Source organism: Myxococcus eversor (assembly GCF_010894455.1).
Taxonomy (GTDB): Bacteria; Myxococcota; Myxococcia; order Myxococcales; family Myxococcaceae; genus Myxococcus; species Myxococcus eversor.
Genome location: NZ_JAAIXY010000016.1, coordinates 115,344 through 172,463 on the forward strand (window position 1 = coordinate 115,344; position 57,120 = coordinate 172,463).

Genomic DNA, 57,120 nt, shown 5'->3' on the forward strand with positions numbered 1-57,120 from the left:
GAAGTACGCGGTGGAGCTGGCGCTGCGCTGGGCGGTGCCCCTCATCCACATGTCCACGTCGTTCGTCGCGGGCAACCGCAGCGGGCTCGTGTTCGAGGACGAGGAGGTCCGAGGCTACTTCCCGAAGAAGGACGAGCTGGACGGGCGCGACTTCAGCCTGGAGCAGGAGCTGAAGGACGCGGAGCGAATCGTGGCGCGGCTGCGCGAGCAGGCCGATGACCGGGCGCTGACGTCCACCTTCCGCAAGAAGGCATTGGACCGGCTGGCCGAGGAAGGCCGCGACGTCAACGACGAGAAGACGCTGCGGCTCGCGGTCGGCCGTGAGCGCAAGCTGTGGCTGAGCGGCGAGCTGGTGCGCGCGGGCATGGAGCGCGCGGCGCACTGGGGCTGGCCCAACACGTACACGTACACGAAGTCCCTGGGCGAGCAGGTCATCGCCGGCACGCCGGGGCTGCGCTACGCGATTGTGCGGCCCTCGATTGTGGAGAGCGCGCGGCACTTCCCGTTCCCGGGTTGGAACGAGGGCTTCACCACGTCCGCGCCGCTGGCCTTCGCCGGCATCAAGGGCCCGGGTGGCATCCCCGCGGGCGAGAACACCATCCTGGACATCATCCCGGTGGACCAGGTGGCGGGCGCGACGATTGGCATCACCGCGCAGTCCATCGACGTGGAGGAGCGGCGCGTCTACCAGTTGGCCTCCGGCGACGTGAATCCGTTCTACGCCAGCCGCTCCGTGGAGCTGGTGGGCCTGTACCGTCGGCGCTACTACCGGAACAAGGAGTCGGGCAACAAGGTGCTCAACTCGCTGCGCTCGCGGCTGGAGCCGCAGCCGGTCAGCAAGCTCGAGTTCGAGTGGATGAGCGCGCCCATGCTCGTCCGGGGCGCCAAATTCCTGAGGAAGGCCATCGACGAGGTGCGGCCCGCTTGGGGCGCGCCGGCCGTGCAGGCGATGTTGGACAAGGCCAAGGTGTCGCTCGAGGAGGTGGAGACGAGCAACGCGGGCCTCATCGCGATGACGGACCTGTTCCTCCCCTTCCTCTACGAGAACCGTTACGTCTTCCGCTGTGACAACACGCGCTCGGTCTACACGCGCATGGTGCACGCGGACCGGCTGAAGATTCCGTGGGACCCGGAGCACATCGACTGGCGCGCGTACTTCATGGAGACGCACCTGCCGGGCCTGGAGAAGTGGGTGTTCCCCGGCCTGGAGGAGGAGCGCGAGAAGCGCACCGTCATCCCCGCGCACCGCGACTTGCTGGAGCTGTTCGAGGCGACGGTGCATGCGTACCGGCACCGGGTGGCCTTCCGCATGGTGGCGGGCGAGAAGGAGGAGCGCTTCACCTTCGGCGAGGTGCACCGCTATGCGGCGCGCGTGGGCAGCTTCCTGGTGCGCTCAGGCGTGAAGCCTGGAGACCGGGTGCTGCTGGTGTCGGAGAACCGGCCCGAGTGGGGCACGTGCTTCTTCGGCATCCTGCGTGCTGGCGCGACGATGGTGCCGGTGGACCCGGGCCTGAGCGAGGCGGAGGTCATCAACATCGCGAAGCGGGCGGAGGCGAAGGTCTGCCTGATGTCCGAGGACGCGTCGCGGGACTTCTCTGGCCTGTTCGGCGCGCTGGGTGACAACGTCATCATCGCGAGCCTCGCGGAGGCGATGACGGGCGACCCGGCGTACCCGGAGGACCGCATCGGGCCGGTGCGCAAGTCGGCGTCGGCGGATGACCTGGCGAGCCTCATCTTCACGTCCGGGACGACGGGCACGCCCAAGGGCGTGATGCTCACCCACCGCAACTTCTCCTCGCTGGTGGCGAAGCTGGCTGGCGTGTTCAACGTGGGCGTGGGCGACGGCGTGTTGTCCGTGCTGCCGCTGCACCACACGTTCGAGTTCTCCGCGGGCTTCCTCACCCCGTTCTCGCGCGGCGCTGAAATCACGTACATCGACGAGCTGACGTCGGACCGGCTGGGCGAGGTCTTCGAGACGGGCCGCATCACCGCGATGATTGGCGTGCCGGCGCTGTGGCAGTTGCTGCACCGGAAGATGACGCAGGAGTTCGCCAGCCGTCCGCCGCTGGTGGAGCAGGCCATCAAGGCGATGATGGCCACGCACGGCGAGCTGCGGAACCGCGCCAACGTCAACCTGGGCAAGCTCTTGTTCTGGCCCGTGCACCGCAAGTTCGGCGGGCGCATCAAGGTGCTGGTGTCGGGTGGCTCGGCGCTGCCCGAGGAAGTGCACAAGGCCTTCCACGAGCTGGGCTTCAACATCACGGAGGGCTACGGCCTGACGGAGGCCGCGCCGGTGCTCGCCGTCGCGACGCCTGGCAACAAGCGCACGCCCGGCTCGGTGGGCAAGCCGCTCGCAGGCATCGAAGTGCGCATCCTCCAGCCGGACAACGACGGCATTGGCGAGGTGCTGGCCAAGGGCCCCAACGTCATGGCGGGCTACTTCGGGGACCGCGAGGCGACGGAGGTGGTGCTGAAGGAAGGCTGGCTGCACACCGGCGACCTGGGCCGCGTGGACGCGGAGGGCCGGCTGTACCTGGTGGGTCGAGCCAAGGACGTCATCATCGACCACAACGGGAAGAACATCTACCCGGACGAGCTGGAGGAGCTGTACCAGGAGCACCCGCACGTCAAGGAGCTGTCCATCGTCGGCCTGACGGACGACGCGGGTGGCGAGAAGGTGGCGTGTCTGTGCGTGCCGGACTACGGAGACCGTCCCCGCGAGGAGGTGCGCCGCGAGTTGGAGGAGCACTTCCGCAAGGTGGGCGCGGGCATGCCCTTCTACCGGCGCATGAAGGTGCTGCGCTTCTGGGATGGCGAGCTGCCGCGCACCTCCACGCGCAAGGTGAAGCGCAAGCAGGTGGTGGAGGAGCTGCAGCGGTTGGAGCGCGTTGCGGCCAGCGCCACCAAGGCGCGAGAGAAGGTGGCCGCCACGGTGGCGGGCACCGGCGGCGCGTCCGAGTGGCTCTACCCGCTCATCGCCGAGGTCTGCCACAAGCCGCTCTCCGACGTGCGTCCGGAGACGCACCTCACGGGGGACTTGGGCTTCGACTCGCTGATGCTCACGGAGCTGTCCTCCGCGCTGGAAGGCGCGGGCGTGCCGCTGCCGGCGATTGAGGATTTGACGCAGGTGCAGACGGTGGAGGACCTGCGCAAGGTGGTGATTGCGTCGGGTCGCCGGCCGTCGGCGGAGACGCGGGCGAAGGAGATCTCCAAGGAGAACGCGAAGGCGGAGGAGGTGGAGATTCCGGTGCCGGACGTCGTCGCGGACGTGGGCCGACAGCTGCTGTCCTTCGGGCAGAAGGTCCTCTACGGCGGCGTCTTCGACGTGAAGGTGACCGGCCGCTCCTTCATCCCGATGAACCGCAACTTCCTGGTCATCGCCAACCACGCCAGCCACCTGGACGCGGGCCTGGTGCGGGTGGTGCTGGAGGAGCAGGGAGACCGGCTCGTCTCGCTGGCCGCGCGCGACTACTTCTTCGACACGCCGCTCAAGCGCGCGTGGTTCGAGAACTTCACCAACCTGGTCCCCATCGAACGGCACGGCTCGCTGCGCCAGTCGCTGCGTCAGGCGGGCGAGGCGCTGCGCCAGGGCTTCAACGTCCTCATCTTCCCGGAGGGCACGCGCTCGCCCACCGGCGAGCTGCAGGAGTTCAAGTCCACGCTGGGTTATCTGGCGTTGACGTACCGGGTGGACGTGCTGCCGCTCTACATCCACGGCGCCTTCGACGCGCTGCCCAAGGGCAGCGTCTTCCCCAAGTCCAAGGACCTCAAGGTGAGCATCGGCCCCGCGCTGGGACACGAGGCGCTGCGCGCGCGCTCGCAGGGCATGTCGCGCTCGGAGAGCTACCGCTACGCCACCCGCATCGCCGAGGACGCGGTGCGCGAGCTGCGTGACGGACGTGTCCTCAACCTGGGCGGACCGCCCTCGACGGACGTGGACGTCCTGCCCGCGCTTCCCTCGGGAGGGAAGAACTCGTGAAGCTGCTCGTCACTGGAGGCACGGGGTTCCTGGGCACGCATCTGGTGCCCAAGCTGGTGGCGGCGGGCCACACGGTGCGCCTCATCGGACGCTCGCGTCCGACGGGGCCGGCGTATGCGGGCACGGAGTACGTCGCCGGCGACTTGAAGGACCGGGACGCGGTGCGCCGCGCGCTGGACGGAGTCGAGGGCGTCTATCACCTCGCCGGGCTCGTCTCCTTCCAGCCGAAGGACGCCCGGAAGATGTTCGAGCTGCACGTGGACAGCACGCGCGAGCTGCTGCGCGACGTGCGCGAGGCGGGCGTGAAGCGCGTCGTCCTCGCGTCCACGTCCGGCACCACGGCGGTGTCGAAGGAGGAGGCGGTGCTCGACGAGTCCGCTGACTACCCGATTACCGTGGTAGCGCGGTGGCCGTACTACATCTCCAAAATCTACGAGGAGAAGCTGGCGCTGGAGTACTGCCGCAAGCACGCCATTCCGCTCGTGGTGCTCAACCCCAGCCTGTTGATGGGGCCCGGGGATGACCGGCTGTCGTCGACGTGGACGGTGGTGAAGTTCCTCAACCGGGAGATTCCGGCGATGCCGGGTGGCGGCATCTCCTTCGTGGACGTGCGCGACGCCGCGGAGGCGTTCCTCCAGGCGCTCACCCGGGGCGAGCTGTATGGCCGCCACCTGATGGGCGTGAACATGACGACCCGGGAGTTCTTCGAACGGCTGGAGCGCCTCACCGGCGTGCCCGCGCCCCGGCTGCGGCTGCCCAAGCAGGTGAACATCCTGGGCGGCCAGTTGCTGGAGCGCTGGGCGAAGCTGCGTGGCACGCCCGCGCCGTTGGACCCGCAGGAAGTGGAGATTGGCGAGCACTACTTCTGGCTGGATGCCGCCAAGGCCCAGGCCGAGCTCGGCTTCCACGCGCGCGACGTGCAGGAGACGCTCGTCGACACCGTGAAGCACATCTACGCGAAGCTGCCGCCCGGGAGCCTGCCCGGCACCAAGGGCCGGCTCGGCGACTTGCGCGAAGGCACCTGAGCTTCGCGCGCACGCGAGTAGGCGCCGCCTCATGAAGGGCGGCGCTTCACCCGTCTCCGGTGTGGTGCCCCGGACGGACGCTCCTCAGCGTCACCGCCGCGAGGACCGAGAGCGCGAGGAAGACCCCCGCGCCAATCACCGCGGCGGTGTTGAGTCCCAGGGTGAAGGACTCCCGCGCGGCCCCCAGCAGCGACGCCTGGATTGAGGAAGGCAGCGAGGGCGCCACGGCCGCCGCGCCGATGAGGCTCTCGCGGACGCGGTCGGCCACCTCCACCGGGACGTCGGGCATCACCACCGGGTCCATCCGCTTGCGGTAGATGAAGGTGCCCAGGCTCCCCATCACCGCGACGCCCAGGGCGAAGCCCAGCTCGTTGGCGGTCTCCGAAGTCGAGGCCGCGGAGCCAGCCTTCTCCGGGGGCGCCGAGCCCACCACCAGGTCCGTGCCCAGCACTGCCATGGGCGCGAAGCCGATGGCCGCCACGACGGTGCCGACCACCAGCAACATTCCTCCCCCCACGCTGTCCGCCTGGGTCATCACCGCATAGCCCACGCTCGACAACAGGAGGCCCGCGGCCATGACGAAGCCCGGGCGCATCCGTCGGATGATGAAGGGCCCCAGGAGCGAGCCCGCCATCATCCCCACCATCTGCGGCACCATCCGCAGCCCGGCGTCCAGGGGCGACAGCCCCGCCACCAGTTGGAAGTACATGGGGACGAGCAAGGCCATCCCGCCCGAGCAGATGGCCATGAACAGCATGATGACCAGGGTCGCGCTGAACGCCCGGTTCGCGAACAGCCGGGGGTCCAACAGCGGATGCGCCAACCTCCGCTGCCTCTGGACGAACACCACGCCCAGGGCCAGTCCTCCCAGCAGCACGGCCACGGGCAACGGATGCCAGCCATGACGGGCCAGTTGCTTGAGGCCGTAGACGGTGGGGAGAATCGCGGCCAGGGACAGCGCCACGCTGGTCAGCTCCACGCGGCCTCCCGAGGGGTCCTTGTACTCGGGGAGCAACAGCGGCGCCGCCACCAGCAACACGAGCATCACCGGGACGCCCATCAGGAACGCGGCGCCCCACCAGAAGTGTTGCAACAGCAGCCCCCCGAGCAGCGGCGCGACGACCATGCCCAGGAGGAAGCAGTTGAGCCACACGGCAATGGCCAGCGAGCGCTGCTGGGGCACCTGGAACATGTTGCTGATGAGCGCCAGCGTGGAGGGCATCAGCGTCGCGCCGGCCATGCCCAGCGCGGCACGCGAGGCGATGAGCATCTCCGGGGTGCGGGAGTACGCCGCCGCCACCGACGCGAGACAGAAGGCCGACGCGCCTATCAGCAGCAGCTTGCGCCGGCCGATGCGGTCTCCCAGCGTGCCCATCGTCACGAGCAGGCCGGAGAGCATGAAGCCGTAGATGTCCATGATCCACAGCTGCTGGACGCTGCTCGCCCCCAGCTCCGCGCTCAGGTGCGGCAGCGCCAGGTAGAGCACGCTGACATCCACCGAGATGAGCAACGTGGGGAGCGCGAGCACCACCAGGCCAATCCACTCCCGGCGTCCCGCCAGGGGAGGCCCTCCACCCACGGCATCCTCGGACTTCGTCATCGCGCCACCCTCTCATGCTTCTGACGCGGCCTCGACGAAACCCGGACGCGTCCAGGCACGCCGTGATGGCGAGCGAGGACTCACTCCAGCCCTCGGACAGCGTCCAGGGCGAAGAGCGGTCAGCGGGAAATCGGGAACGAACGGAGCTTCAGCGAACCTACCGCTTCACCGTCTCACGGGCGCGGTCCACCATCTGCCCCGCCCAGGGCTCGGAGCGGTGGCTCCACACCCACGCGGCGCCCAGGAAGCCCAGTCCGAGCAGCACGAGCACCAGTCGCGCCAGCATGGAGGGTCCCTGCTCGCCTTGCGCCATGACTAGCCCACCACCCTGTTGCGGCCCGTCTTCTTGGCCTTGTACAGGTTGGCGTCCGCCACCTTGATGAAGTGGGTGGGCTCCGCCATGTCCGCCGCCATCTCCGCCACGCCAATGGAGATGGTCACCGGAATCTCCTTGTCGTCGTAGAAGAAGGTCTTCTCCTCGACGAGCTTGCGAATCTTCTCCGCGAACAGGCGCGCCTTGTCCGGCCCGTCCTCGGGCATGACCACGGCGAACTCCTCGCCGCCGTAGCGAGCGAAGCACTGCTCACGGCGCACCAGTCGCTTGATGGACTGGGCCAGCTCCCGCAGCACGTAGTCCCCGGCCAGGTGCCCGTGCTCGTCGTTGATCTTCTTGAAGTGGTCGATGTCGAACATCATCAGCGACAACGTGCGCTGGTACCTGCTGGAGCGGCCCATCTCCCGCTCGAGGTACTCCAGGAAGAAGCGCTTGTTGTTCACGCCGGTGAGGCCATCCGCGATGGTCAGCGTGTAGATGGTCTCGTGGTACTGCGTCTCGATGTTGTCGCCATTGAGGAACTTGAAGATGGAGCCCCCGACCTTGATGAGGTCGCCGTTGCGAAGCGGCTGGGCCTGGAGCACTTCCTGGTCGTTCAGGTAGGTGCCGTTGGTGGAGCCCAAGTCCTCCACCAGCATCTTCCCGCCCCGGCTCAGCACGCGGGCGTGCCGGCGCGAGACGTTGTCCAGGTCCACCACGATGTGGTTGCCCTCTTCCCGGCCAATCGTCAGCTCGGAGTCGACAAGGTACTTCTTGCCGAGCTCCGGGCCGTGAATCTGGACGAGGCAACACTCGGCGCTGCGCTCGTTGCGCAGATCCAGGGAGGAAATCTTGGTGACGCGCGTTTCGTCTCCTGACATCGCCGCCAAGGCTAACACGAGCCCCTTTTCGGAAGCCAAGTAACCCCAGCGGGAACCGCGCTTCCCGGCGCGCCCGGGACGGCCCCGACGGCGACGATGTCCCACATCTGGGGAGTCCGGCCCGGTGGGGAGGACGTGGCCGGGCGGTTGGGCACTCAACGAAGGCAACCGAGCAGGCCTCGGCGGCCTTGTCGCCCGAGGGAGCCGGACTAACGTCCGGCCCAACTATGTCCAAAGTCCTGGCGATGATTCTGGCGGGCGGCGCGGGTACGCGCCTGGAGCCCCTCACCCGTGAGCGGGCCAAGCCCGCCGTCCCTTTCGGGGGCCGTTACCGCATCATCGATTTCGCCCTGTCCAACTTCACCAACTCGGGAGTCTACCGGGTCAAGGTGCTCACCCAATACAAGAGCGACTCGCTCAACAACCACCTGTCCCGCGCATGGCGGATGTCCGCGTTCCTCGGCCACTACGTCGAGGCGGTGCCCGCGCAGATGCGCACCGGCGTGGACTGGTACAAGGGCAGCGCCGACGCCATCTACCAGAACCTCAACATCATCACCGACGAGGAGCCGGACTACATCTTCGTCTTCGGCGCGGACCACGTGTACCGGATGGACACGCGGCAGATGCTCGACTTCCACATGTCCAAGAAGGCCGCGTGCACCGTGGCGGCCATCCCCGTCCCGATTGAGCAGGGGCGCGAGTTCGGCATCATCGACGTGGGCCCCGACGGGCGCATGCGCGCGTTCCTGGAGAAGCCCAAGAACCCGCCGCCCATGCCGGGCAACCCGAAGATGTGCCTGGCCTCCATGGGCAACTACCTCTTCACCACCGACGCGCTGGTGCAGGAGGTGGTGCGCGACGCGGCCAACGAGACGAGCGCTCACGACTTCGGCAAGTCCATCATCAGCGAGCTGTACAAGACGGCGCCGGTGTACGTGTACGACTTCGCGCAGAACGAGATTGCCGGGCAGGAAGGCAAGGAGCGCGGCTACTGGCGGGACGTGGGGAACATCGACATCTACTACCAGTCCAACATGGAGTTGGTGGAGGTGGACCCCATCTTCAACCTGTACAACGACCGCTGGCCCATCCACACACAGTCCAACAACTACCCGCCGGCCAAGTTCGTCTTCGCGGACAAGGACAACCAAAGGGTCGGCCACGCCATGGACTCGCTGGTGGCGGAGGGCTGCATCATCTCCGGCGGGCGCGTGAATCGCTCCGTGCTTTCCCCGAAGGTGCGCGTCAACTCGTACTCGGAAGTGGAGGCGTCCATCCTCTTCGAGAACGTCACCATCGGCCGCCGCAGCCGCATCCGGAAGGCCATCATCGACAAGAACGTGGAGATTCCGCCGGGGACCACCATTGGCTACGACCCGGTGGAGGACAAGCGGCGCTTCCACGTCACGCCGGACGGAGTCGTCGTCATCCCCAAGGGCATGAAGGTGGTGTGAGCGGCCATGGTCTCATCGGGGGGCCTTCACCTGCGGCCAGCGCGCGACTCGGACCGTCGCGCGCTGTGGCGTGTCCACACCGAGGCGGTGGAGACGCTGTGCCAGGGTGTCTATGCCCCCGATGAGCTGAACACCTGGGTGAGTCTGCTCCGGCCGGAGGGCTATCTCCGGCCGGACCGGCCGCGCACGGTGTTGGTGGCGGAGCGGGGCCGGCGCCTGGTGGGCTTCGGCCAACTCCACTGCCGCGCCGGAGAGCTGGAGGCCCTCTACGTGGTGCCGGACGAGGTGGGTCACGGCGTCGGCTCCCAGTTGCTCGCCGCGCTGGAGTCGGTGGCCTGGGGTGTCGGCACGCCGCTGTTGGGCCTGGATGCCAGCCTCAACGCGGAGGACTTCTACCGGCACCGGGGTTACGTGTCGCTGCATCCGGCCACACGGCCGCTGACGCAGCGGGTGCAGCTGGCCTGCGTGCGGATGCAGAAGCGCAGGCCCATGGCCTCCTCGCGGCGCGAGTCGAGCGCCGGAGCGATGCCCCCTACCTGAAGGCGGCCTTCACCTCGGGCTTGGCCAAGACCACCAGCGCCCAGATGCCGATGGGCAGGGCAAGGCAGCCACAGGTGCCACAGCATGGCACGAGCGACGCGATGGCACCCGCCATGGCCAGTCCGCGACTCTGGAGCTGCCGCATCTTGAACGCGCCGAAGAAGGTGAGCGCATTGAGGAGGAGAACCGGGCCGAACATCACCAGCCGGCCGCCCACGGAGACGAACCAGTCGAGGGTCCCCTTGTTCTTCTCCAGCACGTCCCGGTACTGCGCCAGGTTCGGGTCGTTGTAGAGCTGCTCCAACTGCTCCGGCCCGACGGGTGTCGCCAGGTTGGTGAGGGCCCAGAGGAACGTCACCGCGGAGGTGACCATCAGGAGGATGGCCGGCAGGGACACGGCCTCCTTCGGGTTGGTGCCGGGAAAGCCATCCGTGGGGGCTCCGTATGCGTTCTCCATGTTTCCAGCTCCCGTGACACGTGAAGGGTGCGTGGGCCCACGGCCCAGGATGGCGCGTATTCCAACCAGGAGACGGTGCGGGCACCAAGCGAAATGGCGCCGCACCGTCCCCCAGTCGTCGTCAGGCTCACGCCTTGAAGGTGAGCAAGGGCGCCAGACGCGCCACCTCGCGGACGATGCCGGCCTTCACCTGCGAGTCCACCACCGGACGGATGGGCTTGTAGGCGGCGGGGGCCTCCTCCACCCGTCGCTCCGAGCGCAGGGTGATGCAGTCCACGCCCTTCAGGCCCAGCGCCGCCTCGCTCTGGTCGGCCCCACCCCGTGACAGGGAGAAGCGCGAGCGCGCCCGCCCCGCCCCATGGGACGCGGACTCCAGCGCCCGCGCATCACCGCACCCCACCATGAGGAAGGACGTGGCGCCCATGGAGCCGGGGATGATGACGGGCTGCTCGGCGCCCGCGGGGCAGGCGCCCTTGCGCGCCAACCAGCCCCCCTCGTACGGGAGGGTGAGGTTGTGCGGCACGTCGTAGACGAGCGGTGCCTCCACGTCGCCGAACAGCTCGCGCAGCGTCTGTCGCAACAGCTCCGCGAGCAGCAGCCGGTTGAGGAAGGCATAGTTGGCGGCGGTGGCCTCGGCCTCCAGGTAGCCAGCGACGAGCGCCTCGTCCGCCAGCGGGAGGATGCCGCTCTCCGGGAAGGGAGCCCCCTGGGGCCAGGCCTTGCGGGTGCGCTCACGCCAGGCCACCCCGACGTGTTTACCCACGTCGCGGCTGCCGGTGTGAATCATGAACGCCAGCTGTCCTTCGCGGACGCCCCACTGCCAGGCTCGCGCCCGGTCCTCGACGGCCTCCACGCGCTGCACCTCGACGAAGTGGTTGCCTCCGCCGATGGTGCCCAGGCCCGCGTCGCGCACCACGCCCTCGCGGGTGAGTGCGTCCGGTGCCCAGCTCGGGTTGCCGCGCAGCGCGCCGCCCAGGTGGATGCGTCCCACCTCCGCGTCGAGCTGCGCCAGGTCCGCCGCTTTCGCGCAGCCCAGCGGTGCGTCCAGCGTCTCCAGGAGCCAGCCTGGGATGCCGTCGCGCAGCAGGGCCGTGGACGCTCGCGAGGACATCGCCACGTCCCTCGTGCCGAAGAAGTAGTGGCCCTTCATGCGCTCGACGAAGTCGTCACGTCGCGCCAGGAAGTCCTCCACGGAGAGGTCCGCGACGTGCAAGCGCATGCCGCAGTTGATGTCGGTGCCCACGGCGCCCGGGACGACGAGCCCACGCGTGTGCAGCACCGAGCCGATGGCCACGCCGGAGTCGCCCGGGTGGAAGTCAGGGGTGGCGCGCACGCGCAGCACCTCGCCACCACCCGGGTGCTTCAGGGCGGCGAGCTGTGCGAGCTGTTGGAAGGCCTTGCCCTCGACGGGCAGGTCCGGGGGGAGAAGCACCTCGGCGGGTGGCGCGTTCGCGTCACCGTGGAGGCGCACGGTGTAGAGATGACCGTCATAGGTCACCTCGAGCCCCTCGCGGGCAAGCGCCCGCAGGAGCCGATTCAGTTTCGGCTGCATGACCCAACTCAGGGAATGCCCCGGTGCTCGCGGACGAGCCGCTCGGGGAGACGTGGCGGAGAGAGATGGTGGACCTTGGGTCAGCAGCCGCGGTCGCCGGACGGCTCGAAAGCCATCCTCACCGCGCAGGGACGCATGCCGCGCCGGAGGCTGACGAAACAGTCCACCCGAGGCCGCTTCACTGCCTCACCTCACGCCAAATCACAGCTCGCCGTGCCCCGCTTCACTCGACGGCAAGCATCCGCTCGGCCCCCGCGGCCACCAGCCGAGCGTCGCGCGCCATCGCCGCGTCGGGACTACACCGCCCCGGACAAACCGCCGTCGACGTTGATGGCCGTGCCGCTGATGTAGCCACCCCGAGGAGACAGCAGGAAGGCGACGACGTCCGCGAACTCCTCCGCGCGCCCTACTCGCCCCAAGGGGATGCCCGCGTTGCGCGCCATCTCCGCCTGGAACGACTCCACCGACTTGCCCAGCTCCTGCGCCCGGCGCCCCCACTGGCCGCTCTCGATGATGCCCACGAGCACGGCATTCACGCGGATGTTCTTCGCTCCGAGCTCCTTCGACAGCGCCTTCGTCAGCGCCATGCCCGCAGCGCGTGACACCGAGGACGGCGTCGACTGCGCCCCGGGCGTCTTCGCGCCAATCGCCAGCACGTTGACGATGGACCCGCCCCCGGACTCGCTCAGGTGGGGCAGCACGTGCCGCGATGCGCGCACCGCCGCGAACAACTTGAGCTGGAGGTCCGTCTCCCACTCGGCGTCCGTCACCGAGGCGAACGGACGGGCCGCGGCGGTGCCGGCGTTGTTCACCAGCGCGTCCACCCGCCCCCACCGCGCATGGGCCGCGTCCACGAAGTGCTCCACTTCCCACGCCTTGGACACGTCCGCCTGCACCGCGAGGACGTCACCGCCCTCCGCGCGCAGGGCCGAGGCCGTGGCCTCCAGCCGCTCCGTGCCCCGGGCACACAGGGCCACCTTGGCCCCTTCCCGGACGAGCCGTCGGGCCACCGCCGCGCCCAGCCCATCCGAACCGCCCGTCACCAACACCACCCTGCCACCCAGTTCCAGGTCCATGTGCGCCTCCTTCGCGGGCCACGGCACCGGAAGCTCGCGAGAGCCTCCGGCCTGGACACCGGTGCGTGGCCGATGACGCCGCGCACGCACCGGAGGCTACGCCATCACGCCGGCTGCTTCACGGGCACATGCCGCTTCTTGTCGAAGGCGGCGAGCGTGGTGGCGATCTCCTCGTTCACCAGCCGCAGCATGTCCTGCTTCTCGCGGAACGGGAGGAAGGCGCTCTTGAAGCCGGAGACGATGATGGTGGCCAGGTCATCCAACGACAGGCCGAGTTCCTTGTGGGCCACCCACAGCTCCTTCGTCACCGTGGTGTCGGTGATGAGGCGGTTGTCGGTGTTGATGGTCACCCGCAGACCGTAGTCGAAGTAGAACTTCAACGGGTGCGCGGCGAGGCTCGACACCGCGCCCGTCTGCACGTTCGACGTGGGGCAGACCTCCAACGGAATCCGGTGGTCGTTGACGTAGTTGAGCAGGTCCCCGTCCTCGCGCAGCCGCGTGCCGTGGCCGATGCGATGCGAGCCCAGGTTGTGGATGGCCTGGGAGATGGACTCGGGGCCGTACGCCTCGCCGGCGTGGGCGGTGCAGTTGACGTTGTTCTTCAGGATGAGCTGGAAGGCATCCTTGTGGTCCTTGGCCGGGAAGCTCGCCTCGGCGCCCGCGAGGTCGAAGCCGATGACGCCCCGGTTCTTGTAGGCCACCGACAGCTCCGCCAGCCGCATGGACGTCTGCGGATTGATGTGGCGGATGCCGCACACGATGACGCCGCACTTGATGCCCGTCTCGCGCTTGGCCACGCGCAGGCCCTCGAGCACCGAGTCGATGACGGTGGTCATCTTCAGGCCCTTCTGAAGGTGCAGCGCGGGCGAGTAGCGCACCTCCAGCCACCGCACGTTCTCCGCCGCCGCGTCCACCGCCAGTTCGTAGGCCGCGCGGTAGAGGGAGTCCGCCGTCTGGAGCACGGAGAGCGTCACGTCGAACGCGACGAGATACTCCTCCAGGCTCTCGCAGACCTCACCCATGTGGATGGCCTTGGCCAGTCCGTCCACGGTGTCCGCCGGCAGCTTGACCTTCTGCTGCTCGGCGAGTTCGAGGATGGTCTTCACCCGCATCGAGCCATCCAGGTGGCAATGCAGGTCCGTCTTGGGCAGGGCGTGCAGCAGCTCTTCCGTCACCGCCAGCGTGGGGGGCGGGACGAAGTCCGTCCGCCGGGCCCCAGAAGGGATGCCGGTGGCGCTGGGAATCTCGTCGTCACGAATCGTAGGCATGGTCGAACTTCCTTCCTTACGCCATCCTCCAAACCATGTCGCCCCGCGCGTGTCCATGCAGGCCCCTCGCCCCCGCCCTCGCCCTGACATTGGTGATGGCCGTGGGGTGCCGGGAGCCCGCGGAAACGGCCTTCCGGTACTCCACGGATGCATCCTCCCGTGCCGGACTGACACCCCTGCCGGATGGGGTCATCACCGGCAACGAGGCCGGCGCCGTGGTGCGGCTGGACCGCGCCGGAGCGGTGGTCTGGCGGGTGGCGCTCGGACGGGAAGTGGCGACGCGGCCCGTCGTGGCCGGCGACAGCGTCATCGTCGGAACAGTCGCCGGAGACCTGGTGCGACTGGCCCTCGTGGACGGAGCGGAGCGCTGGCGCCTCACCGGCGAGCCCCCGGTCCTCACTCCCCTGGTCGCGACCTCCGACGGAGCCTCGGTCTTCGTCGTGGCTCCGGATGGCGCGGTGCGTTCACACGCGGTGGACACGGGCAAGGTCCGGTGGCGGACGCCCGTGCCCAAGGCCGACGAAGCCCACCTGGATGCCCGTCGCGGGCTCCCCTCCCCCGTCCTCGTGGACGGGCGGCTGGTGGTGGCGCTCGGGGATGTGGGGCTGGTGGCCCTATCCTCGGAGGACGGAGCCCGGGTCTGGCGGCAGGAGGTCCGGGGCGTGCTGGGACTGGAGGTCTCCGGGGACGTCCTCTTCGCCAGCACGCGAGACAAGCGCGTCTGGGCCTTGAAGGCCCGGGATGGCGCACCGCTCTGGGAGAAGAGCCCCGCGAAGGAGCTCACCAGCCCGCCCTCCCTGGCCCTGGGCCTGCTGTGGGTGGGCGCGCGCGTGGAGGACGCCGCGGTGCTGGTGGCGCTCTCGCCGGAGGACGGGAAGGAGGTGGCGCGGGTGGGACTGCCGGACGCGCTCACCACCAGCGTGGCCGAGGCTCCTGGCGACATGCTGCTGGTGCCCACCCACGGACGACAGGGACGGCTGGTGGCCCTGAAGCGGCCCACGTGGGAGCGCGCGTTCTCCCTTCGCACGGACACGGCACTGCGCTCGCGGCCGGTCGTCCTGGGGCAACAGGTGTTCGTGCTCGGCCAGGATGGGCGGGTGCTGTCGTGGAAGCTGCGCCCACCGGAGCCTGTGCGCGGGCCCTGAAGATTCCCGGCGCGACGTCGTCAGGGGGCCCCACGGGCGGGCGTCCTCTTCTCCGCGCCCGGCAGAAGAGGCCCTACACGCTCTCGGACTTCGCTGGTTCGAATCCAGCTCCCTCCGCCATCTGGAGGGATAGCCAAGCGGTCGACGGCACCAGACTTCCATCTGGCAGGTCTTCCTCACGGCTTCCTCACTCGGGCGCGGAAGAAACCCCGCGCGTTCCCCTGCTAGCCTGGCATCAGGAAGCGGGCGATGACGCGCTTGAGTCCCACGGCACCGCCGAACTCCACCGTCACCTTGGCATTCGGCCCCGAGCCATCCGTGGCGACGATGCGGCCCACGCCGAACTGCTCGTGTCGCACGCGCATGCCGCGCACGTCCCCGCTCACCGCGTCCATGTCCGACGCCTGTGAGTAGGAGCGGTCGATGCGCGGCCCGTCGTCCTCGTCCCAGGTCCGCTTGCGCGGGGGCGCCATGGGCGCGGGCCGAGGTGGCTCCGGGATGTCCTGCTCGCTGATGCCGAACAGTTTGGGCGGCACGTCTCGCAGGAAGCGGCTGGGCTGGTTGTAGCGCAGCTCACCGAACAGCGAGCGGCACTGCGCCAGGCTCACGAAGAGCCGCTTGCGCGCACGGGTGAAACCCACGTAGCAGAGGCGCCGTTCCTCGGCCATCTCCTCCCCGTTGTCCGGGTCCTCGCCCTTCAGCGCTCGCGAGTGAGGGAAGACGCCGTCCTCCAGGCCCGTGAGGAACACCGCGTCGAACTCCAGGCCCTTGGCCGCATGCAGCGTCATCAGCGCCACCCGGCCCTCACCGACCTCCGCGTCCGCGTCACCCACGAGTGAAATCTGCTCGAGGAACGCCTGGAGCGGAGGCGTGTCCGCCGACAGCGGCGCGGCGTCCACCTCGGGCGGCACCTCCGCGGGGGGATTCGCCGCGGCGGCCACCGACGCGGCCGCGCGGTTCAAGTCGAACTCCTGCGCGGCGCCCAGGAACTCGCGAAGGTTCTCCGCGCGCGTCGTCGCCTCGTCGCTGCCCTCGGCGACGAGCGTGTCCACCAGCTTCGTCTCGCGCAGCATCTCGTCCACGGCGCTCGCCGCGTCCGTCGTTCCCTCCGCGTAGGCGTTCAGCGACTTCAGCAGCCCGTGGAACGTGCGCAGCCGCTTCACCGCCGTGCTGTTCAGCGCGGGGATTCGCTCGGGCTCGGCGAGGACCTCGAACAGGCTCTGGCCCTGGGTGTTGGCGTGGTCCGTCACCCGCTCCACGGTGGTGTCGCCGATTCCGCGCGCGGGCGTGTTGATGATGCGCAGCAGGTCCGCGTCCGAGCGCGGGTTCACCATCAGCCGCAGGTACGCGGAGGCATCCCGCACTTCCGCGCGGTCATAGAAGCTGCGGCCGCTCACCAGCGTGTACGGCACGCGCGCCAGGCGCAGTCCCTCTTCCAGCACACGGCTCTGCGCATTGACGCGGTAGAAGACCGCCATGCTGGAGTACTTGATGAAGCCCTCCCGCTGGAGCGCGAGAATCTGCCGCGCCACCTCCTGCGCCTCCATCCGCTCGTCGCGGTTGAGCATGAGCTGGAGCGTCTGGCCCGCGGGCCGGTCCGACCACAGCTTCTTCTCCATCCGCCGCGTGTTCTTCCGGATGACCTCGTAGGCCGCGTCCAGGATGTTCCGGTCCGAGCGGTAGTTCTGCTCCAGCTTCACCACCTTCGCGCCCGGGTACTCGCGAGGGAAGTTGAGGATGTTGTCCACGTCCGCGCCGCGCCAGCGGTAGATGGACTGGTCGTCGTCTCCCACCACCACCAGGTTCGCCGACGGCGGCGGCGCCAGTTGCTGCAGGAGCGCGTACTGCACCGGGTTGGTGTCCTGGAACTCGTCCACCAGCACGTGGTGGAAGCGGCGCCGGTAGTTCTCCAGCACCTCCGGCCGCTTGCGGAACAGCGTCACCAAGAGGAGCAGCAGGTCGCCGAAGTCCACGGCGTTGGCCGCGCGCAGGCGGTCCTGATAGGCACGATACACCTTGTGGACCAACTGGCCGCGCTCGTCACCGGGCGCCACCTCCATGTCCTCTGGCAGCCGGGCCGCGTTCTTCTCCTGGTCGATGCGACTGAGGATTTCGCGCGGTTGCATGGACTGCTCCAGCCCCGCCTCCCGCATGGCCCGCTTCACGACGTTGAGCTGGTCCCCATCGTCATAGATGACGAACGAGCGGGTGAGCCCCACGTGCTCCGCCTCGCGCCGCAGAATCATCGCCGCGGCCGAGTGGAAGGTGCTCACCACCAGGTCGTTCGCCTGGCGCCCCAGCAACTGCACCAGGCGCTCGCGCATCTCCCTCGCTGCCTTGTTGGTGAAGGTGACGGCGAGGATGCGCCACGGGAAGACCTCTTGGACCTTCACCAGGTGCGCCACCCGGCGGGTGATGACGCGCGTCTTGCCGCTGCCGGCGCCCGACAGGACCAGGAGCGGGCCCTGCTGGTGCAGCACGGCCTCCCGCTGGGGAGGATTCAGGTCTTCGAGGAGGGCGGATTCGTGGACGTTCACGGTGGGACTCAAGGGGGAGCCTCTGCTTCTAACGTCTTTCTCCGTCCGGTGGGCGGCCTTCCACCGCCCCGGGACGCCCGGCCGGTCCCCTGGCTTTTCGCGCTCGGGTATATAGGGCGGAACACCATGTCCGACTCCTCTTCAGGTCCCCCTTCGCGGCCCACCCAGGCCGCACTGGAACGCTACGCGGAGCTCTTCAACCAGAGCCTGACGATGCGCCACTTCGGCGCCTCCGTGTCCTTCCCCGAAGGCCGCAAGGTCGTCGTCTCCCTGCCCGAGCTGCGACCGGAGCACCGAGGGGGCGTGGGCAGCGCCGCCGCCGTCAACGGCGGCATCCTCGCCGCCCTCTTCGACCTGGCCATCGGCACCTGCGGCGCGCTGGTGGACCCCAGCCGCCGCTGCGCCACCGTGCAGCTCTCCATGAGCTTCGAGCGACCCGTCACCGGCGACCACATTCGCGTGGAGGCCGAAATCGACAGCCAGGGCCTCACCCTCCTCTTCGCCACCGCCCGCGTGTACGACTCGGAGGGCCGGATGTGTGGGCGCTGCCAGGGCGTCGTCCGCCTCTCCAACCTCCCCTGGTCCTCTGGGGAAAGCCCCGCCATCAACTGACCCTTGACCACCCCTCCGCACATCTTCCCGGTTCCCGACGATATGTCCGCCACGGACACACGTTACCCGGGCACCGGGGAGCGGCGGCCACGCCCCGGAGACGCTTCAGAGCGACGGGAAGACGGCATGAGTGCAGCCGTGCAGGGCCTGCGGATGACGACGGTTCGACTACCGAGGGAAGCCGAGGAGCCGATGGAGGCGTCGCGCGGGGTGGACGAGGAGTCCCTGTCGCGCAAGGCCCTCGCCGGTGACAGGAGCGCGTGGGACGCACTGGTTGCGCGCCACCACCGCCGCGTCGTGGTATCGCTGCTGGCCCGAGGCGTCCGGGTGGACCGGGCGCACGAGCTGGCCCAGGAGACGTGGGCCCGGCTCATCCAACAACAGCAGCGAGGGCTGCTGACGGAGCTGCGCCTGCCCAACCTCGCCCTCACCCAAGCGGCCTTCCTGGCCGCGGACGATGCCCGCCGCGTCCGGCGAGAGTCCATCTCCGGGGCGGTGGAGGAATTGCCCGAGCGTCAGCATCCCGTGGACCCGGCCGTGTCCGCCGAGCGTCGCCTGCTTTCCGAAGAGCAGTTGTCCCGCGCCCATGCCGCGCTCGCCCAGGTGTCGCCGAGCGCGCGGAGCGTGTTTCTCCTGGCCTGTGACGGCCAGGAGCTACCCCATGCCGAAGTCGCCGCGAAGGTCGGTCTCTCCGTCCAGCGCGTGCGGCAGATCCTGTGCGAGGTCCGGAAGAAGCTGCGGACCGCGCTCGAGGAGGAGACCCATGCTTAAGCCCCACCTGACCCGCGACTCCGCGGAGCAGTACATCCTGGGCGCACTGGCCCCGGAGAAGGCGGCGGCGTTGGAGGCCCACACGCTGGAGTGTGAGCCTTGCGCCGTGCTGCTGCAGGAGGAAGCCCTCCTGTCCGAACAGCTCACCGAGGCGGCCAGCACCTTCCCCCGGGAAGAGCGCGTCGTGCGTCCCCTCGTGTGGCACGCAAGACGCGCGGGGACGGGCGCGGCCATCGCGGCCCTGGCGGCGGCGGCCTCGCTCACGCTGGTGCTGCTGACCGGCGACAAGGCGACGCATCCCTCGGTGCCCGACACCCTGGATGTGAGGCCGCCCACCGTGGCCCTGGAGCTGGACGAGGTCGACTCGCCGACGAAGTCGAACGTCGTCGCATGTCCGGACCTGGCCACGCAGGACTTCTGCACGCGCAAGGCCGCCGAGCGCGGCCTGCTGGTCATGAATCCCTGGGGCACCGCCGAGGTCCCCCGCTACGAGGCCCGCACCGGCCTCCCCGAAGGCGCGCTGAGCGCGCGCCAGCCCGTGTCGCTGTGAGGACGCCCGCCATGGACTTCCGGAAGAATCTCGTCGCCCTGCTGCTCGCCCTGGCCGCTCCAGCGGCCGTGGCGCAGTCGTCGGGCGGCGCCCAGAAGCTGCCGGTCGGCTGGTACGTCACGGAGAGCGCGCCCAAGCGCTACGAGGCGGGTGTCGACAACAGCGAGCCCTGCGAGGGCGCCCGCAGCGCGTACCTGCGCTCGCTGTCGCTCGATGAAGCGGGCTACGGCACGTTCATGCAGGCCTTCGGCGCGCAGGACTTCCGCGGCAAGCGGCTGCGCTTCTCCGCCGCCGCGCGCGTGAAGGACGTGGACGGCTGGGCTGGCCTGTGGATGCGCGTGGAGGGACCTGACCCGAAGCAGCCGCTCGCCTTCGACAACATGCAGTCGCGCGCGCTGGTCGGCACCCGGGGCTGCAAGCGCTACGAGGTGGTGCTGGACGTCCCCAAGGAGGCCACCACCATCATGGCCGGCCTCATCATGAGCGGCACGGGACAGGCGTGGCTGGACGGCGTGCGCTTCGACATCGTGGACAACACGGTCCCCGTGACGGACCTCCTCGCCGGGCGCCCGGTGGTGGCCTCCACTGGCCCCGCCGGACTGGACGAAGTCGCCACCCCCGTGGCGAAGAACGACCAGGTCCCCCTGGGCCGCGTGGGCGACGTCTGGTTCAACCATGGCCGCGTCGCGGCGGAAAAGGCATACACCAAGCGCGCGGATGGCGTCTGGGTGAGCATCCTCTCCGAGGAGATCTACGAACACGGCATCGAGGTGACGGGCACCTTCGGCCAGCGCCAGTTGGAGCTGAAGGTACGGGCCGGCACCTCGAAGACGCTCATCGACGGCACGTGGGGCGGAGAGCCCGTCAGCATCGCGCTCTCTCCGGACGCCCTCACCATGAAGTGGGGCCGGCTGACGCGGGAGCTGCAGCGGGACAAGGACGCCGCGGTGGACAGCACCTGCAACCGCTACCAGGTCAACGAAGGGCCGCGCGTCATGGACCAGATAGACGTGTGCGGCGCGGCGCTCGGCACCAAGCCTCCCGCGGCCCAGCTCGTCACGGCCTTCCTGGCCAACGGCTTCCGCCGCAGCATGCCGGCTCGCAACTTCCCCATCCCGCAGCCGCCCGTGCTCAGCCGCGAGGCGCTCGACACGCAGCGCACCGGCACTCCGAACCAGTAGCAGCAGCCCGGGAAGTGTGGGGCCCGCGCTCACCGCGAGGGCCCCGTCCCGCGAAGTCAGAAGGCGAAGTCCCGCTCCAGCGTCTCGCCGCCAGCCTGCACCGTGAGGTGGGCGGAGCGCGCGCCGGTGGAAGACGCCGTGGACAAGTCGAATGCCAGGCCCTCGGGCCCGGACGTGGGCTTGAGCGAGGGACGGCCGGGACTGAGGAACACCGCCGCCGTCACCGTCCGGCCCGTCAGGGGCTGCACCAACAGCCGGACGCGCTGACGCTCGCGAACCAGCACCACTCGAAACTCCCGCCGCTCCTCCAGCACCTCCCGATGCTCCGGGTGGCGCGCCGCGGAGGGACGCTGAGAGGCCGGCTCACGCGAAGAGCGCGCGGCGCGGGCCATCGTCCCGTCGCCCTCCTCCATCTCCAGGGCCTCTTCAATCGCGTCGTCGCCCTCACCGAGGGCCAGCACCGCCTGGGCGCATTCGCCACAGCGGGCCGTGTGCGCGTCCATCCGCTCGCGCTCGTCGGCGGACATCATCCCCATGTCGAAGCGCCAGAGGTCATCTTGCGTGAGGTGGCGACGCGGGGGCGCATCCACGGGCGCCGCATCCGCGATATCCGCGCGGCACTCGACACAGCCCTGGATGTGGGGAGTGGGTGTCTGGGGCCCGCCTGTCCAGGTGGCCACCAGGTCATCGCAGCCGGCCCGGGAACCAAACCACCAGGCCTTGTCCTGCTCCGCGGAGTCGAGCAACTCCAACTCCTGACGGCGCTGCGGGTTGAGGGGAATGAACCAACGGGCTCTGGGGCGAAGCGACGAATCCAGGCTCCCGAGCGACTCCAGATAGCGGTCTCGATTTCGAGCGGCCTCACCATCCAAGGCACCATGGAGACCCTCCCAGGCGGCCAGTGCAAATGCGGCGGAGGCGGCCCTGTCCCGAGCGGCAAGTCCCTCCAGCGCCGAGGCCCGCCACACCTCCGCCTCGTCACCACCCTCCAGCGCCACCTCCATCGCTTCTTCCGCGGCCCTCAACAGCACGGGCTGGAGTGCCTGCGGTTTCTGCGCCTGGAGCCAGGTCTCCACCCCCGGTCGACCGAGGCCGCGAAGGGCGGCCTCCACACCTTCCGTCCCCAACCGGGTCGCCCTCCTCAGAAAGTCCCCAGCGGCCTCGAGGACGACTCCTGGTGAGGTGGACCCGGCGGTGAGAACAGCGCGACGGGTGGCGTAGCGAGACATGGCATCGGTCTTCATGACTTCATTCCTCCTGAATACCCCGGGATGTGACCGGGAAGGAGGCTCACGCTTCCTCCCCTCGTGGCGACTCTCGCTGGAGATCCAGCAGGTAGAGCTTCAAGTAGGCCTGGGCGCGACTGACGCGCTTGTAGGAGTTGACCACGGTGATGTTCAGCCGACGTGCGCATTCCTCGTGATCCTCCACGTCCTCGTGGTGATACAGCTCCCATGCCGAGGCTTCCTTGGGGTGCTCCTGCTGGAGCCGGGCGAACGCGGCCCAGTACAGCTCCTGGGCATCCGCGCGCTCCTCGGTCCTCCGGCCCAGCTCCACGGCGCGAGACCGCTCCGATGGAGACTCTTCCATGGCGTCATCGGGGTCCGACGGAGGCGCCGCGAGCTCCTCGCGGTGCCGCCGGTAGAAGTCGATGGCGACGTGCTTGACGATGCGCAGGAAGAACGTCTTGGGAGACGCGCTCCGGCCTGGCATCTGTTGGGAGATGCCACGGAACTGATCCAACCCGCGGTCGAGGAACTTGCCGACCGCGTCCTGAAAGAGCTCATCCGAGTCCGCTGGGGACCCGCGGCCGTAGCTCGCCTGAATCTTGCTGATGACATACCGGGCAGGCCGGTTCCATCGCTGGACCAACGTACCGAGCGGGCCTCCAATGGGCTCGCCCGAAGCGCGGCGGCGGACCACCTCCGCGAACAATTCGTCATCCGTGAGTTGCTCGAACACCGGAAGGACCTGAGGGCTGTGCCCGGAGAACCGCCCCGGGAGATGGGGATACAGGGATGTGGCGCGGCAAGGTACCACGTTGGCATCCGCAGGCAGCCTCCGAGTGGAGCAGGGGACCCCGGCTACCCGGACGACCGGACAGACGGAGCACCCAAGGAGGCCCGACCCTCGACGCGCCGATTTCCTGACAAACTATCCCTCAGGGAATGCGGGCGGGGGAGCGGGAATTTTCGCGTCAGGAACCGGAAAAGGTCGCGTCCCTGGCCGCAACGCTTTCGAGCGCCCGGCCCGAGAGGCCCTACACGCAGTGGTTCGACTCCACACCCCCACCACCCGGTGGGACGACGCCGGGCGGACCGGCACTGACCTCGTAAATCAGCCCGCCGGCCTCTCGACTCGGGCGCTCACCCTCTTTCTTGAAGGAGCCGTGTCATGTCCCCCCGCACCATCGTCATCGGAGACCTCCATGGCTGCCACGACGAGGCCCTGGAGCTGCTCGCCAAGGTGGGGGCCACGTCCAGCGACCGCGTCATCTTCGCCGGGGACCTGGTGGACCGGGGCCCGAAGCCCCGCGAGTGCGTGGAGCTGGCGATGCGGCACGAGGCCATCCTCGGCAATCACGAGGAGAAGCACCTCCAGCAGCGCCACCGCGAGGACAGCCGCCTGCTGCCGGACCACCTGGCGACGCGACAGGCCCTCGACGCCACGCACTACGACTGGATGGCGGCGCTGCCCCACTACATCCGCCTGCCCGAGCACAACGCCCTCGTCGTGCACGCCGGCATGCTGCCCGACCTCCCCGTCGAGGCGCAGGACCCCTACCACCTGCTCCACGCGCAGTGCATCCAGCCACCCGGCAAGAAGAGCTACTGGCCGTCCAAGGCACCGGAGGGCTGGACGTTCTGGACCCATCACTGGAAGGGGCCGGAGCGGGTCATCTTCGGACACACCGTCTTCGACCAGCCGCTCGTCACCGAGCACGCAGTGGGTATCGACACCGGCTGCGTGTATGGCCGCTCACTGACGGCGGTGGTGCTGCCCACGTGGGAGCTCGTCTCCGTGCCCGCCCGGAAGTCCCACCGGAGTGGCAAGGACGTGGCGCGCATCCCCATCCACGGCGACGTGTGCGTCTTCTCCTGAGCACCTGAGCACCGATACGATTTCGCGCCCGGCCGACGGGGCCAGACACGCCTGAGAGATGCGGGTTCGAGTCCCGCCGACGGCCGTCAGGCCTCGTAGTTCAACTGGCAGAACACTGGACAGTCAATCCAGCAACACAGGCCTCGTCACTCGGGCGCACCCTCTCTCTCCCTCACATCCCAGCTTCGCGCGGGTGGCCGTGCCTTGAGCACGAAAGGCCCCCGTGCGTTCCACGCGCGGTGCACTCCCCTATCGCCCTCGGGCGCCTGGGGTCCGCCCCGCGCCTGACCCGCCGCACGTCCCGAAAGGTGGCACCCCATGACGACCCCGACGCAGAACACTCCGCTGCTGCCCGAGACGCAGCGTGGCCCCGCCGAGCGCCTGCTGGACCTGGTGCTCAGTGGCTCCGCGCACCTGTGGCACAACCGGCCGGGACTGGACGTGAATGGCACCTGGGTGGCCGCGGCGCACGCCACTCCGGCGCAGCGCACGCTCGGCAAGCCCGTGAAGCCGGGCCTCTTCGTGCCGGCGGCGGTGCGCCTCTACCGACAGCTGTTGGACATCCACCGACTCAACTCGGAGCTGATGGCGCACTTCGCGTCGTACGCGCTGACGCAGACGGACTGGCGTGACCTGAAGGTGGCCACGTGCGCGCTCATGCTGGTGCAGGAGCACGCGGGCCAGCCCGTCGTCGGCGAGGACGGGAAGGTGGCGTTCCACGACGATGACTGGCGGGCCATCGGCGAGGCCATGGTGCTGCACTACGAGCGCAAGTCCACGCGCATGCTCACGCCCAAGGCGGTGCTGCGAGTGGCGGAGCTGCTCGAGCTGCCGGACATCGCGCGCCTCAACCGAGAGGCGGGCTTCGGCGACCCGGCGTCTCGCAAGGCGCCCATGGGCCGCTGGAAGCGCGTGGCGTCCCGGTGGCTGGCGGCGCGTGAGGCCAACCTGCCGATGCTCCAGGGTCTGGTGAAGGCGGGCTACAAGGAGACGCTGAAGAAGCTGGCGCGCAAGGCGGGGTACAAGCCGCGCGCGCAGGGCTTCTTCGAGGTGCTCGGCTGGAAGCAGAAGCAGGCCGAGGGCGGGCACCGCACGGTGGGCCTGAGCGGGCTGACGTTGGTCAAGAGCCAGCGCTTCGACGGGTTGTCGGAGGCGGAGATCTGCGAGTGGATCGAGCTGGAGCGCCTCTCCTACAAGGAGGTGGTGGGCCGGCTGCCGAAGGACCTGGGCATGACTCCGGCCATCATGGCGGCGCTGCTGCCCTCGTTGTCGGACCGTGACTTGCGACTGATGACGCCGACGCTCGAGGAGCTGGGGCTGTTGGCGGAGCCCTCCGTGCGCGGGCGATGGGAGCTGGCCGTCCAGACGGCGACGGACCAGCGCGCGCTGAACATCGCGAAGAACGTGCGCAGCGACGTGCTGCGCCAGAAGCTGGAGGAGGCGAGCGACAACGCGGCACGACAGGCGGTGGCGGAGGCGACGGCGGAGACCGACGTGAGGGTGATGTTCCTCATCGACAAGTCGGGCTCCATGGAGGGCGCCATCGAGAACTCGAAGGAGGCGCTGGCGCGCATCCTCGCGGGCTTCCCGATGGAGAAGCTGCACATCGCGGCGTTCGACACGATGGGCACCGTCCTCAAGCCGAAGGCCGCCAACCGCACGGCGGTGCAGCACATGCTCGAGCGGCTCAAGGCGTCGGGCGGCACGACTCACGCGGCCGGGGTGCATGCCCTGCACCGCGACGGCGTGAAGGTGCCTGAGGGGGCGAAGCTGGTGGTCATCGTCGTGGGTGACGAGGCGGGCGAGGCGGGTGACCAGTTCGCCCGCGCGTTCCGCGACTGCGGCTACACGGTGGCGGCGCTGGCGTTGCTGGTGAGCGTGGCGGGGGCCCGTGGCAACACGGTCCGCACGTGCGCGAGCTTCATGAAGGTGCCCTTCAGCGAGGTGAACGTGGACCAGTTCGCGGACCCGTACCAGGTCCCCCGGGTGCTCAAGGCGCTGCTGGATGCGCCGACTCAGCCCGGTGCCAGCCAGTCCGGCTGGGTGGAGCGGGTGATGCGCACGCCGTTGCTGAAGGTGGCGTGAACCCGAAGTCGTGGTGACAAGGAGGCGGCGTGGACTACCGGAAGTTCCTCGGGAAGGTGGAGTCGGCGGTGCTGCCGTATCTGGGCGGCGGCACCGTGGACACCGCTTCGCGCCGCCTCCGTGTCACCTCCCCCGTGGCGCCGGGGTGGTGGCGCTTCGAGGTGAAGGGGCGGGAGGCCACGGCGTGCGAGCCGGCCAGTCCGGAAGGTCTGGACAGGCTGCCGCGCGTGCGAGGCCACATGTGGGGCTCGCGGCTGGTGCGCGAAGGCGCGGTGGCCGAGCCCCTGGAGTTGATGCCAGAGGAGGAGCCCGCCGTGCTCGCGCCCGTGAGTGCCCGGCGCTGGCACGACGGCTCGCTGCTGTTCGACGGGGTGGACTTCGAGGGCGAGGCGGAGGACCAGGCACGCCGTGCCCTGGAGGAGGGTCAGCCGCTCTCCACCGTGAAGGGCGTGAGCGCGCCGCTGCGGGCGGCCTATGGCTACGCGCTCTTGGGGTCGGCGTCCAGGACGCTGGGCATCCGCTTCGCACCAGCGGAGACGCGCGGCCGGGTGCTGCGGGTGGCCGAGCAGGGCCGGACCGAGGCGGAGTCCTGTCTGCGGGCCCTGGTGGCGGAGCGAGAGGCCCATCAGCGCGCGCTCGCGGCGAGGCTGCTGGCGGCGAACGTGCAAGCGCAGGCGGCACAGACAGCGGAGGCAGCGCGGGCCCGTGCCGTGGAGCTCGCGGAGAGGGCTCGGCGACACCTCGATGGCGCGGGGGCCCGACATGGGCGGGGTGCGCCAGTGGGCGACCACTCGCGCGCGGAGGTCGCGCTCCAGGGCGCGGGGGCGCGGTTGCTGAACCATCGAAGGATGGCGGGAAATCAGTTGGAGGTGACGTTCGCCTTCATGGGGGAGCGCTTCATCTCCGTCGTCGACGCGGGCACGCTCCAGGTCATCGACGCGGGCGTGTGTCTCGCGGGCGCGGACAGCGAGGTGACGCTGGAGAGCCTGCCCTCGGTCATCCGAGAGGCCATCGAGACGGACGTCCTGGTCATCACCCGGCACGGGTGACGTGCGGAGAGGAGGAGTCATGTCGATGCAAGAGGTGTGTCTGCTCATCGGTCGGGACGAGGAGGTGTTGTGGTGCGAGACCTCCGACAGTCCCGTCCTGCTGCCTGACTCCCGCACGCGGTGGGAGGCCATCTGGTACTGGCGTCACGAGCTGGTGGAGGTGGCGCACAGCCACCCCGAGGGCCCGCTCGGCTTCTCCACCGAGGATGAGACGACGATGACGGCGTTGACGGAGGCGCTCGGTCGCGCACCGCGCTTCTCCGTCGTGGCCCCCGGCGGCATGGTCGCCCGCGTCGAGGGCCGCGATGTCTGGGTCTCCGACGAGCCCTGGTGGGCCGAGCCCTTGCGCGAAGTCTCGGGAATGACTCACTCGCCCATGGCGCGCGCGTAAGGCTCCGCTCAGCTCGGGTGACGCCACAGCTCCTTGAGGTCCTCGGGGAGCTGGTCCATGACATCCTCGGCCTCGCCTTCGCTGATCTGATCTCTCACGGCGTTGAGGACCGCGCGAACCACGGGCGCCACCGCGTCCGGGTTGAGCGCCAGGTCCTCACCCACGCGCTTGAGCAGCTCCTCGCGGCCAAAGCCCCCCGGCAGCTCGTCCTCGTGGCGCTCGCACCGGTGCAACAGCTCCGTCAGCTTGCCGGGGAGTTGCGCCTCCAGGTCCTCTGTCTCCTCGCTGTTGATGCGCTGCTCCACCGCGCAGAGCACGGACACGGCGGCCTGCTCCGCCACCGCGGGCGACATGCCACCGCGCTCGCACAGGTGCTTGATGAAGGCCCGGTAGGTCTGGCTCGCGTGCGCGGCGCTTCTCCGGGCACGTCGGGCCTCGATGGGCAGCTCTCCGCGCGCGCCTTCTGGTGAAGCCCGCCGGCCCTCTTGCTCCCGCTTGTCCGCCATGACCTGTCCTCCCGATGTGCCTTCGTGGACATCAGGTTGCCCACGGCTCCCGGGAGGAGCACCACTCGACCTGTGCGGAGGACGGGCCGCCGCCTCCCCGCCCGCTACGCGGCTTTGCGCACGTAGGTGTCGTACAAGGCGCCGAAGAAGAACCGCCCGAAGCGCAGCAGCGCGGACAGCCGACGCTGCGTGTCCCGAGCGCTCGGCACGCGCAGCGTGGAGAGCTGCACGGCGAAGTCCTTCGCATTCAACCGCAGCAGCCCTCGCGCGATGCAGGGGCCCGAGGCGTCACTCCCCCGGTGCACGGACACGAGCAACCGCGTGGTGTCCACCCAGAGGTCGAAGCCCGCGTCGTCGTGGACGTCCTTGTAGCCGTCGAGGAAGAAGCGCTCGCCCGACTCCGCCACCAGGGGAAGCTGGTAGTGCATCCGCCGCCCGCCCGGTCGCGCCGCCTCCCGAGTCATCAGGTGGAGTTCGCCTCGCTCCACCGCGAGGGGCCGAGGAGACAACGACAAGGCCTCCACCACGCCGGAGAGTCCCAGGGGATGCAGCGGGTCCTCCAGCGTGCGCTCCAGGTCATGAGTCTCCACCGTGAGGACGAAGCGCAGGTGGGTCGCATCGACGCGCTTCGGGTCTCCCGCGACGAGCGCGTTCTCCGCCACAGCACCCGAGATGGAGCCGTACATCGTCTCGGTGAAGCGCACGCCCACCGGCGTCCGAGCTCCGGCCTCCAGCTCCTCCGTCGCGGGTGTGTAGTCGATGCTCCACCCGTGCCGCTTCGCCATCAGCGAGACACAGCGCTCGGCCACGGCGGAGAGCGTGAACAGGGGATTGGTCCCCAGCGGTCTCGGAATCACCGAGCCGTCGCTGACATAGAGCCCTTCGTGCACCTCGGTGCCTTCCTCGCGGGCGAAGACACGTCCCTCGTGGTCCACGACGCCCGCGCTGGCGTCCTCGGCCATGACGCAACCGCCGAGCGGATGCGTGCAGAGGACCTCATGGCCGGTGAGCCGATTCCACAGCGGATTGCGAACGAAGGTCCCACCCAGGGCCGCGGTGGCCTCGCGCAATCTCCGGTCCACCCGCTCCAGCTCCGGCTGCGTGCCCACGTCCGGCCAGTTCACCCGCACCCGGTCGCCCTCCAGCCGCAGCTCACCGGTGCCCGCGTCGTGGGACATGACGAGGAAGGTCTGCGTGTTGCGCATGGCCCCGTGGTACGGCCCCCGCACCGCGCTGTCCGCCACGCGCGCCAGCTCCTCCAGCTTGTCCCGCAACCCCTCGTCCGTGTCGTCCCCGGCCACCGCGGAAGCGGCGGCGAGCAGGCCCAGCATCGGCCTTCCGAACGCACCCGGCATGGCGCCGTTCTCGATGACCATGCCGTCCTCCTGCCGGGACGTCCCGCGCTCATCGATGATGCCGCTGATGGTGGGGCCCACGGGCTCACGGCCCTCCACCGGATGGGTCCCATGGCCCACGCCGTTGATGGGGACGTCCGTGTTGTAGCCGAACGCCATCACATCGCCGTTGGAGCTGAAGCGCTGGCCCAGCATCCGCGACAACGGCAACCCCAGTGCCTGGGAGCGCAGCAGGATTTCCGCCGAGCCCATGGTGCCCGCCGCGAGGACGACCATGTCCGCCGTCACCCAGAGGTCCGGCGCCTCGAAGCGCTCACGGCCGCTGTTCATCGGCCGGTAGTAGATGCGCCAGCGTCCGCCATCGCGCGCCAGGTAGCGCACGCCCACTTCAGTGAAGAGCTTCGCGCCGTGGCGGTGCGCATCCGGCAGGTAGTTCATCAGCACGGAGTTCTTCGCGCCCTGATTGCACCCGGTGAGGCAGTCGCCGCACAACGAGCAGGCGCCCTGACGCACGCCCGCTTCATTCACTCCGCCCGCGAAGGAGACGGCCAGGGGCGGACGCCGGAAGGTGCCACCCAGGTGGCGCGCGGCGCGCTCCATCGCCTCCAGCGAGGCCAGGGGCGGCGAGGACTCCGGATAGGGCGTGGGACGCAACATGCGCTCGGCCCAGGTGAACCCGTCTTCGAGGCGGCCGGGCACATCCGCCCGGAGCGCCTCCGGCCAGCGTGCGTCCTGGAACACGCGCGGGTCCGGCCGCAGCGTGACGCCCGCGTTGATGAGTGAAGTGCCGCCCAGACCGCAGCCCGTCACGACGGCCACGTCTCCACCCCGGTGCAGCTCGAAGAGGGCCGTGGGGCTTCCCAGGTCCACGCCGCTCTCGGCCTCGAGGTGTATCTGCAGTTCCTTGGCGAAGTCCGCCTCCGTGCGTGGATAGTCGCCCGGTTGCAGCTCCCGCCCCCGCTCCAGGACGCACACCTGACGCCCTGCTCGCGCGAGCCGGCTGGCGGTGATGGCGCCGCCATAGCCCGACCCGATGACGACCACGGAGTAATGGGACTCCAACTCACTCCACCGTGCTGACAGCCTCCGCATCGGCACTCCCAATGGCGACCCCCGCCCTCGCTTCACCACCCTCGAAGTACGGTGCCAACGCCCTGGCACGGCTTCCCGCGAAGGCGGCCGGGGTGACGTTCGCCCGAGCACCCTGGCGCCCGGACCACGACCCCGTCATGAGGACTTCGGACATAGAGGGGGAAGGGCCCGCGGTCAAATCCACGGGGGTGCCTCACTCCAGCTCGGCCGCCTCACCGTCCGCGCGCCTGAGCGCGTTCACCAGCCGGTGCGCCTGTCGCGTGGTCTCCGGCTCGCGGTACTTCGGACTCGCCCGCAGCACCAACTCCACCGCCGTGGGCAGATCCATCAGATGGCCTGGCGACACATACACGGGCTGAACCGCCTTGCGCGTGCGGACCGCCATCCCCACCACCTCTCCCCTGTGAATGATAGGTGACGTCGCGCCTCGCTCTTCGCCCAGCTTGCCGTGTGTCCCGACCAACAGGGACTTGCCACAGCCGATGGAGGGGACGCCGAACAACAACCCGCCATGGCTGGCGATGCCCAACCTGCGCGGGTGCGCGATGCCGTGCCCGTCGAAGATGAGCACGTCGGGCCGCACCGTGAGCCGCTCCCAGGCGACCGCCACCACGGGCAGCTCCCGGAAGGACAACAGGCCTGGCACATACGGAAACCCGAGGGTCACCGCCGAGCCCGCCCGCGCCACCGGTGCAAGCGTGGCCGCGTCCAGCACCACGATGCCGCCGAAGCCCGTGTCGTTCCCTTTCTCCGTGGACACATCCGCGCCCGCGATGAGCTCCACTCGCAGACCCGGCGGAGGCCGGAGCACCACCCGGTCCTTGAGTTGACGTTGCAGCGCCACCGCCTCCGTCGGCGAGACATTCCAACGATGCATCTCCGGCTGAAGCTCCATGCGGGGTCCACCTCCTGGTGCGTCTCCAGTCTGTGAACCCGCATGGACTCGGCAACCCGGCACGACACTCGCGAGCGGGGTCTCCGTGGACCATCCAACGTCCTCACCGCCCCGAGGGGCCGAGCGCGTGTCCCCTGTCACACTGCCCTCCGGGTCCGGCCTGGAATGCCGAGGCACCGTGCCTACCGTGCTCGCTCCCAGGCATCGGTGAAGCCGCTCCCACGGACCTCTCCCCGAGCCACGCCTGGGTCATCACAGGGGCCGGCCCACGGGAGCGTCGCATGTTCGGGAGTCACTGATGCGTCGAGTCCTCGCAGGCTGTCTGGCCCTATCCGCGCTGGGAACCACCCTCCCCGCCGCCGCGTCCGAGTGCGGCTACACCGCCGCGGGCTGGAACGCCCCCAACGGCGCGGTGGTGTTCAGTCGGAGTGATGACGGCCCCATCCGCAATGTGATTGATGCCATTGGCGAGTTCCGCACGCACTCCATGCTCTCGCATGGCGCGACGGGAGGCGTCACCCACGCCACCATGAAGGACCCGGAACAGCACTCGTTGCCCACTGTCTGCGGAACACCGCTCAAGGCCGGCCAACTCCAGAACGGCTACCCGGGGCTGGAGCAGATCAATCAGGGCGGCATCTATCATTATCTCTACGACGCGAATGGCCACGGGCCGGACTGGACCGCGTGGCAATTGGGAGACGCGGTGGGCGCGGCGCGCATCGCGGACAGCCTCTGGTTCAACCACCCCTATGTCAGTGACGTGTCCCGCGCCGACGGCAGCCAGCTCATCGACCGACCCCTGTGGAACGGGGCGCGCGTGCCGTATTCGTTGTTCCAGTACAGAGACGTGGAGTCGACGCACCAGATTCCCGGCAACGCGGCCAACAACGGGATGATGTGCTCCAGCTTTCTCGCCTACGCCCACAACTACGCGGGCAGAGGCATTGTCACCACGCACACCTATCCGCACGAAGTCGTCGCCAACGCGGCCAACACCATCCACTGGGGCGTGCATGGCCAGTGCAAGTCGTCGCTCGGCTGGTTCGAGAAAGCCGCGCTGACGGTCCTCTGTCCCTTCTCCAACGTATGCACCAACGCCGGCAACCAGGTGGCCAACTGCATGTCAGCCAATCGCTGTGACGTGAGCACCGGCGGCATCTGGAAGGGCGTGCGTGACGACCCCGCCACGACCGCCACCTCCATCAGCCCGGACCGCATCGGCGGCTGGAGCGTGCACCCCTCCAACACCACCCTGTGGGCCAGCGACTACTCGCACCAGCTCCAGTGGAACTCCGGCGGCAACGTCTACGGCTGCTGGCAGTGAGCACCCCCTCCCGCTGAATCAATCGACAGGAGCCCCGGATGAATCCCTCGGAACCGCCCTGGTGGCGCCGACGCCTCACCCTCATGCTCGGTCTCGGAATCGCGGCGCTGGTGGCCGGCGGGCTCCTCTCCCTGGAGTCGCCCGCGCATCCCGAAGCCATTCCGCTCGCCGTGGAGGCCTCACGCTCTCCAGCGGTGTCCGCGCGCACGGCCCCCATCCTGCCCACGGGGATGGTTAGCGCCGTTCGCCCCGCTCCGGAGCGTGCTCCCGCCCCCATCATCGACAGCGTGACGGTGGAGAAGCGGGAGGTCTGCTCCGGCGAAGACAACCTCATCAGCGTCAGGGCTCATTCACCGGATGGCAATGACGCCTATCTCCACACCACCGTCGGCGCGGGTATCGGCATGCGCGTTCCCCTGCGCGTCTGGCGTGAGCCGGATGGGACGTACGAGCTGCCCACCGTGACGGTGTTCGGCAAGGACAACGTCGCCACCACCGTGCAGGTGCCCCGCTACACCGTGAAGGACTGCGAGCCCGAGCGCCTGGTCGAGGTCTTCTCCCGGCGAGCCCCCAACACCGAGGAGGACTTCGAGTTCCTCGCTCGCATCCTCGAGCCACCTCGCCAGGACACCGCTTCACGGGAGCCCTTCACGCCCGTGCGCTTCGTCTGGACCTTCGACGACCGGCACGCGGTGACGACGAGCACGCCCATGGTGACGCAGACCGTGAGCCCCGACGTCACCCAGCCTCCTTCCATGTACAGCCAGCACATGGTGCGGGTGGACGTGTTCGACGCCACGGGCAAGAAGGTGACGGGCCGCTCCTCGCTCCAGCTCCTCGACAACACGTTCGAGAACTTCGACAAGAAGGGCGTCGTCACCGTGCTCGCGGCGGGGATACCGCGCTTCCCCGTGGAGGACGCCGAGGGCGTGGTCCGACAGACCTTCCGCCTGTCCCACCGGTGGAAGGGCTCGGTGAGGCTGGAGCGTGTCACCGCGCTGCGCGCGCGAGCGCCAGAGCCCGATGCCCCGCCCCTGCCCGAGGACACCGAGGAGGTGAGCCTGCGCGTGGACTCCCTTCCCGAAGGCCGGGGCGTGGACGTCTCCGTCGCATTGGACACCCGGACCGAGGCGGACGTGAGGCAAATCACCTATCTGCTGGAAGGCACCACCGTGGATGGACACCCCGCGCGCGGGACCTTCTCCGTGATGCGGCCCCCACCCCGCCCGACGCGAGAGAACAGCACGGCCGTGACGGACCCGCTGCTGCTCGCGAAGGTGAAGCGGGCGCGCGAGCTGCTCGGCCAGCCCTTCGTCACGGACGAGGACCTCTGGCGCCTGGAGCGAGAGGGGCACTTCAAGGACCTCAAGGCCCAGCGCGACACGCCGTGAGCCTCCGCCGTCCACCCCGTGGGAGCGACCACTCCCCTCGGACTGGCGACCGGTGAGCTCGACTCGATGACCTGGGCCCCGGGGGGCGTGCTGTCCTCCGGGCCGCCCATGCCTCGCTCCTTCCTCCGAGCCCTGCCTCCGCTGCTGGCCCTGCTGACCGCGAGCCCTGGCGCCGCCGAGACTCCTTCTCACTCGTCCTCGCCCGACCTGAACGTCCCCTCGGGCCAGGCGCTCCAGGCGCTGGAACAGCGCATCCTCGGACGCGGCTGCGAGCCCCAGCTCCTGGGCGATGCGAGCCGGCGATTCTCCGAGGCCCAGCTCCTGTGCGCCGCGCACTTGTCCTTCCTCCTGGTCCAGTTGTCACTGGATGGCGGCGCTCCACCCGAGACGCCCCGGCGCGTGAAGGCCCTGCTCGACAACGCGCTGACGAAGGGCCGCGCGCCCTTCCTCTCCGATGGCGCCGCGCTCGTGGAGAAGCATCACCTGCCGCACAGCGTGCTCTACCGGGGTTATGTGTTGTTGATGCTCGCGGGCATGGAGCGCGCGGGCCTGGCCGACGCGGCGTCCACCGCGCTGTTCGATGCCCTGGCCGCGCGGCTCGTGGAGGCCCTCTCGAAGCAACTCCTGATGCCTTCCTTCGGCAAGTCCGTCTGGCCCTGTGACAGCGCTCCCGCCGCCGCGGGCCTGCTGTTGCACGGGAGGCTGCGCGGCAACGCCGAGTCACTCGCGATGGGAGAGCGCCTCACGGCCCGACTGGTGGAACTCGCCGCCCTGCCCTCGGGCTTTCCCACCAAGATGAACGCCAAGGGCCGGCTCGTCGAGCCCACTCCTCGAGGCACCACGCTGGCGTGGACGGGCGCCTTCCTCGCCATGGGCTCGCACTCCTCCGCCGCCACCTTCACCACTGCGCTGGTGAAGGGCTACTGCGACCGCCCGGGCGGAGAACTGCTTCCCTTCGCCGCCTGTCGGGAGTGGCCCCGAGGCGTGAACGGCCGCCAGGATGCCGCGAGCGGCCCGTTGCTGCACGGCGGCTACTCCGTGGGCGCGAGCGCCCTGGCCATCGCCGCCACCCGCCTCTCTCCAGAGCACCGCGCCTGGCACCAGGACCTGCTCAATGCCGCACGAGAAATGGGCATCCGACCCATGCTCGAAAAGCCACACATGCACCCGCTCGAAACCGCCCTGTATTGGTGGGGGGCCAACGCTCGCCCCTGGTAGGCAATGCCCCCGCATGTCGGCGCACACCCCGGACGTTCAATGACGAACCGCTGTCTCATCCCTGAGGGCTAAATCAGGATTAAGCCGAATTTAAAGTCGATTCGTATCATTCCGCGTAACCCATTGCAGGGGGATGAGACATGAATCGACGGATGACCACGCTGACCCTGGCCATGAGTGGACTGGCGATGCTGGGGGCCTGCTCGAGCAGCCGGCCCGTCTGCAAGGACCCGTCGGCCTCCGCCGCGCTCCGCGCGCCTCCGACGGGGAAGTTCCTCACCGTCAGCAAGAAGATACCGGGCGAGTACGTGGTGGTGCTCAAGACGCCCGAGCCGGGGCTGCAGCCGCTCGCCGTCACCCAGGCCACCCAGGCCCTCATGGAGCAGTACGGTGGCGCCGCGTTCGCGGTGTACGAGCATGCGCTGCGCGGCTTCGCCAGCAGGATGAGCGAGGACCAGGCGCGCGCCCTCGCGGAGGACCCCAGGGTCGCCTACGTCCAGGAGAACGGGGTGATGTCCATCCGCGAGAGCCAGCCGAGCCCCACCTGGGGCATCGACCGCGTGGACCAGCGCACGCTGCCGCTCGACAAGCTCTACATGTACAACGCCACCGGGCTGGGGGTGCATGTCTACATCCTCGACACCGGCGTGCGCTTCTCGCACCGCGAGTTTGGAGGCAGGGCCTCCGTCGGGTTCGACGCCATTGGCGACAGCATGAAGGGCAATGATTGCCATGGCCACGGCACGCACGTGGCGGGCACGGCGGCGGGCAGCACGTATGGGCTGGCCAAGAACGCCACCGTGCACTCCGTCCGCGTGCTCGCGTGCAACGGCTCGGGCTCCACGGCCCAGGTCATCGCGGGCATCGACTGGGTGACGAAGAACCACCAGTCCCCGGCCGTGGCGAACATGAGCCTGGGTGGAGATTCCGACCCGGCCATCGACGAAGCAGTCCGCCGCTCCATCGCCTCGGGCGTCACCTACGTGCTCGCCGCGGGCAACGAGTCCGGCGATGCCTGCAGGCACTCTCCGGCCCGGACGGAGGAGGCCATCACCGTGGCCGCCACCGACACCAGCGACAAGCGCACGCCCTTCTCCAACTACGGCGACTGCGTGGATGTCTTCGCGCCCGGCAACAGAATCACCTCGGCCTGGCACTACGGAGACCAGGAGTCGCGCGAGCTGAGCGGCACCTCCATGTCCGCGCCCCACGTGACGGGCGTGGCCGCGCTCTGGCTGGAGCTGAATCCCGACTCCACGCCCGCCATCGTCGCCAGCGCGCTGTTCGAAAACGCCACGCTCGACAAGGTGCGAAGCCCCGGTGAGTGCACCCCCAACCGGATGGCGTACTCGGGCTTCATCGGCGCCGTGCCGGTGCTGCCCACCGTGAGCACCGAGCCCGAGACGTCGCCAGCACCGGTGAGCGGCGAAAGTTCGAAGTAAGCGTCCGGCCGCGAGGACCCCTCCCCCTCGCGGCCCCCGAGGGCCGGACTCCGTCAGCACGACGGAGCCCGGCCTTCGTCTTTTCACGGGCGCCCCTTGCGCCGAGTCAGGACGCCCCGCGCGCTCCCGTCCCGCGAGGTGCCTGGCCGGCCGCCCTTTTCGCGGCCCCTGGCACGCGCGAGGAGGCGCGAGACGACCATGGCGACCCTGAACATCACCTATGACGGCATGTCCGCGGACGTGCCGGTGGAGCTGGACCGGCCGGTGTCCGACTCCGACGTGCGCCGCATCGCCGCGGAGCTGATTCGCGCGGGCGGAGTGCCCGGCCTGCACCTGGCGCACCTGCGCGACGACGTCTTCCAGCACTTCGTCGTGGACCGGTTCCGGGGTGCGCGTGGCGACGAGCGCATCTACCTGCGCCCCAAGGTGCCCTTCGGCGCCCGCTGAGGAGAAGCCATGCGCATCCTCTTCTGCGGTGTGGGCGCCATCGGCTCCCAGGCGGCCGTCCTGTGCCGCAACCTGGAGGCCACCCTGGTCTTCATCGACTTCGACCGGGTGGAGTCCAAGAACCTGCTCGCCCAGGCCTACGTGAAGCCCTCTGTCGGGAAGAACAAGGCCGAGGCCCTCAAGCTCCAGCTCCTCAACCTGCACGGCGTGAAGTCGGAGTCCTTCGGCGTGCGAGTCACCCGCGACAACGTGGCGGCCCTGTGTGGCGGCGCGGACCTGCTGGTGGACTGCTTCGACAACCAGGACAGCCGCCAGCTCCTCGGCGACTTTGCTCGGGGAGCAGGCAAGCCCCTGGTACACGGCGCGGTGAGCGCGGACGGGACTTTCGGCCTGGTCCGCTGGGACGAGCGATTCGTCCCGGATGCCGAGGACACCGCCGGGCAGGCCACCTGCGAGGGCGGCGCGCACCTGCCTCTCCTGGGCCTGCTGGCCGCCACCCTCGCCCGCTGCGTGCAGGACTTCGTCAAGCAGGGCATCAGGCGGGACGCACTCGTGAACCTCTCCTCCGTCGTCCCCACCTCGAGTCACTGACGTGATTTGACCAAGACGTCACACCCCACGCCCCACGCGGAGCCTCCCATGGCCCTGGACATCCTCTTCGACATGGAGACGAGCGACCCCGACGACGCGCTCACGCTCTGCCTGTTGGCCACGCACCCCGCCGTCACCCTGAGGGCGGTGACCGTGACGCCGGGCACACTCGCTCAGGTGGGAATGGTGAGACACCTGCTCGCGCGTGCCGGCCGGAGTGACGTGCCCGTAGGCGCGCGCAATCCGGCGGCGGAAAAGGAGAGCCTCTCGGCTTTCCATACGAAGTGGCTGGGCCCCCTGCCTCCCGCCGCGCCGGATGCCCTGGCGCACGAGGTGCTGGCACTCGCGCTCGGGCGATTTCCCGAGGCGACACTGGTGACGGGCGCGCCGCTCCAGAATCTGCGGCTGCTGCTGGAGCACCATCCGGACCTCCACCTGCGTCGTTGGGTGGCACAGGGCGGCTTCGCGGGTGACAACGTGGTCCCTCCGGAGCACCGGCTGCCCAAGTTCGAGGGCCGGCGCACCTGCCCGACCTTCAACTTCAACGGAGACCCCAAGGGCGCGCTGCTGGCCCTCTCCTCGGACCGAGTGGGTCGACGCGAGCTGGTGTCCAAGAACGTCACCCATGGACTGGCCTATGACGGCGCCTTCCACGAGCGGATGAGGCCCTACGCCTCGGCGACGCCCGGGCTGGCGCTCATCTTCGAGGCCATGGAGCGCTACCTGGCACAGCGGCCCGAAGGAAAGCTCCTGCACGACCCCATCGCCGCATGCGCGGCCATCGACCCGGGAATCGTCACCTGGGCGGAAGTAGAGATGGTGCGCGAGCGCGGAGAGTGGGGAGCCGAGCTGGCGCAAGGCACCCGGACGTTCATCTCGGTGGCCCTGGACCCCGAGCGCTTCTTCCGAACCTTCGTGGGAATCGACGCCGCGACAAATTAATCGCGGCGCTGTCAGGGATGAAAATCAACCGCCGTAGATTCCCCCAGAAAGGAGCGGTGACATGACAACGGCGAAGATGCAGTCGAACGAGACGAAGCGCAGCTATCGACACAACCTCTGGTCCCAGTTCGACGCCGCCTCCTGCTCCTTCTCGAGCACAGGCTCGATTCGCAACGTGGGATTCAGCCACCTTCACGGCCATCCGCCCGTACCCTGCTGACGCTCGCGCTTCGTCACTGACGCGCCAAGCCACGCAGAGGCCGGGCTCCCATCCAGGGGACCCGGCCTTTCGGCTTTCGGGCCTCCGATCCAGGGGACGTAGAGCGTTACGGCAGACGCGCGGGCCTGTAGAGCCCGAGCCCGACAGGGCCTGCTGGGTTCAACTCCCAGCGTCCCCATGCTCCGCACGAGCAGGGCTGCATCATCCAAACCCAGACGTAATTTTCCAGGGGTATAGCTCAAAGGCAGAGCACTCGCTTGATAAGCGGGTGATCCCGGTTCGACTCCGGGTACCCCGACTCCATGTTGGCCGAAGGCGATTGGTGAGCCACCGGGATGTGACCCCGGGGAAGAGGGTTCGATTCCCTCCGGTCAACCTGACAGTCCCAGCTCTCTGACAACTGAATCGTCGTGGTGAATGCACGCCGCCTGCTCACACAGGGGTGGCGGCAAAATGCCTCCGTAGCTCATTGGTAGAGCATCCGCCTCTTAAGCGGACGGCGAGGGTTCGAATCCCTCCGGAGGTACTCGAAGCAGCAGCAACGCGGGTGTCGTCCAGCGGCAGGATGGCGGTTTCCCATACCGTCGACACGGGTTCGAATCCCGTCACCCGCTTCACATGTGTCACTTCCATACCGGAGTCGTCTAATCAGCAGGATGGCGGATTCTGACTCCGCAGGCGCAGGTGCGATTCCTGCCTCCGGTTCTCTCTTCACGCAGCACATTCCCCGGTAGCTCAATGGCAGAGCGCGCGGCTGTTAACCGCGAAGTTGGGGGTTCGAGTCCCTCCCGGGGAGCTTGCAACAGACGCAACTGGCCAGTTCCGCCCGGGGTGGCAACGGTCTGCAAAACCGTTTGGGACGGGTTCGACTCCCGTATTGGCCTCACTTTCATTGCCGACCTGGCGTAGGTGGTCCGCGCGCCCGTCTGAAGAGCGGGAGGACTCGGTTCGATTCCGAGGGTCGGCACTTCGCAGCACGTTTCACTTCATAGGCTGCGCTCCGGGAGCAGCTTGGACTCCAAATCCGAGCGCGCGGGGTTCAACTCCCTGGCGGCCTGCTCGTTTCGCCCCTGTAGCTCAACTGGTAGCAGCACCGGTTTCGTAAACCGGGGGTTGTCGGTTCGAACCCGACCGGGGGCACTTCACGCAACACGCAGTCGTCACATGGGTTCGTGGCTCAATGGGAGAGCACTCGGTTTGCACCCGAGGGGTTCCGGGTTCGAGTCCCGGCGGATCCACTTCATGCCCTTGTAGCTCAGTGGATGAGAGCGCACGGTTCCGAACCGTGAGGTCGCAGGTTCAATCCCTGCCAGGGGCACTCGCTTCAGCCAAAGCCATTCCGCTTCCGTAGCTCAGTGGATTCAGAGCAGGCGCGTCCTAAGCGCGAGGTCGCAGGTTCGAATCCTGCCGGGAGCACACACGTTTCACGTTTTTTCTGCGGGGAGAGGCTGGTGCCTCACCGGGCCTCATAAGCCTGGCCTCCAGGGTTCGACTCCCTGCTCCGCAACTCTTCATGCACGCCGAGCCAGCTGGAGACGGCGACGGTCCCACACACCGTTTTCGCCGGGTTCGATCCCCGGGGCGTGCACTCGTATTTCCGTGGTCTTGCCGGTGTAGCCCAATGGGTAGAGGTGCCAGGTCGAGAACCTGGAGGATGCGGGTTCGACTCCCGCCACCGGCACTGTCGTCGCAGTCCGTAGCCCGCAGTCGCAAGTCAGCAGGACATCCCGAAGTCCGTCCGCGTAGCCCAAACGGGAGAGGCCGCCGGCTCAAACCCGGCACAGTGCGAGTTCGACTCTCGCCGCGGATACAACCGAAAGGCGTTGCGTCATGGAGACGCTGGTTCTCAGTCAGTCCTTCGAGCCCGTCGCGCGGATTCCCTGGCAGCGCGCGGTGATGCTCATCTTCCAGGGCAAGGTCGAGGTGGTCGAGGAGTACGAGGACCGCTTCGTGCGCTCGGTGACGGTGGAGATCCGCATGCCCTCCGTCATTCGTTTCTTCCGCGGGCTGCGCAAGGGCCCCAAGGGCGTGAAGTTCAGCCGGGAGAACGTCTACCTGCGAGACCGCTGCCGCTGCCAGTACTGCGGCCTCAAGGTGTCTCGCGCTGAGGCGACGTATGACCACGTCCTGCCTCGGGCCCAGGGTGGCCGCACGTCCTGGGACAACGTCGTCATCGCGTGTGTGCCCTGCAACCAGAGGAAGGGCAACCGGACTCCGGAGCACGCGAAGATGGCGCTGCGCTGCGCCCCGGTGAAGCCCAAGAAGCTGCCGGACGCGATGCACCTGACGTTCGTCTTCGAGCAGGGCATGCCCATGTCGTGGGCCAAGTTCCTGAGGGACGTGGCGTACTGGCATGGCGAGTTGGAGGATTGAGGTCCCAGGACGGTGCGCCTGGAGGGGATGAGGAGGTCCGCCAGAGGCGGCCTCCCGCCCATGGACCTCCCCGCGAGCCGGCAGGCGGGTGCGCTGCTGCCGGCGACTTTTCTGGAAGACCGACGCTGGAGGCCGGCGGCCCGTTTCGAAAACGGTGCGGGTGCATGACGCGCTCGGGGTTCGAGTCCCCTGTCTTCCGCTGTGACTTGGAGCATGCGGGCCGGGTGGCCGGCCGCCTGGCTGGAAACCAGGAGAGCCCTTCGGGGCTCGTGGTTCGACTCCACCGTGTTCCGCTCGCTTCACATGTTTGGAAGTTGGACTGGCGATGGCGCCAGGCCCCGCTGCTACCGGGTGCGAGCCGGCCTTCCGGCTTGAGGTTCGAGTCCTCCGACTTCCGCTTCCCTCCGGCCTCGGGCCAGGGGATTCCGGCCACCCGCCGGGATTGCGCGCTCACCTCGACGGTTCAGCGGTTAGAGTGCGTGCTCCGGCGAGGGGGCGGCTGACGACACATGGCGACGAGGAAGAGCGAGGACCAGGAGCGACTCATCGACCGGGACCTGACCGCGTTGGCCCGAGAGGGTCGGCTGCCGGCCGCGCATGGCGTAGACGCCGCGGTGACGGAGGTTCTGGGACTGCTGACGCGCGGTGGCAAACACCCGCTGCTGGCGGGAGACCCCGGCGTGGGCAAGAGCGCGCTCGTGCAGGAGGTGGCGCGCCGCATCGCCGAGGGACGCGTGGACGCGGAGCTGACGCAGTCGCGTCTGGTAGAGGTGTCCGTCGCCAACATCCTCGCGCGCAGCACCCAGCGACAGGCCGCGGAGAGCTTCGAGGAGCTGCTGGCCCACCTGGCGCGGCACCCCTGTCCCATCGTCTACATCCGAGACCTGCCGGCCGCGCTGGGCGGGCCCCTGGCCCCCGTGGCCGTGCGCGCGCTGCGCACCGGAGGCCTGCGCTTCATCTTCGAGACAGAGCCCAAGCGCGTGCAGGAGCTGCTGCGCTCCGACGAGGCGCTCGCGGAGCGGCTGCACCTGCTCCCCCTGCACGAGCCCCCGCTGGAGAAGGCGCGCTGGATACTGGGCCGGGTGGCGGAGGAGCTGGAGCGCGAGCTGCGCCTGCCCATCGACCCGGCCGCGTGCGATTTGGCCCTGCGGCTGTCGTCCAAGTTCCTGCTGGCGCAGCGCATGCCGCGCAAGGCCATCGAGCTCTTGAAGGAGACGGCGGCGGAGGCCGCGAGCGCGGCCAAGGACCACGTCGGTCCCGAGGACGTGCTCACCCGCTTCTGTTCCGCCACGCGCCTGCCGCGCTTCGTGGTGGACGACGCCATGCCGTTGGACCTGGAGGAGACGGAGCGCTTCTTCGGAGAGCGGCTGCTCGGCCAGACGGACGCGGTGGGCGCGGTGCTGCGCTCGGTGGCGCTGCTCAAGGCGGGGTTGAACGACCCGCGCCGGCCGCTGGGCGTGTTCCTGTTCGCCGGCCCCACGGGCGTGGGAAAGACGCAGCTCGCGAAGCTGCTGGCGGAGTACCTCTTCGGCTCGGCGGACAGGCTGGTGCGCCTGAACATGGCGGACTACCCCAACGACGGTGACGAGAGCGTGCCCTTCGGCGCGTCCTGGGCCCCGGCGCTGGAGACGCGTCGCGGAGAGCTGAGCGCGCTCCTGGACGGCAAGGTGTTCTCCGTGCTGCTGCTCGACGAGTTCGAGAAGGCCGCGCGCAGCGTGCACGACCGCTTCCTCCAGCTCTTCGACGAGGGCACCTTCGTCAACGGCGCGGGCGAGGTCGTCTCGTGCAACAACACGCTCATCGTCGCCACGTCCAACGTGGGCGCGGAGGTGTACCGGGAGCCCGCCATGGGCTTCGCGGGCACCAAGCGCGCGGACGAGATGGTGTCGGAGGTCGACCGCCGCATCGGCGAGGCCTTCCGCCCCGAGTTCCTCAACCGCTTCGACGCCATCTGTCACTTCCAGCCCCTGTCCAAGGTGGACATCCGCAAAATCGCGCAGCGCGAGGTCGGCCGCGTGCTGGAGCGAGAGGGCATCCGCGCGCGCTCCCTGGACGTGGAGGTGACGCCCGAGGTCGTCGACCGGCTGGTGGAGCGCGGCTACTCGCCCCAGTTCGGCGCGCGCTACCTCCAGCGGGAAATCGAGAAGACGCTCACCGCGGCGCTGGCCGTGGAGATTGCGCGCAAGCCGCTGCCCCCTGGCACCCCCGTGCGCGTGGAAGCACGCCCCGGAGGCCGGGTCATCGCGGTGGCCGAGCCCGCCGCCCCACTGCCCTCCCCCACCGCGCAGCTGCTGTTGCCGTCCGCACGGGCGACGCCGGTGAAGCGGCGGCTGGACCGCAAGTCGCTGCTGGTGGAGATGGACCGGCTGGTGGGCAAGGCCCGCTCGCTGGCGGCCTCCGCTGGGCGGCCGGAGATGGAGGAGCGCCGCACGTCCCTGCTGACGGAGACGCAGGCGCCCAACCTCTGGGACGACCCCACGCACGCGGCGGATGTCATCCGGGCCTTCCGGACAGTCGAGGCCCACCTCAACGAGATGGAGCGACTGGAGGCCGCGTGTCTCTTCGGGCGGCGCCTGGTGCGCGAGGCGAAGAACGAAGTGCAGCTCGCCTCCGCGGCCCGGCAGGTTGAAGACGTCGCGCGCGAGGTGCAGATGGCGGAGGCGCTCCACGCCTCCGGCTCCACCACCCTGGACAATGAAGCGCTGGTGGACATCTGCGCGAGCGACTCGGCGGAGACACAGGAGGCGTGGGTGCAGGAATTGGCCACCATGTACCTGGGCTGGGCGCAGCGGCGCGGCTACGAGGCGGTAGCGGTGGCGGAAGCCGACGAGCCGGCCCGCGTCGTGGTGCGCATCGCCGGCCCCGGAGCCTACGGCTTCCTCGCGGGCGAGGCGGGCATGCACCGACGGCTGGAGGACGAGAAGCGCCAGCGCGCCTATGTCCGCGTGCACCGGGGCGGCGCTCTCTCGGAGGAGGAGCTGGAGCTGCTGGAGGTGCTGGGCCGGCCCGTGAAGAGCCATGAGGGCACCTATCTCCAGCGCGTGCGCACCGAGGTGACGGTGAAGGACGAGTCCACCGGCCGGGTGCTGACGCTCACGGGCGCGGGCGAATTGGACGAGCTGAAGGACATCGCCGCTCGCGTGGTGGCCGGACAGGGCGGAAGCACGGACGAGGTGCGGCGCTACTACCTGGGCCGCAGCGCGCGGGTGGAGGACCCTCGCACCGGCGCCGGGACTCCTCGCGTGAAGGACGTGCTGCGCGGCGAGCTGGACGTGTTCATCGCCGCGTGGATTTCGCGCCCGCCGTCGGAGCCCCCGCTGGGGAGCTGAGCCGCCGGAAAAACAGTGAGGGGACGGGCCATCCCGCCCCGTCCCCTCGTCAAGACATCAGCGCGCTACTGGTTGATTTGGAGCGCGATGGCGCGGGAGTTGTTGTCCTCGCGCAGCTCCGTCAGCGACTGGTACGGGTCCACGTAGGCGCCCAGGAAGTAGGCGCCGCCCTGCCCCATCGCATCCATCGGCAACCACGCCGACACGTTCAGCGTCTGCGTGATGCAGTCACCCGGGTTCAGGGCGATGACATTCACGCCCCCCAGCTCACGCTGGTCCGAGTTGGCGTTGCCGCCAGGGCCCGGCATGGAGGGCTCCGGGGAGAGGTTCGCGTCGAGGGACGAGTAGAGCGACACCCAGGCCGAGGGGCTTGCCTGCGTACCCTGGTTGCACACGCGCACCGTCGAGGAGAAGGTGTTCCCCTGGAGGATGGAAGCAGGCCCCGTGAGCGAGGTGACGACGAGGTCCGGCCTCGTCCCCACTCCGATGAGCCCCTTCACGAAGGTGTTGTTGTCCTCGCGAAGCTCCTGCACCCCGCCGCTCGAGTCGACGAGCGCTCCCAGGAAAAAGGCGGTCCCCTGACCACCGGGCGGCACGTACGCGTTGGCGGTCGTGCTGCGCGAGATGCACTGGGCCGCGAGCAGGGACGGCACGGACACCGAGCCAATCATCACCTGGTCCGCCACCGTCGGCGACGTCGACAGGGAGAGCACATCGTCCAGCGACAGGACCACGTCGACGTACGTGGCGGCGCTGGACTGGGTCCCCTGGTTGCACACCGTCACCGTCGTGCTGAAGGACTGTCCCTGCGTCACGCTCGTGGGCGAGGTCATCGCGGTGATGACCAGGTCCGCGCGGCTGCCCACGCCGATGAGCCCCTTCACGAAGCTGTTGTTGTCCTCGCGCAGCTCCTGCACCGACGCCGGGTCATCGACGATGGCGCCCAGGTAGTACGCCCCGTCGCCCTGCGCGTCCGGCGGCAGCCACGCGGTGGCACTCACCGAGCGCGTCGCGCACTGCCCCACCGTCAGCGAAGGGATGCTCACGTTCGCGACCTCGGTCTGGTCTCCCGCGGGATAGCCGGGCCCTGACATCGGCGACAGGACCGCGTCCACCGACAGGAGGAGGCGCGCCTGCGTCGAGGTGCTGGGGGTGGTGCCCTGGTTGCACACCGTCACGCCGGCGGTGAACGGCTGGCTGATGGACGCGCTCGTGGGCGCGGTCATCGCGGTGATGACGAGGTCCGGCCGATTGCCAATGCCGATGGGACCCTTCACGAAGCTGTTGTTGTCCTCACGAAGCTCCTGCACGCTGGCCGGGTCATCGACGATGGCGCCCACGTAGTACGCCCCGTCGTTCCCCTGCGCGTCGGGCGGCAGCCCGGCCCAGGCCGTCGTCGAGCGCGTCGCGCACTGCCCCGGATTCAGCGACGGCAAGGGGACGTATCCCGCCGGAGACTGGTCCGTGGCCGGGGAGCCGCCGGGCCCGTACGGCATCGGCGTCAACACGGTGTCCGTCGACACGTAGATTTGCGCCTGCGTCGAGTAGCTGCTGGTGGTGCCCTGGTTGCACACCGTCACGGCGGCGGTGAAGGACTGACCATTCTGAAGGACTTGCGGCACGTTCAGCGCCGTGACGACAAGGTCCGGCCGGTTGCCCACGCCGATGAGGCCCTTCACGAAGACGTTGTTGTCCTCGCGCAGCTCCTGCACGGAGCTCGGGTCATCCACGATGGCCGCCAGATAGTACGCGCCATCCCCCGTCCCATCCGGCGGCGGAGGACTCCCAGCGAACATGCCACTGCGCGTCAGGCACGCTCCGGCATTCAGCGCGGGCACGGGCATGGAGCCCAGCGGCACCTGGTCCAACGGCGGACCGCCGGGGCCAGCCGCCATCGGCGTCAGCGTCGTGTCCGTCGACAGGTAGAGCTGCGCCTGCGTCGAGGGGCTGGACTGGAGGCCCTGGTTGCAGAACGTCACCGTCGCGGCGAAGGACTGGCTGGAGTTGAAACTCGCGGGCCCGGTCATCGCGGTGATGATGAGGTCCGCACGGCTGCCCACGCCGACGAGTCCCTTCACGAAGGCATTGTTGTCCTCGCGAAGCTCCTGCACGGAGGCCGGCTCGTCCGCGATGGCCCCCACGTAGTAGGCCCCTTCTCCCTGCCCATCCATGGGGAAGTTCACCCAGGCACTCGTGCTGCGAGTCGCACACTGCCCCGGGCTCAGCGAGGGCAGGCCAATCATTCCCAACGGAGCCTGGTCCGTCGGCGGGGGTCCGCCAGGGCCAGGGCCGGGGGACATCGGCGTCAGCGTCGTGTCCATCGACAGGTAGAGCTGAGCGTTCGTCGAGGAGCTGCTGGTCGTGCCCTGGTTGCACACCGTCACCGACGCGGTGAAGGACTGACCGGGCGACAGGGTCGGCGGAACGTTCACGTCCGTGACGATGAGGTCCGGCCGGTTGCCCATGCCGACGAGCCCCTTCACGAAGACGTTGTTGTCCTCGCGCAACTCCTGCACGGAGCTGGGGTCGTCCACGATGGCCGCCAGATAGAACGCGGTGGCGTCCGTGGGGAACGGCGGAGGCGAAGCCCAGAGGTTCTCTCCGCGCGTCGCGCACTGACCGGGAGCCAGCCCCGGAATCATGATGTAGCCCATCGGCGACTGGTCACCCGGAGGAGGCCCCATGGGCCCCATGGGCGTCACCGTCGCGTCGATGGAGAGGTACAGCTGGGCCATCGCCGAGGTGCTCTGCGCCGTGCCCTGGTTGCAGACCGTCACGCTGAACGGAGCGGACTGTCCCGAGCTCAGGCTCGCCGGCGACGTCAACGCGGTGACGATGAGGTCCGGACGGTTGCCCACGCCGATGAGGTCCTTCGCATAGGTGTTGTTGTCCTCGCGCAGCTCCTGCACGGAGTTCCCGTCGTCCACGATGCCCCCCAGGTAGAAGGCGCCGGGGCTGACGCCCGCGGGAGGCAGCCAGGCCTGGGCGGAACCGGAGCGCGTCACGCACTGCCCCGGGTTCAACAGGGGGACCTGCACCATGCCCACGTCCCGCTGGTCCGTGGGAGGCGCTCCCGGGCCCATCTGCGTCAGCACGGTGTCCAGCGACAGCAGGAGCCGCACGGACGTCGCATTGGCATAGGTCGTCCCCTGGTTGCAGACGCGCGCCTGGACCTCGAAGTTCTGACCATCCGACACACTGGCGGGACCGCGCAGCTCGGTGATGATGAGGTCGGAGCGGTTGCCCACGCCGATGAGGTCCTTCGCATAGGCGTTGTTGTCCTCGCGCAGCTCCTGCACCGACGCCGGGTCATCGACGATGGCGCCCAGGTAGAACGCCCCGGGGCCCGGCGACGCGGGCGGTTGCATCGCGTAGACCGAGACAGTGCGGCGGACACAGGCGCCCGCGTTCAGCGTCGTCTGGGTCTGCACCTCGCCAATCGGCGCCTGGTCCGTGGGAGGAGCGCCCGGGCCGGACGGCGTCAGCACGTTGTCGGTCGACAGGAAGAGCTGCGTGCGGACCGAGGGGACGCTCACGGTGCCCTGGTTGCACACCGTCACCGCCACGGTGAAGTACCCGCCCTGCGGCACGCTGGGAGGGCTCGACAGCTCGGTGATGACGAGGTCCGGCCGGTTGCCCACGCCGATGCGCGTCTGCGCATGGGTGTTGTTGTTCTCGTTCAGCTCCGCCACGGACTGGTTCGCGTCGACGATGGCGCCCAGGAAATAGGCACCGTCACCCTGCGCCGCGGGAGGCAACCAGGACGTACCGGGCACGCGGACGTCCGAGCACTGGCCGGCCGACAGGTCCACCTGGAGCGTCTCCTGGCCCGCCAGGGACTGGTCCGTCGGAGGAGGCATCGTCGTCAGCGGGGACAGTACGTTGTCCACGGACAGCAGCACCGCCACGCGGGAGCCCCGGTACGCGGGGGCCGTGCCCTGGTTGCAGACCGTCACCGTCGTGGTGAACGAACTCCCCGAGATGACACTCGCGGGGCCTCGGACGTCCGTCACCACCAGGTCGGGCCCCGGGTTCAGGGAACTCGACGCCGTCTCCAGTGCGGGTTGCTCCTGTGCGGGCTCTCCACCCGAACAGCCCGTGCCCACACCGACAAACAAGCCCATGACCAGCCACCTCGTGGCGGTCGCGCTCCACTCCAGCCTCTTCATGAAGTCTCCCGTTGCATGGCATGCGGAGCGACACGGCGGACGCCGGGTCGGACTCCAGGCACGCGCCCTAAGTGCGTAGCAGGAAGACTGAAAGTACCGAAGTGCCTGGGAGGTATTGCTCCCAGGGAAGCCTCATGAAGTCTGAAAAGACTCCAGCAAACCCCAGCCGACTCTCGGAGCTTGAGGTTCCATGAAACAAACGGGGCGATGTCGACACCTGAATGTTTCCAAATGTGTCGCGAGACGCATGTCACATCCACCGATGTTTCAAGCGGGTCTCAGCGGACCACGCCGGCCAGGCGCGCGGGCGCGGGCGCGGTGGGCGAGACGGCCACGGCCCTGCCGAGCGTCCCCGCGCTCTGGGGGAAGGGGCCTCGCGCCAGCTCGTGCCCCGCGGGGTCCAGCACCTGCGCATAGACAGTCTTGAAGCCCTTCTTCAGGCCCACCGACTGGTGAGGCTCGCCCTTGCTGTCGGCGACCATGAAGAGCGAGGAGTCGAGTTCAGGGGGCGGCGACTCGCCGTGCCGCTGGAAGAGGTCTCGCATGAGGTCGAGCGACTCCGCGTGGCTCTTGCGAATCTCGCCCTTCGCCATGCCCTTGAAGAGACCCGGGACGTCACGCAGGTCCACGCGGACCACGACGATGGGTTTGACCGCTCGGACGTCGTACACGAACTTGTAGGCGTGCTCCTTCAGCTCCTCCCGGGTGCCCTTGTTGGCATACAGCACCACGGTGGGACGCCCCTTCCCGATGGGGACTTCCTTTCCGAACACGTCCTTCAGCTCGGCGGCATGCGCTGGCAGGACTCCCAGGACGCCCAGCAGACCTACGAGCGCGGCGAACTTCCTCATGTGACGTGTCCTTTCAAAAGACGTTGTGATGGGTGCAACGGCTTCTACGAACACCACCGCCTCCATCCCGAATCCCTGGCGACGTCCACCGGTGGCTCCATGGGACACCCGCTCACCAGGCCACACGACTCCTGCGCGCCCGCTCGGTTGCTCGGCGGCACCGCCTCTGCTATCGCCTTGCCCCGCGCCTCCAGAGGCGCGCGGGGGATGTCCATGATTGAGCGGTTCCGGAAGTTGCCATTCATTGCCACGCTGCTGCTGGGGACGCTCCATGCATCCGCGTTCGCCGCCCAGCCTTTCGAACAGGGCATGGTCACCATCACGTTGGATGACGGATGGTCCACGCAGTACACGAAGGCCCGGCCCGCGCTCAACGCGAGGAACATCCCCGCTACGTATGCCCTCATCACCCAGGCGCTCGCGCAGGGCTGGGGTGGTTACATGAGCATCGCGCAAGCGCAGACACTGGTCACCGAGGGCAACGGCATCGCCAGCCACACGCTGACCCATCCGGACCTGACCACGCTGTCCGCGCCCGAGCTGGAGTCGGAGCTCGGGGACTCGCGGGACTGGCTGGTGACGAACCTGGGGCTGACGTCGGTGCCCGACTTCGTCATCCCCTATGGGCTCTATGACGCCAACGTGCTCGCGGCCATCCGGCAGCATTACGGCAGCAGCCGCACGGTGAACGCCGGGCGCAACTTCCGCGACACCCTCGTCTACGAGCTGCGGGGCAACGACGTGGCTCGCAACGTGCCGGTGAGCACGGTGCGCGGCTGGATTGACCAGGCGCTCGTGGAGAAGAGCTGGCTCATCCTCGTGTTCCACGAGTTCGTGGACGGCACGCCGACGCGCGACACGCAGTACCGGACGTCGAACTTCACGGCCATCCTGAACTACCTCCAGACGCGCGGCGCGCGCACCGTGACGCTGTCCCAGGGCCTGGCGCTGATGGACGGCCGCACCGAGCCGGACCCGTCCTCGGGCGTGTCCATCTATGGCGACACATTGGAGAGCGGTTTCGCGGATTGGAGCTGGGCGGAGCACTCGCTCGAAGAGACGGGCATCGTCCACGCGGGCTCGGCCTCCATCCGCTTCGAGCCGGACACGTGGGCGGGGGTGCTCCTGCATCACTCGGGTGTGGAGGTCGCGGGGTACCAGTCCCTGGAGCTGTGGGTCCATGGCGGCACCGCCGGGGGACAGTCGGTGCGCGTCGTATTGCATGACGGCACCGATGTGCTCGGGACGATGCGGCTGGATGAGGCCCTGGGCGGACCGCTGGTCGCCGGCGAGTGGCGGAAGGTGACGCTGTCGTTCGATGCGATGGGCGCGACGTCGGGCACGCTGCGCGACCTGTACTTCCAGGACGACTCCGGGGATGACCAGGCGGCAGTGTACCTGGACGACATCTCGCTCGTTCCCAGGTGAAGGGATTCGAGGCGGGGCGGAGAGGGATTCCGCTTCGCCGCGCCATATCCAGCTGAACACTTGCGGGCCCAGGTCAATACCTGGCGGGCTTCTTGACGGGGCCCCCTTCTCAGAAACCTGTCACGTGGTGGAACATCCCGGTTCGTGTCCTGCTTCGACGAGAAGACCGCGCGGGCGCTGGCCACCGGAATGCTCTCCGCCGTGGAGGCACAGCGTCTTCGGCGCCACGCGGAGGGCTGCCGTCAGTGCGCGGCGCTCCTGACCCGTGTGACGCCGCCTGGCACGGCCGCTCGTCGAATCACACTCGTGCAAGACGGGGCCACGGACCTGGCCATCCCGCGCCCCACGCTGCTGGGCGATGCGTTGGACCTCGAGTTGCCAACCGAGCCCGTCCGGACCGCCAAGTCCGCGCGCGCTTCCAATGACAGCTCAGCATCGGCCAAGGCGCCTCCGCAGACCTCACACAAGCCCGATGCGCCCGCGGTCTCCGCGGAGGCAGAGCCGCACACGGACGCCTTTGCGCGCCCGCTGACTTCGAGCCCCAGGGCCCCTACCCTGTTGGACCCCGACCTCCATGCGGCATTGGAGTCGAGGCTGCGCGCGGACGGTTCGAGTGAGTTGACGGAGGAGGCGCCTCCGGATGCCGGAACACTGATTGCGCCTCTGCCACGTCGTCCAGGTGAAGCAGGCGCGCAGCAACCCATGTCTGGCGCGGGAGCATTCGCATCGCGGGCTCAACCGGATGTTGGGGCACGTGCGCGCGCGGCCACTCCACAACCTTCCGCGAGCGCGGCGGGCAAGTCGGGCGCACCGGCCCAGCCTTCGTCCGGTGCGAGCACACCAGCCTCGGCGGCTTCGTCCGGTGCGGCGAGCCCACGCATCAAGACACCCGAGGCGCGTCCCAGCACGACCTCACCACCAGCTCCGCCCGCACCATCCAGCGGAGCGAGTTCGCGCGTACAGCCACCCGCGAGCGCATCCCCACATCCCGCGCCTCAACCATCGTCATCCATCGGTGCGAGCTCGCGCATCCAGCCGCCACAGTCCTCGCCTTCCTCTGCATCGGCCGGCGCCGCGGGCTCACGCGGGCCTCCCGCTGACGTGGGCACCCTGATTGCGCCTCCGCCACAACCACCCGCGGGCGAGGGCACCTGGGCTGCTCCTCCTCCCGCCCCTCCGCTGGGCTCCAGCGTGCGTGTCCCTCCTCCCGCGCAGGGTGCACAGGGGCGCTCACGTCATCCCGACGATGGCGCCGCTCGCAAGGGCGAGGCGAGGGAGACTGCATCGCGCGCCTCGGTGGGGCGCTACCACATCCTCGACAAGCTGGGCTCCGGCGGAATGGGCGTCGTCTACAGCGCCTATGACCCGGACCTCCATCGTCGCGTGGCCATCAAGCTGCTCCACCCGGACGCCAACACCGTGGTCCGCACCGACGGCGCCTCTCGCCTGCTGCGCGAAGCCCAGGCCATGGCCCGCCTCTCCCACCCCAACGTCGTCTCCGTCTACGACGCGGGCACCTTCGCCGGTCGCGTCTTCATCACCATGGAGCTCGTCGAAGGCCTGTCCCTCCGGCACTGGCTTCGCGCCGAACATCGCTCCTGGCGCGAGGTCCTCGACCTCTTCCGTCAGGCGGGCCAAGGACTCGCCGCCGCCCACGCCGCCGGACTCGTCCACCGCGACTTCAAGCCCGCCAACGTGCTCGTCAACCGGGACGGCCGCGCCCAGGTGACGGACTTCGGCCTCGCACGCAACACCACGGACCAGGACGCCATGGAGGAAGGGCGTCCCACCACCCCCTCACGACTCGCGCTGCGCGAGGAGGACCTGCTCGAATCGCCCCTCACCGAGGCCGGCCTCGTCATGGGCACCCCCGCGTACATGCCGCCCGAGCAACACGAGGACGGCCGCACCGATGCGCGCGGCGACCAGTTCAGCTTCTGCGCCTCGCTCTACGAAGCCCTCTACGGCCAGCTCCCCTTCGAAGGGAAACAAGCCACCGCCTACCTCCAGGAGTCCCTCGCAAACCGCGTGCGCCAGCCCCCGCGCGGCAGCCGCGTCCCCGCCTGGCTGTTCCGCGCCGTCACCCGAGGCCTCTCGCCCACGCCCGACGCGCGCTACCCCTCCATGGAGGCCCTGCTGACGGAGCTCGGCAAGGACTCGTCCGTTGCGTGGCGACGCCGGAGCATCCTGGCCGCCGGATTCCTCCTCATCTACGGCTTCATGGGCGTCACCTGGTGGATGGGCAACCGTCGCCACGCCCCGTGTCTGCGCCCCGAGGCTCGACTGGCTGGCATCTGGGATGCCTCGCGCAAGGACACCGTGAGCCGGGCCTTCGCCGCCACGAACAAACCCCAGGCCCCCGAGTTCTTCTCCCGCGTGGCCCAGAGCCTGGACACCTTCGCCCAGGAGTGGGCCGGTATGCACCAGGAGGCCTGCGAGGCCACGCGTGTGCACGGCCATCAGTCGGACGCCGTGCTGTCGCTGCGCATGGCCTGCCTGGAGCGCCGTCGCTCCACGCTGGATGCCGTGGTGGGCGTGCTCGCGCAGACCGACGCGGAGTCCCTCACCACCTCGCTGGACGCGGCCCAGCGCCTGCCCTCTGTCGCCGACTGCGCGAACGTGGACGCCCTGCGCATGGGGCTCCCGGAGTCTCCCGAGCAGCGCCAGCGCGTGGAGAAGATCCGCGCCAGCCTGGACCGCACCACCGCGCTGGTGGACGCCGGTCGCTATGAGCAGGCCAACGGGGAGCTGAAGGCGACACTGGAGCAGGCTCGCGCGCTCGACTACCGCCCCGTTCTCGCGGAGGCCCTGGAGCTGGAAGGCCGGCTCGGACTGGTGCTCGGCGATGAGGCGCGCGCGCAGACGGCACTGCGCGAGGCCCTGCTCACCGCGCAGGCCACGCGCCACGACGAGGTGGCCGCACGCGCCGCCGCGCGCCTGGTCACCACCCTGTCCCAGACGCCCGCGCTGGAGGAGTGGAGCATCGCGCAGGCGAAGTCCTGCATCGAGCGCGCGGGTGGCACCCCGGACCTGGAGGCCCTGCTCCAGACGAGCCTCGCGCGCAACGCATTCCTCCGCGGCCAGTACGCCCAGTCCGCCGAGGCCTTCGGCCGCTCCGCGACGCTGCGAGAGCAGGCCCACGGCGCCGTGCACCTGCTCACACTCGAGTCCCTGCGCAATCAGGCAGCCGCCCTCTCCCGCACGCCCGAGACGGAGCACACCGCCCGCCTGCTGCGCCGCGTGCTGGAGACGACGAAGGAGGTCATGGGGCCCGACCATCCCCAGACGGCGATGGCCGCCAACGCGGTGGGCTACCACCTGACCGTCAGCCGCCGCTTCGAGGAGGCCATCCCCTTCCTCGAGCAGGCCATCGCGCTGGAGGAGCGGGCGATGGGTGCGAACAGCGCCACGCTCAGCTATCCCCTCAACAATCTCGCCAGCGCATTGGAACCGCTCCGCCGCTATGCCGACGCGCGGAAGCTTCGCGAACGCGCCCTGGCGCTGGACCTCCAGACGCACGGCCCCGCGCATCCGGAGACCGCATCGGATTGGGCGCTGCTGGCGGAGCTGGCCCTGAGCGAGGGCCGCACCCGCGACGCGGTGGACCTGGCCCTGCGCAGCACGAAGGCCTACGAGACCTTCCAGAAGGGGCATCCCGACCAGGCCACGCCGCTCACCACGCTTGGACTCGCCCAGCTCGCCTTGGGAAAACCGCGCGAGGCTCGCGCCACCCTGGAGCGCGCGCTGACCTTGCGCACCGCCACGCCCGGCCCGGGAGATGGACTCGCGGCCACCCGCTTCGCCCTGGCCCGCGCCCTGCCCTCCAACGAGGTCTCCCGCGCACGCGCCCTCGCCCAGCAGGCCCTGGGCTTCTACGGCGCGGAGCCCGCCGGCTGGTCCACCGAAGCCCAGCGCGTCAAGACGTGGATGAGCGGGCGCACCACCCCGCCCCCCTGAGGCCCCACCCAGGACGCTCCGCGTCATACCGCCCGTCCGTACGTGACATCCCCATCACGCCTGGAGCGAAGCACCTTCTCGCCGCATCCGCCGATACTCCAGGTGCGGGCCTTTTCAGGTCGGTCCCGCGCCCGGGGGTGTCATGCGCATCGATTCCTCACCGAAGTCCGCCGCCAGAACCGGTTCGCGTCCCGCCTCGCCCGTGTCCGAGGCCTCGGCCCGCACGGTGGCCCCCAAGCCGGGCGGACAACGGGACGTCCCGCAGGCCGACAAGTTCGACACACGCATGGCGAAGGGCGCGGGGTTGCCCATCCGAATCACGGGCCGTTGCCCCCCACTGTCGCCGTGGCTGCCCGTCAAGCCCTGGGTCCCCAAGACGAAGCTGGAGCCCTGGACTGGCACCCAGACCAAGCCCTGGCTCCACCGCCCGGACATCTTCCGGAGGCCCCACTGTCCCCGGGGAGCGTCGATGGGCTGCGGCCTGCCCATCCGCATCACCTAGCGGGCCGCTCGGGGTCAACCGACCCCACCCACCTGGTCGCCGCGCAACTTTCCACCGCGCGCGACGGGACGAGTCTTTAGACTCCCCCCAATGCTTCAAGTCATTCCCCTGGGCGGCCTGGGAGAAATCGGCCTCAACTCCCTGGTCATCGCCTGTCGCGGGGAGATGCTCCTCATCGACGCCGGCCTGATGTTCCCTTCCGAGGGGATGCCCGGGGTCGACATCATCATCCCGGACTTCAGCCACCTGAAGCAGAACGCCGCCCAGCTCAAGGGCGTGGTCCTCACTCACGGCCACGAGGACCACCTGGGCGCGCTTCCCTACCTGCTCGGCGAGGTGAACGTCCCCGTCTACGGCACCCGCTTCACGCTGGCCATGGCGCGCCACCGGTTGAACGAGCTGGGCATCGAAGCGGACCTGCGCGAAATCGAGCCGCGCGAGCCCTTCGCCGTCGGCACCATGTTCAAGGTCGAGGCCAGTCGCGTGACGCACACCGTGCCGGACGCGGTGGGCTTCATCATCCGCACGCCCGAGGGCACCTTCATCCACACGGGTGACTTCAAGCTGGACCCCGACCCCATCGATGGGCTGCGCACGGACCTGGAGCGCTGGGGCGAGGCGGGCGAAGAGGGCGTGCTGTGCCTCCTGTCGGACTCCACCAACTCCGAGCTGACGGAGGAGACCGGCAGCGAGCGCGTCGTCGAGCAGACCTTCGAGCGCCTCTTCAAGGACGCCACCGGCCGCATCGTCGTCGCCCTCTTCTCCTCCAACCTGCACCGCGTGCGGCACCTGTTGGCCATCGCCGAGCGACTGGGCCGCAAGGTCGCGCTCCAGGGCCGCAGCATGGTGCGCAACGTGGAGATGGCGCGCGAGCTGGGCTACCTGGACGTGCCCGACTCGCTCTTCGTGCACCTGGACACGGTGCCGCAGCTGCCGCAGCAGCGCGTGCTGGTCCTCACCACCGGAGCGCAGGGCGAGCCGCGCGCGGGCCTGTCCCAGCTCGCCGCCGGTGACGGCCCGTTCAAGCTGGGCCCGGGAGACCTGGTCGTCCTCAGTTCCCGAGCCATCCCCGGCAACGAGCGCGGCGTGGGCGCCCTCATCGACCAGCTCCAATGGCGCGGCGCACGCGTCGCCTACGCGCAGGTGGAGCCCGGCGTCCACGTGTCCGGCCACGCCAGCCGCCCCCAGCAGCAGCGCGTGCTGGAGCTGGTGAAGCCGCGCCACTTCATCCCCGTCCATGGCGAGGGCCGCCACCTCCACCGACATCTGGCCACCGCCCGGGAGTCGGGGATGGAGCCCGCGCAGTGCCTGCTGGCCCAGGACGGGGACATCGTCGGCTTCGAGGAGGGGCGCGGCCGCTTCACCGGCAGCGTGGCCTCCGGGCGCATCTTCAAGGACCGCTTCGGAGGCGGCATGGTGACGGCGGACACACTCCATGAGCGGGTGCGCCTGTCCGAGACGGGCCTGGTGGCCGCCGTCGTCGTGCTCCAGCGCGACACCCTGAAGCTGGTGGG

The 57,120-nt window shown here is 69.2% G+C and carries 42 protein-coding genes and 17 tRNA genes (2 of these 59 running past the window's edge); 44 read left to right on the forward strand and 15 right to left on the reverse strand.

Annotated elements, in window-relative coordinates:
- Together G4D83_RS29195 and G4D83_RS29200 are read left to right on the forward strand one after the other, a co-directional pair.
- On the forward strand, positions 1-3,979 hold the 3' portion of the coding sequence (locus G4D83_RS29195; RefSeq protein ID WP_163868146.1) for an AMP-binding protein. 434 nt of this gene lie to the left of the window's left edge; the window shows 3,979 of its 4,413 coding nt (coding positions 435-4,413); its start codon lies off the left edge, out of view; the stop codon is at positions 3,977-3,979.
- A complete protein-coding gene (locus G4D83_RS29200) occupies positions 3,976-5,004 on the forward strand; it encodes an NAD-dependent epimerase/dehydratase family protein (protein ID WP_163868147.1) in 1,029 nt (342 codons plus the stop codon). The genes G4D83_RS29195 and G4D83_RS29200 overlap by 4 nt, the downstream gene beginning before the upstream one ends.
- Before the next feature lie 46 nt (positions 5,005-5,050).
- On the opposite strand, the gene G4D83_RS29205 is transcribed toward G4D83_RS29200, so the two are convergent.
- The 3 genes from G4D83_RS29205 to G4D83_RS29210 all read right to left on the reverse strand — a co-directional run bounded on the left by G4D83_RS29205 (position 5,051) and on the right by G4D83_RS29210 (position 7,798).
- A complete protein-coding gene (locus G4D83_RS29205; RefSeq protein ID WP_163868148.1) occupies positions 5,051-6,604 on the reverse strand; it encodes an MFS transporter in 1,554 nt (517 codons plus the stop codon).
- A 157-nt stretch (positions 6,605-6,761) separates the two neighbouring features.
- Positions 6,762-6,917, reverse strand: coding sequence for a hypothetical protein (locus G4D83_RS45655; RefSeq protein WP_176433447.1), 156 nt, complete (start codon positions 6,915-6,917; stop codon positions 6,762-6,764).
- Between the two features lie 2 nt (positions 6,918-6,919).
- Positions 6,920-7,798, reverse strand: coding sequence for a diguanylate cyclase (locus G4D83_RS29210; RefSeq protein WP_163868149.1), 879 nt, complete (start codon positions 7,796-7,798; stop codon positions 6,920-6,922).
- A gap of 227 nt (positions 7,799-8,025) precedes the next feature.
- Here G4D83_RS29210 and glgC point away from each other — a divergent pair, with 227 nt between their 5' ends.
- On the forward strand, positions 8,026-9,255 hold the full coding sequence (gene glgC, locus G4D83_RS29215; RefSeq protein ID WP_163868150.1) for a glucose-1-phosphate adenylyltransferase: 1,230 nt from the start codon (positions 8,026-8,028) through the stop codon (positions 9,253-9,255).
- Between the two features lie 6 nt (positions 9,256-9,261).
- Positions 9,262-9,795, forward strand: a complete 534-nt coding sequence (locus G4D83_RS29220) for a GNAT family N-acetyltransferase (RefSeq protein WP_163868151.1) — start codon at positions 9,262-9,264, stop codon at positions 9,793-9,795.
- Here G4D83_RS29220 and G4D83_RS29225 read toward each other — a convergent pair.
- The 4 genes from G4D83_RS29225 to add all read right to left on the reverse strand — a co-directional run bounded on the left by G4D83_RS29225 (position 9,788) and on the right by add (position 14,148).
- Positions 9,788-10,252, reverse strand: a complete 465-nt coding sequence (locus G4D83_RS29225) for a hypothetical protein (RefSeq protein WP_163868152.1) — start codon at positions 10,250-10,252, stop codon at positions 9,788-9,790. The two genes, G4D83_RS29220 and G4D83_RS29225, sit on opposite strands and share 8 nt — an antisense overlap.
- A 127-nt stretch (positions 10,253-10,379) precedes the next feature.
- Complete coding sequence (locus tag G4D83_RS29230; RefSeq protein ID WP_163868153.1) at positions 10,380-11,804, reverse strand: RtcB family protein; 1,425 nt, start codon at positions 11,802-11,804, stop codon at positions 10,380-10,382.
- A gap of 296 nt (positions 11,805-12,100) precedes the next feature.
- Positions 12,101-12,880: an SDR family NAD(P)-dependent oxidoreductase gene (locus G4D83_RS29235; protein ID WP_163868154.1), complete on the reverse strand. Its 780-nt coding sequence runs from the start codon at positions 12,878-12,880 to the stop codon at positions 12,101-12,103.
- A gap of 104 nt (positions 12,881-12,984) precedes the next feature.
- Positions 12,985-14,148: an adenosine deaminase gene (gene add / locus G4D83_RS29240; protein ID WP_163868155.1), complete on the reverse strand. Its 1,164-nt coding sequence runs from the start codon at positions 14,146-14,148 to the stop codon at positions 12,985-12,987.
- 95 nt (positions 14,149-14,243) lie between these two features.
- Here add and G4D83_RS29245 point away from each other — a divergent pair, with 95 nt between their 5' ends.
- Positions 14,244-15,293, forward strand: coding sequence for an outer membrane protein assembly factor BamB family protein (locus G4D83_RS29245; protein ID WP_338041948.1), 1,050 nt, complete (start codon positions 14,244-14,246; stop codon positions 15,291-15,293).
- A gap of 224 nt (positions 15,294-15,517) precedes the next feature.
- Here G4D83_RS29245 and G4D83_RS29250 read toward each other — a convergent pair whose 3' ends face one another.
- Positions 15,518-17,842 carry an ATP-dependent helicase gene (locus G4D83_RS29250; protein ID WP_163868157.1) on the reverse strand — a complete coding sequence of 775 codons (2,325 nt, stop codon included), beginning with the start codon at positions 17,840-17,842 and terminating at the stop codon, positions 15,518-15,520.
- Positions 17,843-17,956: 114 nt separating this feature from the next.
- Between G4D83_RS29250 and G4D83_RS29255 the strand changes: the two genes are divergently transcribed.
- The 4 genes from G4D83_RS29255 (at position 17,957) to G4D83_RS29270 (ending at position 20,944) form a co-directional block, all read left to right on the forward strand.
- Positions 17,957-18,442 carry a PaaI family thioesterase gene (locus tag G4D83_RS29255; RefSeq protein WP_163868158.1) on the forward strand — a complete coding sequence of 162 codons (486 nt, stop codon included), beginning with the start codon at positions 17,957-17,959 and terminating at the stop codon, positions 18,440-18,442.
- A 126-nt stretch (positions 18,443-18,568) separates the two neighbouring features.
- Entirely contained in the window at positions 18,569-19,213 is a 645-nt protein-coding gene (locus tag G4D83_RS29260) for an RNA polymerase sigma factor (protein WP_240356725.1), read from the forward strand.
- Positions 19,206-19,763, forward strand: a complete 558-nt coding sequence (locus G4D83_RS29265; protein WP_163868160.1) for a zf-HC2 domain-containing protein — start codon at positions 19,206-19,208, stop codon at positions 19,761-19,763. Before G4D83_RS29260 ends, G4D83_RS29265 begins: the two co-directional genes overlap by 8 nt.
- 11 nt (positions 19,764-19,774) lie before the next feature.
- Positions 19,775-20,944 carry an AraC family transcriptional regulator gene (locus G4D83_RS29270; RefSeq protein ID WP_163868161.1) on the forward strand — a complete coding sequence of 390 codons (1,170 nt, stop codon included), beginning with the start codon at positions 19,775-19,777 and terminating at the stop codon, positions 20,942-20,944.
- A gap of 56 nt (positions 20,945-21,000) precedes the next feature.
- Here the strand turns inward: G4D83_RS29270 and G4D83_RS29275 are convergent, their stop codons facing one another.
- On the reverse strand, positions 21,001-22,188 hold the full coding sequence (locus tag G4D83_RS29275; protein WP_163868162.1) for a hypothetical protein: 1,188 nt from the start codon (positions 22,186-22,188) through the stop codon (positions 21,001-21,003).
- Positions 22,189-22,234: 46 nt separating this feature from the next.
- Entirely contained in the window at positions 22,235-22,906 is a 672-nt protein-coding gene (locus G4D83_RS29280; protein ID WP_163868163.1) for an RNA polymerase sigma factor, read from the reverse strand.
- A 432-nt stretch (positions 22,907-23,338) separates the two neighbouring features.
- On the opposite strand from G4D83_RS29280, the gene G4D83_RS29285 reads away from it, so the two are divergent.
- From G4D83_RS29285 to G4D83_RS29300, 4 genes are all read left to right on the forward strand, one after another.
- The gene (locus G4D83_RS29285) at positions 23,339-24,046 is read left to right on the forward strand and encodes a metallophosphoesterase (RefSeq protein WP_163868164.1); all 708 of its coding nucleotides are present in this window, start codon (positions 23,339-23,341) and stop codon (positions 24,044-24,046) included.
- A gap of 318 nt (positions 24,047-24,364) precedes the next feature.
- Positions 24,365-26,131, forward strand: a complete 1,767-nt coding sequence (locus G4D83_RS29290) for a vWA domain-containing protein (RefSeq protein ID WP_163868165.1) — start codon at positions 24,365-24,367, stop codon at positions 26,129-26,131.
- Between the two features lie 29 nt (positions 26,132-26,160).
- Entirely contained in the window at positions 26,161-27,180 is a 1,020-nt protein-coding gene (locus G4D83_RS29295; RefSeq protein ID WP_163868166.1) for a hypothetical protein, read from the forward strand.
- A gap of 19 nt (positions 27,181-27,199) precedes the next feature.
- Positions 27,200-27,571 carry a hypothetical protein gene (locus G4D83_RS29300; protein ID WP_163868167.1) on the forward strand — a complete coding sequence of 124 codons (372 nt, stop codon included), beginning with the start codon at positions 27,200-27,202 and terminating at the stop codon, positions 27,569-27,571.
- Between the two features lie 8 nt (positions 27,572-27,579).
- Here the strand turns inward: G4D83_RS29300 and G4D83_RS29305 are convergent, their stop codons facing one another.
- The 3 genes from G4D83_RS29305 to nfi all read right to left on the reverse strand — a co-directional run bounded on the left by G4D83_RS29305 (position 27,580) and on the right by nfi (position 31,419).
- Complete coding sequence (locus tag G4D83_RS29305; RefSeq protein ID WP_163868168.1) at positions 27,580-28,077, reverse strand: DUF2267 domain-containing protein; 498 nt, start codon at positions 28,075-28,077, stop codon at positions 27,580-27,582.
- Between the two features lie 104 nt (positions 28,078-28,181).
- A complete protein-coding gene (locus tag G4D83_RS29310; RefSeq protein ID WP_163868169.1) occupies positions 28,182-30,524 on the reverse strand; it encodes a GMC family oxidoreductase N-terminal domain-containing protein in 2,343 nt (780 codons plus the stop codon).
- Between the two features lie 193 nt (positions 30,525-30,717).
- Positions 30,718-31,419: a deoxyribonuclease V gene (gene nfi, locus G4D83_RS29315; RefSeq protein ID WP_163868170.1), complete on the reverse strand. Its 702-nt coding sequence runs from the start codon at positions 31,417-31,419 to the stop codon at positions 30,718-30,720.
- Between the two features lie 298 nt (positions 31,420-31,717).
- Here nfi and G4D83_RS29320 point away from each other — a divergent pair, with 298 nt between their 5' ends.
- The 27 genes from G4D83_RS29320 to G4D83_RS29445 all read left to right on the forward strand — a co-directional run bounded on the left by G4D83_RS29320 (position 31,718) and on the right by G4D83_RS29445 (position 44,699).
- Positions 31,718-32,746, forward strand: a complete 1,029-nt coding sequence (locus G4D83_RS29320; protein WP_163868171.1) for a hypothetical protein — start codon at positions 31,718-31,720, stop codon at positions 32,744-32,746.
- Positions 32,747-32,784: 38 nt separating this feature from the next.
- Complete coding sequence (locus G4D83_RS29325) at positions 32,785-34,137, forward strand: hypothetical protein (protein ID WP_163868172.1); 1,353 nt, start codon at positions 32,785-32,787, stop codon at positions 34,135-34,137.
- 66 nt (positions 34,138-34,203) lie between these two features.
- Entirely contained in the window at positions 34,204-35,355 is a 1,152-nt protein-coding gene (locus tag G4D83_RS29330; protein WP_240356727.1) for a hypothetical protein, read from the forward strand.
- Positions 35,356-35,495: 140 nt separating this feature from the next.
- The gene (locus G4D83_RS29335) at positions 35,496-36,797 is read left to right on the forward strand and encodes a S8 family peptidase (protein WP_163868173.1); all 1,302 of its coding nucleotides are present in this window, start codon (positions 35,496-35,498) and stop codon (positions 36,795-36,797) included.
- Between the two features lie 198 nt (positions 36,798-36,995).
- Positions 36,996-37,244 carry a hypothetical protein gene (locus tag G4D83_RS29340; RefSeq protein ID WP_163868174.1) on the forward strand — a complete coding sequence of 83 codons (249 nt, stop codon included), beginning with the start codon at positions 36,996-36,998 and terminating at the stop codon, positions 37,242-37,244.
- 9 nt (positions 37,245-37,253) lie between these two features.
- On the forward strand, positions 37,254-37,835 hold the full coding sequence (locus G4D83_RS29345) for a HesA/MoeB/ThiF family protein (RefSeq protein WP_163868175.1): 582 nt from the start codon (positions 37,254-37,256) through the stop codon (positions 37,833-37,835).
- A 48-nt stretch (positions 37,836-37,883) separates the two neighbouring features.
- Positions 37,884-38,777, forward strand: a complete 894-nt coding sequence (locus tag G4D83_RS29350) for a nucleoside hydrolase (RefSeq protein WP_163868176.1) — start codon at positions 37,884-37,886, stop codon at positions 38,775-38,777.
- 61 nt (positions 38,778-38,838) lie between these two features.
- Positions 38,839-38,997, forward strand: a complete 159-nt coding sequence (locus G4D83_RS45660; RefSeq protein WP_176433435.1) for a hypothetical protein — start codon at positions 38,839-38,841, stop codon at positions 38,995-38,997.
- A gap of 92 nt (positions 38,998-39,089) precedes the next feature.
- Positions 39,090-39,175 (forward strand) — tRNA-Tyr (locus G4D83_RS29355).
- 49 nt (positions 39,176-39,224) lie between these two features.
- Positions 39,225-39,295: transfer RNA gene (locus G4D83_RS29360), tRNA-Ile, on the forward strand.
- Between the two features lie 7 nt (positions 39,296-39,302).
- Positions 39,303-39,373, forward strand: a tRNA-His gene (locus tag G4D83_RS29365).
- Between the two features lie 79 nt (positions 39,374-39,452).
- Positions 39,453-39,523, forward strand: a tRNA-Lys gene (locus G4D83_RS29370).
- Positions 39,524-39,540: 17 nt separating this feature from the next.
- Positions 39,541-39,611, forward strand: a tRNA-Gly gene (locus tag G4D83_RS29375).
- Positions 39,612-39,630: 19 nt separating this feature from the next.
- A tRNA-Gln gene (locus G4D83_RS29380) sits at positions 39,631-39,702 on the forward strand.
- Between the two features lie 19 nt (positions 39,703-39,721).
- Positions 39,722-39,793: transfer RNA gene (locus G4D83_RS29385), tRNA-Asn, on the forward strand.
- An 18-nt stretch (positions 39,794-39,811) separates the two neighbouring features.
- Positions 39,812-39,881 (forward strand) — tRNA-Cys (locus tag G4D83_RS29390).
- Positions 39,882-39,891: 10 nt separating this feature from the next.
- A tRNA-Phe gene (locus G4D83_RS29395) sits at positions 39,892-39,964 on the forward strand.
- A 99-nt stretch (positions 39,965-40,063) separates the two neighbouring features.
- Positions 40,064-40,137, forward strand: a tRNA-Thr gene (locus G4D83_RS29400).
- A 26-nt stretch (positions 40,138-40,163) separates the two neighbouring features.
- Positions 40,164-40,235: transfer RNA gene (locus tag G4D83_RS29405), tRNA-Ala, on the forward strand.
- 6 nt (positions 40,236-40,241) lie between these two features.
- Positions 40,242-40,315: transfer RNA gene (locus tag G4D83_RS29410), tRNA-Arg, on the forward strand.
- 23 nt (positions 40,316-40,338) lie between these two features.
- Positions 40,339-40,413 (forward strand) — tRNA-Arg (locus G4D83_RS29415).
- A 20-nt stretch (positions 40,414-40,433) separates the two neighbouring features.
- Positions 40,434-40,504 (forward strand) — tRNA-Met (locus G4D83_RS29420).
- A gap of 100 nt (positions 40,505-40,604) precedes the next feature.
- Positions 40,605-40,678, forward strand: a tRNA-Leu gene (locus G4D83_RS29425).
- Positions 40,679-40,733: 55 nt separating this feature from the next.
- A tRNA-Leu gene (locus G4D83_RS29430) sits at positions 40,734-40,807 on the forward strand.
- A gap of 20 nt (positions 40,808-40,827) precedes the next feature.
- Positions 40,828-41,370: an HNH endonuclease gene (locus tag G4D83_RS29435; protein ID WP_163868177.1), complete on the forward strand. Its 543-nt coding sequence runs from the start codon at positions 40,828-40,830 to the stop codon at positions 41,368-41,370.
- 208 nt (positions 41,371-41,578) lie between these two features.
- Positions 41,579-41,663: transfer RNA gene (locus tag G4D83_RS29440), tRNA-Ser, on the forward strand.
- Positions 41,664-41,879: 216 nt separating this feature from the next.
- Positions 41,880-44,699, forward strand: a complete 2,820-nt coding sequence (locus tag G4D83_RS29445; RefSeq protein ID WP_163868178.1) for an AAA family ATPase — start codon at positions 41,880-41,882, stop codon at positions 44,697-44,699.
- A 65-nt stretch (positions 44,700-44,764) separates the two neighbouring features.
- Here G4D83_RS29445 and G4D83_RS29450 read toward each other — a convergent pair whose 3' ends face one another.
- Together G4D83_RS29450 and G4D83_RS29455 are read right to left on the reverse strand one after the other, a co-directional pair.
- A complete protein-coding gene (locus tag G4D83_RS29450) occupies positions 44,765-48,823 on the reverse strand; it encodes a CARDB domain-containing protein (RefSeq protein WP_163868179.1) in 4,059 nt (1,352 codons plus the stop codon).
- Between the two features lie 323 nt (positions 48,824-49,146).
- On the reverse strand, positions 49,147-49,719 hold the full coding sequence (locus G4D83_RS29455; protein ID WP_163868180.1) for a hypothetical protein: 573 nt from the start codon (positions 49,717-49,719) through the stop codon (positions 49,147-49,149).
- Positions 49,720-49,932: 213 nt separating this feature from the next.
- Between G4D83_RS29455 and G4D83_RS29460 the strand changes: the two genes are divergently transcribed.
- The 4 genes from G4D83_RS29460 to G4D83_RS29475 all read left to right on the forward strand — a co-directional run.
- Positions 49,933-51,147 carry a polysaccharide deacetylase family protein gene (locus G4D83_RS29460; protein ID WP_205522736.1) on the forward strand — a complete coding sequence of 405 codons (1,215 nt, stop codon included), beginning with the start codon at positions 49,933-49,935 and terminating at the stop codon, positions 51,145-51,147.
- Positions 51,148-52,248: 1,101 nt separating this feature from the next.
- Positions 52,249-55,104, forward strand: coding sequence for a serine/threonine-protein kinase (locus G4D83_RS29465; protein ID WP_240356729.1), 2,856 nt, complete (start codon positions 52,249-52,251; stop codon positions 55,102-55,104).
- A 142-nt stretch (positions 55,105-55,246) separates the two neighbouring features.
- Positions 55,247-55,606, forward strand: a complete 360-nt coding sequence (locus tag G4D83_RS29470; RefSeq protein ID WP_163868182.1) for a hypothetical protein — start codon at positions 55,247-55,249, stop codon at positions 55,604-55,606.
- Positions 55,607-55,696: 90 nt separating this feature from the next.
- Positions 55,697-57,120, forward strand: partial view of a ribonuclease J gene (locus G4D83_RS29475; RefSeq protein ID WP_163868183.1) — the 5' portion only. 217 nt of this gene lie beyond the right edge of the window; 1,424 of the gene's 1,641 nt are visible here — the first part of the coding sequence; the start codon lies at positions 55,697-55,699; its stop codon lies beyond the right edge, outside the window.

What these genes read in the sequence shown, in the direction of transcription:
- G4D83_RS29205 (WP_163868148.1), bottom strand. Translation starts at nt 6,604, where the DNA reads ATGACGAAGTCCGAGGATGCCGTGGGTGGAGGGCCTCCCCTGGCGGGA.
- G4D83_RS45655 (WP_176433447.1), bottom strand. Translation starts at nt 6,917, where the DNA reads ATGGCGCAAGGCGAGCAGGGACCCTCCATGCTGGCGCGACTGGTGCTC.
- G4D83_RS29210 (WP_163868149.1), bottom strand. Translation starts at nt 7,798, where the DNA reads ATGTCAGGAGACGAAACGCGCGTCACCAAGATTTCCTCCCTGGATCTG.
- glgC (WP_163868150.1), top strand. Translation starts at nt 8,026, where the DNA reads ATGTCCAAAGTCCTGGCGATGATTCTGGCGGGCGGCGCGGGTACGCGC.
- G4D83_RS29220 (WP_163868151.1), top strand. Translation starts at nt 9,262, where the DNA reads ATGGTCTCATCGGGGGGCCTTCACCTGCGGCCAGCGCGCGACTCGGAC.
- G4D83_RS29225 (WP_163868152.1), bottom strand. Translation starts at nt 10,252, where the DNA reads ATGGAGAACGCATACGGAGCCCCCACGGATGGCTTTCCCGGCACCAAC.
- G4D83_RS29230 (WP_163868153.1), bottom strand. Translation starts at nt 11,804, where the DNA reads ATGCAGCCGAAACTGAATCGGCTCCTGCGGGCGCTTGCCCGCGAGGGG.
- G4D83_RS29235 (WP_163868154.1), bottom strand. Translation starts at nt 12,880, where the DNA reads ATGGACCTGGAACTGGGTGGCAGGGTGGTGTTGGTGACGGGCGGTTCG.
- add (WP_163868155.1), bottom strand. Translation starts at nt 14,148, where the DNA reads ATGCCTACGATTCGTGACGACGAGATTCCCAGCGCCACCGGCATCCCT.
- G4D83_RS29245 (WP_338041948.1), top strand. Translation starts at nt 14,244, where the DNA reads ATGGCCGTGGGGTGCCGGGAGCCCGCGGAAACGGCCTTCCGGTACTCC.
- G4D83_RS29255 (WP_163868158.1), top strand. Translation starts at nt 17,957, where the DNA reads ATGTCCGACTCCTCTTCAGGTCCCCCTTCGCGGCCCACCCAGGCCGCA.
- G4D83_RS29260 (WP_240356725.1), top strand. Translation starts at nt 18,569, where the DNA reads ATGAGTGCAGCCGTGCAGGGCCTGCGGATGACGACGGTTCGACTACCG.
- G4D83_RS29265 (WP_163868160.1), top strand. Translation starts at nt 19,206, where the DNA reads ATGCTTAAGCCCCACCTGACCCGCGACTCCGCGGAGCAGTACATCCTG.
- G4D83_RS29270 (WP_163868161.1), top strand. Translation starts at nt 19,775, where the DNA reads ATGGACTTCCGGAAGAATCTCGTCGCCCTGCTGCTCGCCCTGGCCGCT.
- G4D83_RS29275 (WP_163868162.1), bottom strand. Translation starts at nt 22,188, where the DNA reads ATGAAGACCGATGCCATGTCTCGCTACGCCACCCGTCGCGCTGTTCTC.
- G4D83_RS29285 (WP_163868164.1), top strand. Translation starts at nt 23,339, where the DNA reads ATGTCCCCCCGCACCATCGTCATCGGAGACCTCCATGGCTGCCACGAC.
- G4D83_RS29290 (WP_163868165.1), top strand. Translation starts at nt 24,365, where the DNA reads ATGACGACCCCGACGCAGAACACTCCGCTGCTGCCCGAGACGCAGCGT.
- G4D83_RS29300 (WP_163868167.1), top strand. Translation starts at nt 27,200, where the DNA reads ATGTCGATGCAAGAGGTGTGTCTGCTCATCGGTCGGGACGAGGAGGTG.
- G4D83_RS29305 (WP_163868168.1), bottom strand. Translation starts at nt 28,077, where the DNA reads ATGGCGGACAAGCGGGAGCAAGAGGGCCGGCGGGCTTCACCAGAAGGC.
- G4D83_RS29310 (WP_163868169.1), bottom strand. Translation starts at nt 30,524, where the DNA reads ATGCGGAGGCTGTCAGCACGGTGGAGTGAGTTGGAGTCCCATTACTCC.
- nfi (WP_163868170.1), bottom strand. Translation starts at nt 31,419, where the DNA reads ATGGAGCTTCAGCCGGAGATGCATCGTTGGAATGTCTCGCCGACGGAG.
- G4D83_RS29320 (WP_163868171.1), top strand. Translation starts at nt 31,718, where the DNA reads ATGCGTCGAGTCCTCGCAGGCTGTCTGGCCCTATCCGCGCTGGGAACC.
- G4D83_RS29325 (WP_163868172.1), top strand. Translation starts at nt 32,785, where the DNA reads ATGAATCCCTCGGAACCGCCCTGGTGGCGCCGACGCCTCACCCTCATG.
- G4D83_RS29330 (WP_240356727.1), top strand. Translation starts at nt 34,204, where the DNA reads ATGACCTGGGCCCCGGGGGGCGTGCTGTCCTCCGGGCCGCCCATGCCT.
- G4D83_RS29335 (WP_163868173.1), top strand. Translation starts at nt 35,496, where the DNA reads ATGAATCGACGGATGACCACGCTGACCCTGGCCATGAGTGGACTGGCG.
- G4D83_RS29340 (WP_163868174.1), top strand. Translation starts at nt 36,996, where the DNA reads ATGGCGACCCTGAACATCACCTATGACGGCATGTCCGCGGACGTGCCG.
- G4D83_RS29345 (WP_163868175.1), top strand. Translation starts at nt 37,254, where the DNA reads ATGCGCATCCTCTTCTGCGGTGTGGGCGCCATCGGCTCCCAGGCGGCC.
- G4D83_RS29350 (WP_163868176.1), top strand. Translation starts at nt 37,884, where the DNA reads ATGGCCCTGGACATCCTCTTCGACATGGAGACGAGCGACCCCGACGAC.
- G4D83_RS45660 (WP_176433435.1), top strand. Translation starts at nt 38,839, where the DNA reads ATGACAACGGCGAAGATGCAGTCGAACGAGACGAAGCGCAGCTATCGA.
- G4D83_RS29435 (WP_163868177.1), top strand. Translation starts at nt 40,828, where the DNA reads ATGGAGACGCTGGTTCTCAGTCAGTCCTTCGAGCCCGTCGCGCGGATT.
- G4D83_RS29445 (WP_163868178.1), top strand. Translation starts at nt 41,880, where the DNA reads ATGGCGACGAGGAAGAGCGAGGACCAGGAGCGACTCATCGACCGGGAC.
- G4D83_RS29450 (WP_163868179.1), bottom strand. Translation starts at nt 48,823, where the DNA reads ATGGGCTTGTTTGTCGGTGTGGGCACGGGCTGTTCGGGTGGAGAGCCC.
- G4D83_RS29455 (WP_163868180.1), bottom strand. Translation starts at nt 49,719, where the DNA reads ATGAGGAAGTTCGCCGCGCTCGTAGGTCTGCTGGGCGTCCTGGGAGTC.
- G4D83_RS29460 (WP_205522736.1), top strand. Translation starts at nt 49,933, where the DNA reads ATGATTGAGCGGTTCCGGAAGTTGCCATTCATTGCCACGCTGCTGCTG.
- G4D83_RS29470 (WP_163868182.1), top strand. Translation starts at nt 55,247, where the DNA reads ATGCGCATCGATTCCTCACCGAAGTCCGCCGCCAGAACCGGTTCGCGT.